The sequence below is a fragment of the Lacimicrobium alkaliphilum genome (genome assembly GCF_002591895.1).
GTDB classification, from domain to species: domain Bacteria; phylum Pseudomonadota; class Gammaproteobacteria; order Enterobacterales; family Alteromonadaceae; genus Lacimicrobium; species Lacimicrobium alkaliphilum.
Window position 1 is genome coordinate 57,672 of sequence record NZ_NISX01000006.1, and the last position, 57,671, is coordinate 115,342.

51 protein-coding genes (2 of these 51 cut by a window edge) are annotated in these 57,671 nt (G+C 49.7%); 28 read left to right on the forward strand and 23 right to left on the reverse strand.

Going from position 1 to position 57,671, the window contains the following annotated elements; translation table 11 throughout:
* A protein-coding gene (gene aceK, locus CDA54_RS07405) for a bifunctional isocitrate dehydrogenase kinase/phosphatase (RefSeq protein WP_229748114.1) crosses the window boundary here: on the reverse strand, positions 1-1,507 show its 5' portion. It extends 209 nt beyond the left edge of the window; only the first 1,507 of its 1,716 coding nucleotides appear in the window; its start codon is at positions 1,505-1,507; its stop codon lies beyond the left edge, outside the window.
* Between the two features lie 59 nt (positions 1,508-1,566).
* Between aceK and CDA54_RS07410 the strand changes: the two genes are divergently transcribed.
* Positions 1,567-1,971: a response regulator gene (locus CDA54_RS07410; protein ID WP_099034360.1), complete on the forward strand. Its 405-nt coding sequence runs from the start codon at positions 1,567-1,569 to the stop codon at positions 1,969-1,971.
* 174 nt (positions 1,972-2,145) lie between these two features.
* Here the strand turns inward: CDA54_RS07410 and CDA54_RS19450 are convergent, their stop codons facing one another.
* The gene (locus CDA54_RS19450) at positions 2,146-2,325 is read right to left on the reverse strand and encodes a hypothetical protein (protein WP_143452269.1); all 180 of its coding nucleotides are present in this window, start codon (positions 2,323-2,325) and stop codon (positions 2,146-2,148) included.
* Between the two features lie 53 nt (positions 2,326-2,378).
* On the opposite strand from CDA54_RS19450, the gene thrA reads away from it, so the two are divergent.
* The 4 genes from thrA to ung are packed head-to-tail and all read left to right on the forward strand — an operon-like array spanning position 2,379 to position 7,739.
* A complete protein-coding gene (thrA, locus tag CDA54_RS07420; protein ID WP_099034362.1) occupies positions 2,379-4,832 on the forward strand; it encodes a bifunctional aspartate kinase/homoserine dehydrogenase I in 2,454 nt (817 codons plus the stop codon).
* Between the two features lie 11 nt (positions 4,833-4,843).
* On the forward strand, positions 4,844-5,800 hold the full coding sequence (gene thrB / locus CDA54_RS07425) for a homoserine kinase (protein ID WP_099034488.1): 957 nt from the start codon (positions 4,844-4,846) through the stop codon (positions 5,798-5,800).
* Between the two features lie 2 nt (positions 5,801-5,802).
* Positions 5,803-7,083, forward strand: a complete 1,281-nt coding sequence (thrC, locus tag CDA54_RS07430; RefSeq protein ID WP_099034363.1) for a threonine synthase — start codon at positions 5,803-5,805, stop codon at positions 7,081-7,083.
* Positions 7,083-7,739 carry a uracil-DNA glycosylase gene (gene ung / locus CDA54_RS07435; RefSeq protein WP_099034364.1) on the forward strand — a complete coding sequence of 219 codons (657 nt, stop codon included), beginning with the start codon at positions 7,083-7,085 and terminating at the stop codon, positions 7,737-7,739. Before thrC ends, ung begins: the two co-directional genes overlap by 1 nt.
* Before the next feature lie 70 nt (positions 7,740-7,809).
* Here the strand turns inward: ung and CDA54_RS07440 are convergent, their stop codons facing one another.
* Positions 7,810-7,986 carry a DUF3545 family protein gene (locus tag CDA54_RS07440; protein WP_082633308.1) on the reverse strand — a complete coding sequence of 59 codons (177 nt, stop codon included), beginning with the start codon at positions 7,984-7,986 and terminating at the stop codon, positions 7,810-7,812.
* Positions 7,987-8,334: 348 nt separating this feature from the next.
* On the opposite strand from CDA54_RS07440, the gene CDA54_RS07445 reads away from it, so the two are divergent.
* From CDA54_RS07445 to CDA54_RS07470, 6 genes are all read left to right on the forward strand, one after another.
* The gene (locus CDA54_RS07445; RefSeq protein WP_099034365.1) at positions 8,335-9,720 is read left to right on the forward strand and encodes an ATP-binding protein; all 1,386 of its coding nucleotides are present in this window, start codon (positions 8,335-8,337) and stop codon (positions 9,718-9,720) included.
* A 64-nt stretch (positions 9,721-9,784) separates the two neighbouring features.
* The gene (locus CDA54_RS07450) at positions 9,785-10,198 is read left to right on the forward strand and encodes a GNAT family N-acetyltransferase (protein ID WP_099034366.1); all 414 of its coding nucleotides are present in this window, start codon (positions 9,785-9,787) and stop codon (positions 10,196-10,198) included.
* Positions 10,198-10,677, forward strand: coding sequence for a LabA-like NYN domain-containing protein (locus CDA54_RS07455; RefSeq protein WP_099034367.1), 480 nt, complete (start codon positions 10,198-10,200; stop codon positions 10,675-10,677). The genes CDA54_RS07450 and CDA54_RS07455 overlap by 1 nt, the downstream gene beginning before the upstream one ends.
* Before the next feature lie 567 nt (positions 10,678-11,244).
* The gene (locus CDA54_RS07460; RefSeq protein ID WP_099034368.1) at positions 11,245-12,075 is read left to right on the forward strand and encodes a peptidylprolyl isomerase; all 831 of its coding nucleotides are present in this window, start codon (positions 11,245-11,247) and stop codon (positions 12,073-12,075) included.
* A gap of 69 nt (positions 12,076-12,144) precedes the next feature.
* A complete protein-coding gene (locus tag CDA54_RS07465) occupies positions 12,145-12,342 on the forward strand; it encodes a CPXCG motif-containing cysteine-rich protein (RefSeq protein ID WP_099034369.1) in 198 nt (65 codons plus the stop codon).
* Between the two features lie 56 nt (positions 12,343-12,398).
* Positions 12,399-13,166 (forward strand): hypothetical protein, encoded by a 768-nt coding sequence (locus CDA54_RS07470; protein WP_099034370.1) that lies wholly within the window; start codon positions 12,399-12,401, stop codon positions 13,164-13,166.
* A gap of 12 nt (positions 13,167-13,178) precedes the next feature.
* Here CDA54_RS07470 and CDA54_RS07475 read toward each other — a convergent pair whose 3' ends face one another.
* Together CDA54_RS07475 and CDA54_RS07480 are read right to left on the reverse strand one after the other, a co-directional pair.
* A complete protein-coding gene (locus CDA54_RS07475) occupies positions 13,179-13,736 on the reverse strand; it encodes a cytochrome b/b6 domain-containing protein (protein WP_180237143.1) in 558 nt (185 codons plus the stop codon).
* Positions 13,736-14,014 (reverse strand): PepSY domain-containing protein, encoded by a 279-nt coding sequence (locus CDA54_RS07480; RefSeq protein ID WP_099034372.1) that lies wholly within the window; start codon positions 14,012-14,014, stop codon positions 13,736-13,738. Before CDA54_RS07480 ends, CDA54_RS07475 begins: the two co-directional genes overlap by 1 nt.
* 158 nt (positions 14,015-14,172) lie before the next feature.
* On the opposite strand from CDA54_RS07480, the gene CDA54_RS07485 reads away from it, so the two are divergent.
* Positions 14,173-15,477 (forward strand): hypothetical protein, encoded by a 1,305-nt coding sequence (locus CDA54_RS07485; RefSeq protein ID WP_143452270.1) that lies wholly within the window; start codon positions 14,173-14,175, stop codon positions 15,475-15,477.
* A 96-nt stretch (positions 15,478-15,573) separates the two neighbouring features.
* On the opposite strand, the gene pgi is transcribed toward CDA54_RS07485, so the two are convergent.
* Both pgi and tal read right to left on the reverse strand, forming a co-directional pair.
* Positions 15,574-17,220 carry a glucose-6-phosphate isomerase gene (gene pgi / locus CDA54_RS07490; RefSeq protein WP_099034374.1) on the reverse strand — a complete coding sequence of 549 codons (1,647 nt, stop codon included), beginning with the start codon at positions 17,218-17,220 and terminating at the stop codon, positions 15,574-15,576.
* 29 nt (positions 17,221-17,249) lie between these two features.
* Complete coding sequence (gene tal, locus CDA54_RS07495; protein ID WP_099034375.1) at positions 17,250-18,203, reverse strand: transaldolase; 954 nt, start codon at positions 18,201-18,203, stop codon at positions 17,250-17,252.
* 187 nt (positions 18,204-18,390) lie between these two features.
* Between tal and CDA54_RS07500 the strand changes: the two genes are divergently transcribed.
* The gene (locus tag CDA54_RS07500; RefSeq protein ID WP_099034376.1) at positions 18,391-18,912 is read left to right on the forward strand and encodes an O-acetyl-ADP-ribose deacetylase; all 522 of its coding nucleotides are present in this window, start codon (positions 18,391-18,393) and stop codon (positions 18,910-18,912) included.
* A 124-nt stretch (positions 18,913-19,036) separates the two neighbouring features.
* Here CDA54_RS07500 and CDA54_RS07505 read toward each other — a convergent pair whose 3' ends face one another.
* Positions 19,037-20,629, reverse strand: a complete 1,593-nt coding sequence (locus CDA54_RS07505) for a dipeptidyl-peptidase 3 family protein (protein ID WP_229748115.1) — start codon at positions 20,627-20,629, stop codon at positions 19,037-19,039.
* 316 nt (positions 20,630-20,945) lie between these two features.
* On the opposite strand from CDA54_RS07505, the gene CDA54_RS07510 reads away from it, so the two are divergent.
* On the forward strand, positions 20,946-21,782 hold the full coding sequence (locus CDA54_RS07510) for an HDOD domain-containing protein (RefSeq protein WP_099034378.1): 837 nt from the start codon (positions 20,946-20,948) through the stop codon (positions 21,780-21,782).
* A 66-nt stretch (positions 21,783-21,848) separates the two neighbouring features.
* Here the strand turns inward: CDA54_RS07510 and rdgC are convergent, their stop codons facing one another.
* The gene (gene rdgC, locus CDA54_RS07515) at positions 21,849-22,751 is read right to left on the reverse strand and encodes a recombination-associated protein RdgC (protein WP_099034379.1); all 903 of its coding nucleotides are present in this window, start codon (positions 22,749-22,751) and stop codon (positions 21,849-21,851) included.
* A 109-nt stretch (positions 22,752-22,860) separates the two neighbouring features.
* Positions 22,861-24,594 (reverse strand): sensor histidine kinase, encoded by a 1,734-nt coding sequence (locus tag CDA54_RS07520; RefSeq protein ID WP_099034380.1) that lies wholly within the window; start codon positions 24,592-24,594, stop codon positions 22,861-22,863.
* Positions 24,595-25,024: 430 nt separating this feature from the next.
* Here CDA54_RS07520 and phoB point away from each other — a divergent pair, with 430 nt between their 5' ends.
* The 4 genes from phoB to CDA54_RS07540 are packed head-to-tail and all read left to right on the forward strand — an operon-like array spanning position 25,025 to position 28,793.
* A complete protein-coding gene (phoB, locus tag CDA54_RS07525) occupies positions 25,025-25,714 on the forward strand; it encodes a phosphate regulon transcriptional regulator PhoB (protein WP_099034381.1) in 690 nt (229 codons plus the stop codon).
* Positions 25,715-25,723: 9 nt separating this feature from the next.
* Positions 25,724-27,043 carry a phosphate regulon sensor histidine kinase PhoR gene (gene phoR, locus CDA54_RS07530; protein ID WP_099034382.1) on the forward strand — a complete coding sequence of 440 codons (1,320 nt, stop codon included), beginning with the start codon at positions 25,724-25,726 and terminating at the stop codon, positions 27,041-27,043.
* Positions 27,030-27,962, forward strand: a complete 933-nt coding sequence (locus tag CDA54_RS07535; protein ID WP_099034383.1) for a PstS family phosphate ABC transporter substrate-binding protein — start codon at positions 27,030-27,032, stop codon at positions 27,960-27,962. Before phoR ends, CDA54_RS07535 begins: the two co-directional genes overlap by 14 nt.
* Positions 27,963-27,980: 18 nt before the next feature.
* Entirely contained in the window at positions 27,981-28,793 is an 813-nt protein-coding gene (locus CDA54_RS07540) for a prolyl hydroxylase family protein (RefSeq protein WP_099034384.1), read from the forward strand.
* Positions 28,794-28,908: 115 nt separating this feature from the next.
* Here CDA54_RS07540 and CDA54_RS07545 read toward each other — a convergent pair whose 3' ends face one another.
* On the reverse strand, positions 28,909-30,270 hold the full coding sequence (locus CDA54_RS07545; RefSeq protein WP_099034385.1) for a class II fumarate hydratase: 1,362 nt from the start codon (positions 30,268-30,270) through the stop codon (positions 28,909-28,911).
* A gap of 179 nt (positions 30,271-30,449) precedes the next feature.
* Between CDA54_RS07545 and acnA the strand changes: the two genes are divergently transcribed.
* Positions 30,450-33,164 carry an aconitate hydratase AcnA gene (gene acnA, locus CDA54_RS07550; protein ID WP_099034386.1) on the forward strand — a complete coding sequence of 905 codons (2,715 nt, stop codon included), beginning with the start codon at positions 30,450-30,452 and terminating at the stop codon, positions 33,162-33,164.
* An 85-nt stretch (positions 33,165-33,249) separates the two neighbouring features.
* On the opposite strand, the gene CDA54_RS07555 is transcribed toward acnA, so the two are convergent.
* Positions 33,250-33,807 (reverse strand): NAD/FAD-utilizing enzyme, encoded by a 558-nt coding sequence (locus CDA54_RS07555; RefSeq protein WP_099034387.1) that lies wholly within the window; start codon positions 33,805-33,807, stop codon positions 33,250-33,252.
* A gap of 159 nt (positions 33,808-33,966) precedes the next feature.
* Positions 33,967-34,872, reverse strand: coding sequence for a heme o synthase (cyoE, locus tag CDA54_RS07560; protein WP_099034388.1), 906 nt, complete (start codon positions 34,870-34,872; stop codon positions 33,967-33,969).
* Positions 34,873-35,164: 292 nt separating this feature from the next.
* On the opposite strand from cyoE, the gene CDA54_RS07565 reads away from it, so the two are divergent.
* Entirely contained in the window at positions 35,165-35,962 is a 798-nt protein-coding gene (locus CDA54_RS07565; protein WP_099034389.1) for a substrate-binding periplasmic protein, read from the forward strand.
* Here the strand turns inward: CDA54_RS07565 and CDA54_RS07570 are convergent.
* Complete coding sequence (locus tag CDA54_RS07570; protein ID WP_099034390.1) at positions 35,945-36,796, reverse strand: HDOD domain-containing protein; 852 nt, start codon at positions 36,794-36,796, stop codon at positions 35,945-35,947. The two genes, CDA54_RS07565 and CDA54_RS07570, sit on opposite strands and share 18 nt — an antisense overlap.
* A 203-nt stretch (positions 36,797-36,999) precedes the next feature.
* Here CDA54_RS07570 and CDA54_RS07575 point away from each other — a divergent pair, with 203 nt between their 5' ends.
* The 4 genes from CDA54_RS07575 to CDA54_RS07590 are packed head-to-tail and all read left to right on the forward strand — an operon-like array spanning position 37,000 to position 43,392.
* Positions 37,000-40,656, forward strand: a complete 3,657-nt coding sequence (locus tag CDA54_RS07575) for an ATP-binding protein (protein ID WP_099034391.1) — start codon at positions 37,000-37,002, stop codon at positions 40,654-40,656.
* A complete protein-coding gene (locus CDA54_RS07580) occupies positions 40,653-41,276 on the forward strand; it encodes a hypothetical protein (RefSeq protein ID WP_099034392.1) in 624 nt (207 codons plus the stop codon). The genes CDA54_RS07575 and CDA54_RS07580 overlap by 4 nt, the downstream gene beginning before the upstream one ends.
* Positions 41,273-42,517: a hypothetical protein gene (locus CDA54_RS07585; RefSeq protein WP_099034393.1), complete on the forward strand. Its 1,245-nt coding sequence runs from the start codon at positions 41,273-41,275 to the stop codon at positions 42,515-42,517. The genes CDA54_RS07580 and CDA54_RS07585 overlap by 4 nt, the downstream gene beginning before the upstream one ends.
* The gene (locus CDA54_RS07590; RefSeq protein ID WP_099034394.1) at positions 42,517-43,392 is read left to right on the forward strand and encodes a DUF7281 domain-containing protein; all 876 of its coding nucleotides are present in this window, start codon (positions 42,517-42,519) and stop codon (positions 43,390-43,392) included. The genes CDA54_RS07585 and CDA54_RS07590 overlap by 1 nt, the downstream gene beginning before the upstream one ends.
* A gap of 70 nt (positions 43,393-43,462) precedes the next feature.
* Here the strand turns inward: CDA54_RS07590 and CDA54_RS07595 are convergent, their stop codons facing one another.
* The 9 genes from CDA54_RS07595 to CDA54_RS07635 all read right to left on the reverse strand — a co-directional run bounded on the left by CDA54_RS07595 (position 43,463) and on the right by CDA54_RS07635 (position 52,576).
* Positions 43,463-44,680 (reverse strand): ABC transporter permease, encoded by a 1,218-nt coding sequence (locus tag CDA54_RS07595; RefSeq protein ID WP_099034395.1) that lies wholly within the window; start codon positions 44,678-44,680, stop codon positions 43,463-43,465.
* 8 nt (positions 44,681-44,688) lie between these two features.
* Complete coding sequence (locus tag CDA54_RS07600) at positions 44,689-46,002, reverse strand: ABC transporter permease (RefSeq protein ID WP_099034396.1); 1,314 nt, start codon at positions 46,000-46,002, stop codon at positions 44,689-44,691.
* A gap of 2 nt (positions 46,003-46,004) precedes the next feature.
* The gene (locus CDA54_RS07605; protein ID WP_099034397.1) at positions 46,005-46,715 is read right to left on the reverse strand and encodes an ABC transporter ATP-binding protein; all 711 of its coding nucleotides are present in this window, start codon (positions 46,713-46,715) and stop codon (positions 46,005-46,007) included.
* A 10-nt stretch (positions 46,716-46,725) separates the two neighbouring features.
* Positions 46,726-48,000: an efflux RND transporter periplasmic adaptor subunit gene (locus tag CDA54_RS07610; protein ID WP_099034398.1), complete on the reverse strand. Its 1,275-nt coding sequence runs from the start codon at positions 47,998-48,000 to the stop codon at positions 46,726-46,728.
* A gap of 136 nt (positions 48,001-48,136) precedes the next feature.
* Entirely contained in the window at positions 48,137-48,964 is an 828-nt protein-coding gene (locus tag CDA54_RS07615; RefSeq protein ID WP_099034399.1) for a class I SAM-dependent methyltransferase, read from the reverse strand.
* A gap of 128 nt (positions 48,965-49,092) precedes the next feature.
* Positions 49,093-50,586 (reverse strand): dGTPase, encoded by a 1,494-nt coding sequence (gene dgt, locus CDA54_RS07620; protein WP_099034400.1) that lies wholly within the window; start codon positions 50,584-50,586, stop codon positions 49,093-49,095.
* 84 nt (positions 50,587-50,670) lie between these two features.
* Entirely contained in the window at positions 50,671-51,054 is a 384-nt protein-coding gene (locus CDA54_RS07625) for a PAS domain-containing protein (RefSeq protein WP_099034401.1), read from the reverse strand.
* An 80-nt stretch (positions 51,055-51,134) separates the two neighbouring features.
* The gene (locus CDA54_RS07630; protein ID WP_099034402.1) at positions 51,135-51,716 is read right to left on the reverse strand and encodes a thymidine kinase; all 582 of its coding nucleotides are present in this window, start codon (positions 51,714-51,716) and stop codon (positions 51,135-51,137) included.
* Between the two features lie 119 nt (positions 51,717-51,835).
* A complete protein-coding gene (locus CDA54_RS07635) occupies positions 51,836-52,576 on the reverse strand; it encodes a PEP-CTERM sorting domain-containing protein (RefSeq protein WP_099034403.1) in 741 nt (246 codons plus the stop codon).
* A gap of 364 nt (positions 52,577-52,940) precedes the next feature.
* On the opposite strand from CDA54_RS07635, the gene CDA54_RS07640 reads away from it, so the two are divergent.
* The 4 genes in view from CDA54_RS07640 to CDA54_RS07655 are tightly spaced (at most 28 nt apart) and all read left to right on the forward strand, a layout consistent with a single transcriptional unit that may run on beyond the window.
* Positions 52,941-53,729: a TetR/AcrR family transcriptional regulator gene (locus CDA54_RS07640; RefSeq protein ID WP_099034404.1), complete on the forward strand. Its 789-nt coding sequence runs from the start codon at positions 52,941-52,943 to the stop codon at positions 53,727-53,729.
* The gene (locus CDA54_RS07645) at positions 53,726-56,029 is read left to right on the forward strand and encodes an efflux RND transporter permease subunit (protein WP_099034405.1); all 2,304 of its coding nucleotides are present in this window, start codon (positions 53,726-53,728) and stop codon (positions 56,027-56,029) included. Before CDA54_RS07640 ends, CDA54_RS07645 begins: the two co-directional genes overlap by 4 nt.
* A complete protein-coding gene (locus CDA54_RS07650) occupies positions 56,026-56,826 on the forward strand; it encodes an outer membrane lipoprotein-sorting protein (RefSeq protein ID WP_099034406.1) in 801 nt (266 codons plus the stop codon). The genes CDA54_RS07645 and CDA54_RS07650 overlap by 4 nt, the downstream gene beginning before the upstream one ends.
* A gap of 28 nt (positions 56,827-56,854) precedes the next feature.
* Positions 56,855-57,671: the 5' portion of a hypothetical protein gene (locus tag CDA54_RS07655; RefSeq protein WP_180237145.1), read on the forward strand. 368 nt of this gene lie beyond the right edge of the window; 817 of the gene's 1,185 nt are visible here — the first part of the coding sequence; the start codon lies at positions 56,855-56,857; its stop codon lies beyond the right edge, outside the window.

Genomic DNA, 57,671 nt, shown 5'->3' on the forward strand with positions numbered 1-57,671 from the left:
GCGTATCCATGGCATAAGGATCGTCTGAGACGGGTAAGTCGCGAAATTGTCGCTGGTTCATATAACAAATCTCGTCATAATCATAGAAAATGACCCGGCCATGACGGGTAATGCCGAAATTCTTGTGCAGCATATCACCGGGGAAGATATTCGCTGCGGCAATCTGTTTGATACACAAACCCAGATCATCCAGCGCACGACGAACCTGCTCAGGGTCAGACTCCTGCTCCAGGTATATATTCAGGGGAGTCATCTTCCGTTCAATATAGAGGTGTTTGATGATCACCTCATCGTCAGTCAGTTCGATGCTGCTTTTTGCCACCTGTTGTAATTCTTGCAGAAGCACCGGGCTGACCCTGTTTCGTGGCAGACGAAAATTCATATATTCGTGGGTATCTGCCATGCGGCCCACCCGGTCATGCATCTTTACCAGCTTGTAACAGTCTTTGACCTGTTGACGGGTGATTTTTTTGCTCTCCGGAAATTCGTCTTTAATCACCTTAAACACCACGCCATAGGAGGGCAGGTGAAACACTGCCATGACCAGCCCTCTTATTCCCGGGGCCGCTTCAAACTGGTCATCACTTTCGTTCAGGTGTTGCAGGAAGTTGCGGTAGAACACCGTTTTACCATGTTTATAAAAGCCCAGTGAGATATACAGTTCAAAGTGCTTCTTATTGGGCATCAGCTCCTGTAAGAATGCCACCACCTCAGCAGGGTAGCGGGTATCGGCCATAAAATAGGAGCGGGCAAAACCGAACAACACACTCAGATCATGGCGTGCGGTGAGTAGCGTATCCACGTACAACTGCTGTCTGGAATTGAGCATTAGTGTCATTACGAAAGGTATTGCTTCGCCCTCACTACACATACGTCCGATGAGATAGGCGGCCTTACTGCGATAAAATACCGGCTGTAGCATTTCAACGCGATGAATGCCGGCCAGTTGCCGCGGGCTCAGGGTTTCCCGTAAATAGTGCTCAAGGCGGGTCAGATCCCGTTCTTTGCCGGCGTATTCGGTTTTAAATGAATAGGCGTTGGTAATGGCCTCAAGAGTATCGCGGATGGTGCCACGGGCATCAAAGGTGTTGAGCACATTATTACGCACATGACCCGGCAGATAACAGCGACTGGGCAATACAAACATCATACTGTTATCGATTTTCTGGTGCCTGAACAACCGTCCGATCACGGAGTTGTAGAAAGTTTCGGCTAATTCAAATTGCGGGTGGTCATTCAATTGTTTAAGGTAGTGATGCTTTAATTGTTGCCAGTAATGGTTATCCTGCAGGTGCGGGTGAAGCTGTTGGTAGATTTGTGCCACCACTTCCGCCAGGCTCTGGTCATAGATGGCAATGCGCTCTTTGACTGCCTGTTGGCCCGCTTCCCATTGTGCCTGTTCAAAGCGATGTTGGGCGGCACTGGTAATACGGCTGTACCAGCGAAAGCTTTTTTCAAAGCCTTTAAGGATTTGATAGGCGAGTTGAGAGATTTCAGGTGGTGACAAACGCACTCCGGCAAAAACAGTGGCAATATAAAAACAAGAATAACAGGGGAACGTGGCAGATGGGATTTCCAATTTTAATTTGTGATGATTCATTACTGGCTCGTAAATCGGCAAAGCGTGCGCTGCCCGAAGGATGGGATGTCACTGTTACCTTCGCCAAACATGGTGCGGAGGCGATAGAAGCCCTTAGAGAGCAGCATTATGGGTTGCTATTGCTGGATCTGACCATGCCCGAGATGGATGGGGTGCAGGTGCTCGAAGCCATTCGCCGGGAAAAACTGGAAGTGTTTGTGGTAGTGATCTCCGGAGATATTCAACCGCAGATGCGTGAGCGGGTAATGCAGCTCGGGGCACTGGAATTTATATCCAAACCGGTAAACGGTCAGCGTTTGCAGAAGGTCTTAGAGGATTTTGGCCTGTATCGGGGCAGCCCGGGATTGGAAGAAAATCTATCTTATGCCTAATTCACACAAATTGCGTATTGACATATAGACGTCTATACGGCAAATTGAACGCCATGAAAATGATTAGCCGCACCAGCATTATTATGATGATTACCACCTTTACTAAGGCGGTCGCTGGCTAGTGCGCAAATAAACAGAACACCAGGCCCGCGACCCAAAAGGAAGCGGGCTTTTTTATGTCCAGGGGCTGTGAACGCCAGGAAAATGCAACGCATTTTCAGTGAACAGCGCGAAGGCAAGGATGCCGAAGCTGGTCTTTTGAAAAAGGCAGGAGCCGGATTCAAAAGGACGGTATGCCGGGGTGGCAGGGAAGCATTCCCCGGCGATATCCAGGGATGCATCGTAGGTCGGCATAAATTCTGACCTACAGCAAAATTATTAATCAGAGCAAGTAACAGGAGCAGCATATGAAGGTGATGAAATTTGGGGGCTCGTCCTTAGCCGATGCCGAACGCTATCTGAGGGTTCGGGATATTGTGCTGCACACCCATACTGAAAAGGGTGCGGCGGTGGTGCTATCTGCACCCAAAGGTGTCACCAATGCGTTATCACTGTTGGTAGAGCAGGCGGTGGCAGGCGATTCCTGGCAGGAGCTGTTTGAGAAGCTCAATATGACCCTGACTGGTATTGTGAACGACCTGGCCTCTGGCCTGGATAATTTTGATGACGCGCCTCTGCATGCTCTGATAGATGAAAAACTTCTCGAACTCAAACAAAGTCTGCAGGGTATTCACCTGATTCATTGCAGCCCGGATGCGGTTACCGCCAAATTGCTCAGCATCGGCGAGTATGTCAGCGTCAATATTTTCAGTGGCATTATCAGCGCGATGGGTGTGAGTAATCGTATTATTGACCCGGTGGAATATATACTGGCAGAGGGCGATTATCTGGACAGCATCGCCGATGTGGCTGCGAGCCGGGCCCGGTTCACCAATGTGCCTAAAAATGGTGAGCAGATGTTGATTATGCCCGGTTTTGTGGCCGTGAATGAGAAAGGCGAGAAAGTCACACTGGGACGCAACGGTTCCGATTACTCTGCCGCCATTCTGGCTGCGTGTATTGATGCACAGTGTTGTGAGATCTGGACTGATGTGGACGGGGTGTACAATGCCGATCCCAACCAGGTGGACGGTGCGGTACTGCTCGACAAACTGACCTATCAGGAAGCCATGGAGCTGTCTTATTTCGGTGCCAAAGTATTGCATCCTAAAACGATCGGCCCAATTGCTCAGTACCATATACCTTGTTTAATCCGGAACACTCTCAATCCGGCAGCGCCGGGAACCTTGATCAGTACAGAAGCCAGTGATACCTGGACCAGCGTTAAAGGCATTTCTCATCTGTCGGATATCACCATGTTTAACGTCGCGGGTCCCGGTATGAAAGGCATGGTGGGTATGGCCAGCCGGGTCTTTGAGGTGATCTCCAACGCCAATATTTCTATCAGTCTGATCACTCAGTCGTCTTCGGAATACAGCATCAGTTTCTGCGTGCATGCCAGAGACGCTTTGAGAGCTAAACATCTGCTCGAAGAAGCCTTCGTATTGGAACTGGCTAATCAGTTGCTGGAACCTATCGAAATGCGTGAGTCGGTTGCGATTGTCACCCTGGTGGGTGACGGTATGCGCAAGGCTAAAGGCCTCGCGGCACGCTTTTTCAGTTCTTTGGCGCAGGCCCGGGTTAATATCGTCGCCATTGCCCAGGGATCTTCTGAACGTTCTATTTCTGCGGTGATTGAAAGCCGTAAAGCCAGGGAGGCCGTTAAGGTGGTGCACCAGAACTTTTTCTCCAATTTACATACCATCGATGCATTTTTAATCGGTTGTGGTACCGTCGGCAGTGAACTGCTGGAGCAAATCTCTCGCCAGCAGCAGCAGCTGTTAAGTCGCAATATCAATCTGCAGGTATATGGAATCGCTAACAGTAAAGGTATGTTGCTGCAACCTGGTGGTGTCGATCTGAAGAACGGTTGGCGTGACCAGCTGGCGGGTCGTCAGCAACCTTATTCGTTGGCCGTAATGGAAACCTTTGTACAGGATAACAGCCTGATTAATCCGGTGGTGATAGACTGTACCACCAGTACCAGCATTGCCGATCAGTATCTGGATATGATGGAAGCCGGCTTTCATGTTGTTACACCGAATAAAAAAGCCAATACTGCCGGGATGGATTTTTATGCGGCATTACGTGAAAAAGCTCAGGCGACCCGCCGCCAGTTCTTATATGAAACTACCGTCGGTGCAGGTTTGCCGGTGATCGAGAACCTGCAGAAGCTGCTTTACGCCGGTGATGAACTGACCCGCTTCGAGGGGATTCTATCTGGCTCGTTGTCGTATATTTTCGGCAAGCTGGAAGAGGGTTTAAGTCTGTCAGAGGCCACCAAAATAGCCCGGGAGAAAGGTTATACAGAGCCCGATCCCCGTGATGATTTAAGCGGTATGGATGTGGCCAGAAAGCTGCTGATAATGGCCCGGGAATCCGGTCTGAAGCTGGAGCTTAAAGATATTGAAATCGAATCCATCCTGCCTGATGATTTTGATGATTCCGGCTCGGTTGAGGAATTCCTCTCCAGATTGCCGCAATTGGATGAGCTGTATCAACAGCAATTGGCGCAGAATCCCGGTACAGTACTGCGTTATGTAGGAAGTATCGAAGAAGGGCATTGTAAAGTGGGGATTCAGGCAGTCGATAACACCCATCCGCTGTTTGTGGTCAAAGATGGCGAAAACGCGCTGGCCATTCATAGTCATTATTATCAACCGATTCCCTTTGTAATCCGCGGATATGGTGCGGGCGCGGCAGTCACCGCTGCCGGCGTATTTGCCGATGTGCTGCGGACTATGCCCTGGAAACAGGAATAATGGACAGTTCGATGCCAAAAGCCTCTGTGCGGGCTTATGCACCGGCTTCTATCGGTAATGTCAGCCTGGGCTTTGATCTGCTCGGCGCTGCGTTAAAACCAATCGATGGTAGTCGTCTTGGTGATGAAGTTGAGATCAGAGCGGCCAACGCCTATAGCCTTGAGGTTAAAGGTGGTTTTGCCCATAAGCTGCCAGCTGATACAAAACAGAATATTCTGACACAGTGTTATAAACACTATCTTGGTCAGGCGGCAAAACAGGGACATCAGCTTGAGCCCTGTGCCATGGTGTTGTATAAAAATTTACCCATAGGCAGTGGTCTGGGGTCCAGTGCAAGTTCTGTGGTGGCGGCTCTGGACGGATTGAATCACTTTTATGGTGAGATATTCGATCAACAGGCAATGTTACTTATGATGGGGGAACTGGAAGGGCAGATCAGTGGTTCAGTGCATTATGATAATGTAGCGCCCTGTTACCTTGGCGGGCTGGTATTGATGGCAGAACAAGCGGAGAATATTGCGCTGAACCTGCCGGTATTTGACGACTGGTACTGGGTAACCTGTTATTCCGGCATCAAAGTGTCCACTGCCGAAGCCAGGCGAATACTGCCGCAGCAGGTGGCGCTTAAAGATACACTGGTTTTTGGCCGTCAGCTCGGCGTATTTGTGCATGCCCTGCACACTGGTGATCGTAAACTGGCGGCGGCAATGATGCAGGACGTAATTGCCGAGCCTTATCGTAAGGCGTTACTCCCCGGCTTTGATCAAGGCCGAGCCTTTGCAATGCAGGAAGGGGCGCTGGCCTTTGGCATTTCCGGGTCCGGACCGACGGTTTTTGCCGTATGTGATGATCTGGCCAAAGCAGAAAAAATCAATCAGTGGCTGAGCACGCATTATATTCAGAATGCCGATGGTTTCAGCCATATATGTCAACTGGATCCGCAAGGGTCGACAGCGAAAAAGGTGTAAGTTTGCAACTTTTCAATTTAAAGCAACCTGATGAGAAGGTCAGTTTCAGTCAGGCCGTTAAGCAAGGTCTGGGTCAGAATCAGGGCTTGTTTTTCCCCGCCCAACTGCCGACCTTTGATGATATTGACGCATTACTGGCTATGCCCCTGGCTGAGCGCAGCACAGAAATACTGCATCGGTTAATCGGTGATGAGATACCCGCCGACAGGCTGGGGAAAATGATTGCGGAGGCTTTTAATTTTCCTGCACCGCTGGCTAAAGTGGACGAGAATATTTTCTGCCTGGAATTGTTCCATGGCCCGACTCTGGCGTTTAAAGACTTTGGTGCCCGCTTTATGGCTCAGTGCCTGGCAGAAGTGGCCAAAGGCGAGAAGATTACCATATTAACCGCCACCTCCGGCGATACTGGCGCAGCCGTGGCTCATGCTTTTCACGGACTGGAGAATATTCAGGTGGTTATCCTCTACCCTGAGGGTAAAATCAGTACATTGCAGGAAAAGTTGTTTACTACGCTAGGCGACAATATTCACACCGTTGCTATTGAAGGCGACTTTGATCAGTGTCAGCAATTGGTTAAGAGTACATTTAACGATGACGAGGCCCGTAAAGCACTGCATCTGAATTCGGCCAATTCAATCAATATTTCCCGCCTCATGGCACAGATTTGTTATTACTTCGAAGCCGTTGCCCAACTTGAAGACCGTTCAAATCTGGTGTTCTCTGTGCCCAGCGGTAATTTCGGCAATCTCACAGCGGGCATGTTTGCTAAAGTATTGGGACTGCCCGTCCAGCGTTTTGTGGCCTCAACAAATCTTAATGATACGGTGCCTCGCTATCTGAAAAATGGTGAATGGGCTCCGAATCCGACGGTAGCAACCTTGTCTAACGCCATGGATGTCAGCCAGCCCAACAACTGGCCCCGCATCGAAGCCTTGTTTGAATACAATTATGTGGATAAGGCGATTCTCAGTGCCGATACAGTGGATGAGCAATACACTCAGCTTGCCATGCGTCAGCTGGCAGCATTAGGTTACGTAAGTGAACCCCACGCAGGTGTCGCCTATAAAGCCCTGGAACGCGTGCTGGAGCCAGGTCAGACGGGGATCTTTCTGGGGACTGCACACCCGGCCAAATTCCGCGATACCGTCGAAAATGTGCTGGGTCAGCCTATCAGTTTGCCTCCAGAGCTAGCAGAATGCGCCAGTAAAGAGGGGTTGTCTGAGACACTGGCCTGTGATTATGAGCTGCTTAAACAGCATTTATATAAGCTGGTTAAAGGCTGATGAACTGGCAGGCAATACTGGGTGAAGAAAAGCAGCAGCCCTATTTCCAGGAGATCTTAAGTTTTGTACAGGCAGAGCGTGAGTCTGGGAAGACTATCTACCCATCTCAGCAGGATGTTTTTAATGCCTTTAAACACACAGCATTAGAAGATCTGAAAGTGGTGATCCTGGGCCAGGATCCTTACCATGGTCCCGACCAGGCCCATGGGTTGTGTTTTTCTGTGCAGCCGGGTATTAAGCCACCTCCTTCACTGGTCAATATCTACAAAGAACTGGCACGGGATCTCCCTGAGTTTACTATTCCCAAACATGGATGTTTACAGCATTGGGCAGAGCAGGGGGTATTGCTGCTCAATACCGTATTGACCGTAGAACAGGGTAAGGCTCATTCCCATGCAAAAATTGGCTGGGAGCAATTTACCGACAAAGTGATTGAACAGATTAACCGTCATACTCAGGGGGTGGTGTTCCTGTTATGGGGCAGTCATGCACAAAAGAAGGGCAGTATCGTAGATCGGCAGAGGCATCTGGTACTCAGTGCACCACATCCGTCACCCCTCTCAGCACATCGGGGCTTTCTTGGTTGTGGGCACTTTTCACAAACCAATAGCTACTTGCTACAGCACGGACAAGCTGCAATTGACTGGCGGTTATAGCCTTAGCGCTGAAAACCGTTTCAGCACAACTGCGTAGCCTGCAAGGAGCGAAGCGGATTGGTACTATGTTTCAGGCATCAAGTTCGCTTAATTCATAATCCAGCAGTACATCCATATCTGCCAGTTCTTTGCGAAGCCGGTATTGATCCTGTATGGCTTCGATCTCTCTCCATTTGCGTTTTTTACTTTTATTCTTAACGGGACGGGACTCTAAGTCGAGCATAGACATCAAATCTGACTGATCCACGTGAGATCTCCTTCGTTGTTTTAGCGCATAGAGCATCAACAGTTTCCCCCTTATCTGCACACGTTTTTTGTGCGGGGTTTTTCGTGCTGACGATCAAGATATACCATAAGCAAAGTTAAAGTAGAATATCTTTCTTTACTTTTTATTAACAAAAATTGAAGCTTTTATGACACCGTCACATTGTGACTATCTGAAGTCTCGGTTCCGTATCGGCAGCTTTAGCAATCAAACTTTCGGAGATAATCCCCGTAATAAACAAAGCAAAATCCTTACCAAACTTATCGAGATGCATTAGGCTTGTATTTGTAGTCAGGTTACTGAGACAAATGAAAAAGAAACGGAGAGAGAATGCAGGCAGAGCTGGAAAACCTGCTGCTGGAGGTATCGAAGTCCAGATTGATTGATCTGGGAGATATGCAGCAAGCCGAGGAACTGATAATTAACTCGCTTTTGCGTGGGTTACAGATCCAGCGTGCCGGCGTGTGGATGCTGGATAAAGAAGTGGGTGGTATCCGCTGTAACCTGATCATTGACCTGTTTCACCAGACCCGCGATGAAAATATTGTTCTTACCCGTGAAAAATTCCCACATTATTTTAAAGCGCTGGATAAAGAGCGCACCATCGCTGCTGATAATGCACTGACTCACCCGGCAACCAAGGCTTTCGCTGAAATATATCTCAAACCCATGGGCATTGGTGCAATGCTGGATATTCCCATACGACATCGGGGTAAGATGGTGGGCATTGTCTGTTGTGAGCATATTGGCGGTGAGAAACAATGGAATCAGGATGAGCAGAGTTTTGCTGCGGCCATGGCGGATCTGGTAGGGCGGGCTATCAGCGCCAAGGAGCGTAACGACTATGCCAGACAACTGGAGGAAACAAACGCATCATTGGAAAAACTGGTACATCAGCGCACCGCCAGCCTGGAGCAGACTCTGGATACGCTGAAGCAAGCGCAGAATCAGTTAATTGAAAATGAAAAGATGGCCTCGCTGGGCAGTCTGGTTTCCGGCGTGGCCCATGAGGTCAACACACCGCTGGGCATAGCGGTTACCGGTGCCAGTCATTGTCAGCATCTGCTGTCTCAGCTGCGGGAAAAAATAGGTGATAATCAGCTTACACGCAGTGCACTTGATCTGCATATGGATAACATGGATCAGAGCCTGAGCCTGGTGACACTGAATCTCGACAGGGCCGCTGAGCTGGTGCAGAACTTTAAGAAAACGGCCGTGGACCAGCATAACCTGGCGTTGACCGAATTTGAGTTAGGTGAGTATATTCAGGTCGTGATGTCCAGTCTGCTGCCTATGCTGAAAAAACATCAGGTGAATTACCTGCTAAAAACCGAATGCAAAATTTCCATGCGCAGCTACCCGGGAGCCCTGGCGCAGATCCTTACTAATCTGACGAATAACGCCTGCCTGCATGCATTTGATACCGGGGAAGACGGCAATGAGCTGGTGATTGAAGTGCGACAAACGCTGCAACAGAATAAAGAATATGCGGTCATCAGGTTTCATGATAATGGCAGAGGGATGGCCAAAGAAGTGCTGAAGAGTATTTTTCTGCCTTTCTTTACCACACGCCGAGGGCTGGGTGGCTCCGGGCTGGGCTTGTCGATCAGCTACAATCTGGCGAGCGCCAAACTTAAGGGCAAACTTGAGGCGGGATCTGAGCCACAGCAAGGCACCACCTTTACCCTGACGCTACCCTGCCATCTGGATGAATAGTTTCTTGCATCATGCAGGCTAAAGGCTTTAGGCTGGTGGCCCTTGCTGCTATCCATTCCACAAAATGAATATACAAATTGAAGATGCTCCCGCCGAACAACTGACCGACTTTTTACATCAGAAGATCGTTGATTATAACCATGCTCACCGCGAGCTGAACCAACGTCAGCCCATTGCTGCAGTAATTCGTGATACTCAGAAAAGGGTTATTGCCGGTGCTGCGGGAGAAACCTTTGGTAACTGGTTGCAGCTTAAAACACTGTGGGTAGATGAAAGCCTGCGAGGCAAAAGATTAGGCAGCCAGCTCCTTGCAGCCATTGAACATAAAGCCAAGGCTCGTGGCTGCAAGTTTTGTCTGCTCGACACACTAAATATTCAGGCAAAGCCGTTTTATCAGAAACTGGGTTACAGGGTGCAATGGGAACAAAAACAATACCCGCTGACCGGAGCGAAATACTTTATGACCAAGGAACTCTAATGGCGGCCGAAAAGGTGCTGATCCTGGCTGATGTACAGAATCTGTATTACACCACCCGGGATGCCTGCTCACGTAACTTTGATTACAACGCGTTCTGGAGTCAGGCAACGGCCTCAAGATACGTGGTTAAGGCGTTCGCTTATGCTATCGACAGAGGTAATGAAAAGCAGCGTCAGTTCCAGAATATTCTGCGCGCTATTGGTTTTGAGTTGCGTCTGAAGCCATTTATCCAGCGGGCGGATGGTTCTGCTAAAGGCGACTGGGACGTAGGTATTACCCTGGATGCTATGGATTATGCCGAGCAAGTCGATACGGTCATACTGGCCTCTGGTGACGGCGACTTTGCCTTGCTGGCAGAGCGGCTTCAGCAAAAATATGGCTGCCGGGTGGAAGTCTATGGTGTACCCAAACTGACCGCCGCGGCATTGATCAATGCTGCGACTCAGTTTATTCCTGTTGAGGGGAATTTGTTGCTCTGAAAAGCATGTTCTCGAAGAGGCGCAAAGACGCCGAGCTTTTTTCAGTCATCACAGCAAAAAGCAGATTTCACCACGGAGACACCCCGCACCTTTGCTTTTTAGATTTGAAATATCTCTCTCCAGAAACAGTTAAGCAAAGGGGCTGGGCAGGCAGAGGGCACAGAGAAGGGCAATACTATGTAGGGTCCAATTTATTGGACTGCCCAAGGATATATGTCGAATAAATTCCATCTGGCAGAGGCGCTGAGACGCAGGGATACCAACAACCTGTTTTGTTCTCCCTCTGAGTCTTTGCGCCTCTGCGAGAGAAAAAACAGACCACGGAGAAGTAATGGACATTGAACCATTTTTACCTCTGTGTACTTTGTGCCTCTGTGGTTAATTAGGCTTTTTCCAAGGGTCACTGGACAAGCCCGAGAACAAACCTCCTGCATGACAGGCAGGCTTTCCGGCCTGTAGTTAGCCGGGATTCAGTGCCTTTTGTTTGTTGCGAGCTTATCTGGTTTTTATTCAGGACGCTTTGTATGATGACCTATCGATACTGATAAAGGTCAACAGACTAATACTATGAAATACGTACTGTTACTGTTCTTTTTACTCAATTCTGTGGTCCAGGCTGATGAATGGCGAACCCCTGAACCAGAGAATCTGGTTTATCTGCAACTTGAATCGGGATTAGTGGTGATTGAACTCGCTCCCTTTGCGGCCCCGGAACATGTTAACCAGTTTAAACAGCTGGTGGATGAGGGCTTTTATAACGGGCTGGATTTTTATCGTGTCATCGAGGGTTTTGTGGCTCAGGGTGGGGATATGACTGGCGATAAGCCATCTGAATCTAAAGGCCCCCTGAAGGCTGAATTCACACGTGCACTCATGCCGGAGTCCCCCTTTCAGTTAGTCCAGGAGCCGGACTTTTTTGCTGCGCAAACCGGCTATATCCATGGCTTTGCCGCAGGGCGTGATCCGGAAGCCGCATTGGAGTGGCTGGTGCATTGCCCCGGCACGGTGGCGATGGCCAGAAATACCGATGCAGACAGCGCGACTACGGATTTTTACGTGGTAATGGGCCAGGCACCGAGGCATCTGGACCGCAATATGAGCGTATTTGGCCGGGTTATCCACGGTATGGAGCATATACAGGCATTGCCCAGAGGCGATGCTCAGACAGATTCAGGGGTGATTAAAGAGGTAGCACAACGAGGTAGAATATTGACTGCAATGCTTGCCAGCAAACTCCCCGAATCAAAGCGGCTTAAGCTTAAAATCCAGCGCACCGATTCAGAGGCCATGCAAACCCGTCTTCAACAAGGCCGGACTAAGGACAATCCGTTTTTTAAATACAAAGACAACGGCAAACTGGATATTTGCTATTACCCACCCATAAGCCGCGTTGAGTGAAACAGGCAAAGACGGACGTTTCACCAGATGAATGGTATATCTTAAGGTAATCCCGGGAGAATTGTATAAATGAACCAATTAACTGAAAAACTGATTGGATGCCCTTACTGTGGAGAGACGATAGAGGTTCTGATTGACCCGGCCGATCTGGATCAGCGCTATATTGAAGATTGCCAGGTATGTTGCAGGCCGATCAATTTTGTCATTTCTGAAAATATGAACGGTGAGCTGCAGGTCAGTGTTTATAGTGACGATGAGGCGCTTTGATCAATATAGCCAGAGCATGTAAATCCCGGCCACTGGTTTTTTCAGGGACAGAATGAATGCTGATACAAAAACAAGAACATACACTTTGCTGGCACACGTCTTTTTTGTGCCCGCAATGCCGCAGTAATTCCATTGACGTTGAAGGCAAGGGCAGCTATCTCGCGCTAGGCATAGTTGGGCTTCCCTTGATGGCCCTTTCGACAAACGCTGAAGGCCACTGTCGTGATTGCAACTGGCAGTCTGAGGTGCGCTCTGTATGGCAGTATAAAGGCGCAATTTTATGGCCCTGGTTAGTACACTGGGTGGGCAGAAGCCTGGGACTGCTGTTGTTGCTTCTGGCGGGGCTATGGTTCTGGCAGATGCAGGTAAACGAAGCACAGCGGGTGCAGAAAATGTTAACCCAGCCAAAAGTGGATGACTTTTATTTCGTTGACATGCGTGAATTTAAACAGGATACCCATCCGAAGTACCCTTATACCGTCCTGCGAGTGATCAAGACTGATGCAGAGGCATTATTGCTGCGAGTAGGGAATATTTATCATAGTCAGCAGGTTTCACCCTGGCGTCACTTTAAAGCCGATGCGGCGATGCAACGTAATTTTTACTCCCGTTACACACTTTCATTAACCACTTCAGCCCTGAGAGCATTATCAGAGCGCGGGATTATTTACTCGATGCGTCGCCCGAAAAACCTGTCGAGTGATGGCTGGATTGTATTGCCCCAGGCGCAGCCTGGTACTGAAATGCCGCGCCTACAGCCTTTTCTGGATAAACCAGAATATCGTATAGAATACCCACAAGATTGTTCTGATCAGGCGTGCTGATAGCTTCTTGGTTTAGTCCTGATGAGGTGGATTGTCGGGCGAGGATGTATGATTACGATAGCCAGTGATCATGCTTTTTACCAGAGACACGTTGCCAATATGGCCAATCAGAATAACAGCCGCGATATGCAGGCAGACGCAGATAAACAGCGCATCGGCCAGCAGCGAGTGTATCCTTTCTACTAACTCACTACCAAAAAAGCGGTGGGTCTCTTCCAGCAGATAGCCGGTAACGGCCAGAGATATAAAAAGACCAAGCATCACGAAAACCATCAGCCACCCCATAGGATTGTGACCCTCTTCAAGCGGCAATCGACGTTGTCTCAGATGGTGAACATGTTTACCAATGGCGCGAGATGATATATCTACCCGGTTAAATCCGGCGTAGCCCTTGCTGAAAAGCCCATAGAAAAGGCGCAGTGCCACCAGGCTCAGAGCAACATATCCGAGTACCTGGTGTGAGTCTGAGCCGGGATCGAGAATAAAGTAGTTACAGACAAAGATGCCGGCAAATGTCCAGTGCGCCAGCCGAACCGGTACACTCCAGACATAAGCCTTTGCGGCTGCCACTATCCCCGTTCCTCTTTAACGATCTCGGCGTTTACAGGATTAAAATAGATCTCAACCTTTTCACCTTCCTTGTCATACCCGTAAATTTCATAACACTGACCTTCAGTGACCTTGAACTCCTTAATTTCATATCCCAGGGCCACGAGCTGGCTCTGAAATACATCCTGATCCATCCACTCTGAGTTTGGCGCTGAGGTGCATACAGTTTCAGACTGCACTCCGCAACCAGACAGCAGCAGTGCGGCGGGTGCTATCGCTAACGTTATAATTTTTTTCATAAAATCTCCTGTTATTGATTGGGTCACACAGAATATTAGCATAGCTATCAGCCAATTAAGGATGCCTGTTCAGAAATCCTGTAGCTTGTCCGGTTTATTTGAACTCAATACTCAGCCATGTCATATTTGCTCAAAATGTCGACAGGGAGTCTGTGTCTGTGAATAAGCTGATTATTATCCTCTGGCCCGTGAGTGTTATCGCCGCTTATATGGCGGGTTCTTATTTTGTCCCTTCTGATTCGGTTACGAAGCAGCATAACCATCCGCTGGTCACCAGTACATCAGCCATTGATCCACCGGCTTCCCCAAAGCAGGAGCCAACCGATGATGATAAAGGGGTATCGAACAGCATAATAAAGACAACTCCAGAGTCGCAAGCTGTTGAATTGTCTGTCCGGTCTGTCGTAAAAAAACTTGAAGAGATTCTGAGCATGGATGGCAATGCCCTGACTGACTATGCCCAGATTGCCAAGGCTTACAACCAAATAAGCGATCTTGATGACACCCAGTTGCTTGAGGCTCTGCTGCTGCTTGAGCCGGAAGCGAAAGATCCTGATAACAGGGCTTTATTGCAGATGCTGTTATCCGAGTACAGTAAATACGATCCACAAGGGGCGATGGCCTATCTGGATCGAAGTATTAGCGGGGCTCGGTCAAAGCTATTGCACGCGAGGAAAGTTCTGGCTAACTGGAGTGAACAGGATCCTCAGGCAGCTTACGATTGGTATTTACAGAATCGACACCTATACAGAAATCATGGGAGTATTTTTCTATCCACTTTGTTCGAAGATCTGTCCCGCGGGGATATTTATGATGCAATGGACAAGCTGGGTCGTTTAAACGGCTCACGGTATGCGATCAGCAATGCGGTCTCTGGTATTACCCGCCATCTGAGTGAGCGGTCTGAGTTTGTTGAGTTACTTGAGCTGGCCAGGTTACAGGATGACGAGCAGCTGAATACTGCTATTGTCTCAAACTGGGCAAGAAAAGATCCGCATACAGCCAGTAACTGGTTGATGGGTAGCAGACTTAACAGCGACAGGATGCAGCGCAGTGTGTTATTCAACTGGATGATGTCATCTCCTGAGCGGGTTGCCGAGGCTGCTGACTGGTATATGCATCAAGCTACAGAGGCGGACTATCAGCCGCGTATCAAAGGCGTAATGAGCGCTTTTGCAATGAACAATCCTGAAGCAGGCCTGAGCTGGCTGGCTCAGAATAATATTCGGGACAAAGATATGGCGCTGACTGAATTGGTAGCAGCCAGTGGAAGCCGCTATCCCGACTTTGCTATACAGCAGGTTGACCAGATTCAGAGCAGCAGCCAGAGGCTGAAGGTATCGAAAAGATTGTATCGCCAGCTAAGCTACAATAATCCCAACAAGGCAGAGCGCTTTGCCAATAGCTCCCCCTTTAAAGAAAAGTTATTGGAAATAAAAACGTATTCCGGGCGGGGCCTCTAAACGGTCATCTGGGGGCTGAAACCAGAATCACGTAAATATAAGATTACCCAAAAAAAGGGCACGGAAGTGCCCTTTTGGAATGACTAAGTTTCGTGGCTACTTTTTCAGTGCCTGACGGAAACGTTTAATCAGCGCATTGGTGGAGGCATCCAGGTCGAGTGGTTCATCCGCATTACGGATTTTATCCAGTACCTGATTACCCAGGACTTTGCCCAGCTCCACGCCCCATTGGTCGAAAGAATTCACCCCCCAGATTGCACCCTGCACAAACACTTTGTGTTCATACAATGCCACCAGTGCACCGAGTGTTTTCGGGTCGAGTTGTTCAAATAAAAGGGTATTGCTGGGTTTGTTTCCCGGCATGGTTTTGTGATGGGCCAGCGATTCACGCTTGTCATCACTCAGCCCCTTGCCATCCAGATCGGCATAGGCTTCATCGAAGGTTTTACCCTGCATCAGTGCCTGAGTCTGACCAAAACAATTAGAAGCCAGCATGGCATGATGGGTGTCGTTCTGGTTTTCCACCTTCAGCGGCAACATGAAGTCAGCGGGAATGAGCACCTTGCCCTGATGGATCAGCTGATGGAAACTATGCTGACCGTTTGTACCCTCACTGCCCCAGATCACCGGGCCGGTCGCATAGTCAATTTGCTCTTTGTCGCCGGCAATGCATTTACCGTTACTCTCCATATCCAGCTGTTGTACATAGGCCGGAAACCCGCGCAGGTAATGGTAATAAGGTAACAGAACATGGCTCTGCGCACCGAAAAAGTTGGTGTACCAGACACCGAGCAGGGCCATCACCACAGGCAGGTTTTGCTCCAGCGGTGCCTGTTTAAAGTGACAGTCCATCTCATAGGCGCCTTCAAGCAAAGCGCGGTAGTTTTCGTAGCCCAGTCGCAGCGCTATCGGCAAGCCAATGGCCGACCACAGCGAATAGCGTCCGCCTACCCAGTCCCACATAGGGAAAATATTTTCTTCGGCGATACCAAACTCAGTAGCAGCCTCAATATTCGAGGACACGCAGATAAAGTGTTTGGCTATATCCTGCTGCGTTCCACCGGCTTTTAAGAACCAGTCTTTGGTGGTGAGAGTGTTTTGCAGGGTTTCCTGAGTGGTGAAAGATTTTGATGACATCACCACCAGGGTTTGTTCGTGATCCAGAGTGGCCAGCACATCGTGGATATGGCAACCATCGACATTGGCCACAAAATGCACATTGACGCCTTGATGCCAGTAGGGTTTCAGGGCCTCAGACATAATCTTAGGCCCCAGGAATGAGCCACCGATGCCGATGCAGACGATTTCTTTCAGTGGTTTTCCGGTATAGCCTTTATGGGAGCCAGAGTGAATACGCTTTACAAAATCACCCATCTTGTCCTGAGTGGCCAGCACTTCGGGCATTACATCGACGCCCTCTACCATTACCGGTTGCCCGGAAAAGTTACGCAGGGCAGTATGCAGTGCCGCCCGCTCTTCAGTGTGATTAATGATTTCACCGGCAAACATGGCGTCACGTTTGGTTTCTACCTGTTGCTGGTTGGCCAGCCCCGTTAGCCCTTCCATTATCTGCTGATTGATCAGGTTTTTTGAATAATCCAGATTGATTCCACAGGCATCAATATTGAATCTTTCTGCCCGTTGTGGATCCTGTTCAAACCAGTGACGCATATGCTGGCCACTTATCTCGGCGGCCAGTGATTGCAGTGTTTTCCAGCATGGGGATTGGGTCAGGCTGTTCATTGTTTCTCCGTTACGTGCAGCAATTGGGCTTAGAAAAAGCCTTTCAGTTTGGTTTCAAGTTTCACCTGGTCGGCGGCAAAGTTGCGAATGCCGTGAGCCAGTTTCTCGGTAGCCATGGCATCTTCGTTCATCATCCAGCGGAACTGGTTTTCGTTCAGACGTTCACCCGGCTCTTTGACCTTGCCGTTGTCCTGCAGTTTTATGGGTAATGAGGCGTCGGATTGCTCCAGTTCACCCAGCAATTGAGGGCTGATAGTCAGGCGATCACAACCTGCCAGTTCGGTTATTTCACCGATATTGCGGAAGCTGGCACCCATTACCACAGTGTTATAGCCATGATCTTTGTAATACTGATAAATCTCGGTCACCGACTGCACACCGGGATCCTCTGCCGCAGCGTAGTCTTTTTTATCTGTATTGGCTTTGTACCAATCAAGAATCCGGCCGACGAAGGGAGAGATCAGATAAACACCTGCCTCGGCGCATGCACGGGCCTGAGCAAAACTGAATAACAGGGTCAGATTACAGTTGATCCCCTCTTGTTCCAGTTGCTCGGCGGCACGAATGCCTTCCCAGGTGGAGGCAATCTTGATCAGAATGCGGTCTTTTTTTACACCGGCCTGTTTATACAGCTTAATCAGCTTACGGGCTTTATCCATTGTGGCCTGCGTATCAAACGACAAGCGGGCATCTACTTCGGTGGATATACGGCCCGGTACGATCTGTACAATTTCTTTACCGATGCTGACAGACAGCATGTCACCGGCATCGATAATCTGCCGGGCAGCATCGTCGGATTGTTGTTTGGCCCAGGCTACGGAAGACTCGATGAGTGATTGATACTGGGGCAGTTCGGCGGCTTTTAATAATAACGAAGGATTAGTAGTGGCATCCACGGGCTGATATTTCCTGATCGCTTCAATATCACCGGTATCCGCCACAACTGTGGTTATTTTCTTTAAAGAATCCAGTTGGTTGGCCATAATTGGTATTTTCTCCTGATTAATGATGTAAATTTACTACAAAAATAGAATTATCTCTATTACGAACCCGGCTTTTGATATTGTTATTTTGCTTCTCTGGGCAGACGCGGGGTAGTGTTGGTGTTTGTTATTCTAATCGGTATTATGCTGCGATAGTGTAACAGTCTGAGCAAAAAAAGGGGGCAGCATGGCAGGCAAAATTACCCTGTTAGAGGACGATATTACAGAACTGAAAGTGGATGCCATTGTTAATGCTGCGAATAACAGTTTACTCGGCGGCGGTGGTGTAGACGGGGCTATCCATCGGGCAGCTGGCCCGGGGTTGGTTGAGTACTGTCGTACCCTTAATGGTTGTGACACCGGCCAGGCGAAACTCACTCCCGGCTTCGATTTGCCAGCCGATTACGTTATCCATACAGTAGGGCCGGTATGGCACGGCGGCAATGAGGGAGAAGCGGCACTGCTTGCGAATTGTTATCACCAATCACTAAAACTTGCCGCTGGCCAGGGGCTCAAATCCATCGCTTTTCCCGCCATCAGCTGCGGTGTATATGGTTATCCGGTTCAGCAGGCTTGTGACATTGCAGTGAACACGGTCAGTCAATTTCTCAGCCAGGACTCCTGTATCCGTAAAGTGATTTTCTGCGCTTTTGATCAGCAGGTACATCAGGCACTGATACAGGCGATGGAAAATCATAAACTGCACTGAAAAGGTCTCTGACACAAAAAAAACTTCACCACAGAGATCGCAATGTTTTGCACAAGTCATTCTTTTGTTCTGCGTTCTTCGCGACTCTGTGGTGAGTTATCTGTTCTTTTTTTGTTTGGTCGATTTAGTTTTGCAACCCCAGTATGTCTTTACCCTGCTTAAAGGTAATATCCACCGGGATCTCAGCATCAGTTAATCTGGCCAGATCCTCTGCCAGTTGGGTTTTTATCAGGCCTTTTTCCTGCACCAGCTTATCGACACCCTCGTAGTCGCCATCACCCTGCAGAGTCAGAATCAGTTCAGACAACGAATCTACAGCCTGTTGCATCTTGTTCATATTCACGCTGTAGAGGCCATTTTCATCTCGTGTGAAGGCTCCGGCTTGATTGAAAAAGTTAAAGCGGATCATATTCGCTTTGCCATGTGCGCTTGATGCACCAAAACGCACGGAGCGGAAGATACCGGCCATAAAGGTAACATAGTAGTCTTCCAGCGTACCTTCAGTAATTTCTCCCTTTTCCAGTAACTGAGTAACCATATACAGACCCAGAACATCGGCTTTGCCTTCTTCCAAAGCAGACGCATGTTCCTTGAGGGCCTGGCGCACAGTGCCAGCTCCGTTCAGGGTATTTTTGATGCCCAGTCCATGAGCCACCTCATGGAACATGGTGTTGGCAAAAAAGGCGTCAAAGGTAATGTGTTTACGCTGTTGTGGTGTAATCAGTATTTCAGCGATGGGAAGCAGGATGTGATCAAACTTGGCGCGCATTGCATTTTTTAGTTGCAGTCGGCGTGTGCCTTTTTGCAATTGTACTCCTTCGTCGTTGGGCAGATTGATGGCAATGGTCTTGCTTCCGGCGTTGGAGTGTCCGGCGTAGTACAACACATCATAGGCGTTGAGATCGGCATTGGCGCCGGGCATTTCCTGTTTGTAGGCATCCTCTACAGGCAGTCCCTGTTGCAATTCGGGTAAAAACCCGGCGTAGCGGGCAAGCCGTTCACTCCAGGCCAGATCCTTGAGTAGCACATAGGATTCGAACGCGGCCCGATAACCAAACAGCTGATCTTCATAGGTTTCTATAGGACCGTATACCAGTTCTATAGGGTTTGACTTCATGTCCATCCAGGCCATGTCTGAGGGTTGATACTCATCCGTCAGCAGTGCATCGGCCCGCAGTCTCAGATAGTCAGCAAAAGGCTGATGTTCGGCAAGATCTGCCGCCTGGCGCAGAAGAGCAGCGGCCTGCGTCAGTGAGTCTTTAAAATACTCCGAATAGGGAACGCTGAGCAGTGCTCCGGACGCATTCCTGACCACCATGGAATAGAGGCCGGTTTTGTCAGCAAAATCTGCGGCTTCAAATTCGGCTTTGGCCATATCTTCAGGATAGAACTGTGCTCCGGCGGGTTTTTCATCAACACCACTAAGAAAGGGCTTGTCAGCGTTTAATCTATCCCAGGGGCCATAATTAATATCGGCAAACTGCCTTACTTTCTTATCCTGAACAGAGGACAGAAATTCTTGCTTGTCGCCATCAAAGGCCTGTTGCCAGAACAAGTCATCCATAATTTTTGAGGCATCAATCAGTACCCCGAGCATTTCACGCTGGTTATCTGTTAAAGAAGACAGATCGGCAGTGAGGCTCACCGGATGGTAAATATCCAGTCTCGATTCATCAATCAGCAATGTCTGTGGAGTATGATCTTTTTGCTGTGACATTTCGTTTGTCTGCTCTGTTGCAGGCTCAGAGCAGCCAGCAACTAATGTCAAAGCAAGCAATGTTGTAAAAGCACAATGTGGTAGTCTCATAAGCTGCCTTTTTATATTGTTGTTTAGCCAATACCAATTGGTATAAGTACCGATTATGACGATTAATATAGTACCAGCATGATAGCGCAAATACGTATTATTGATAATTTGCTATGCTCACTCTTGCAAGACATTGAATAATAGTCAGGATTCAGAATTATCCTGTATAGTCGCGGCTACTTATGCTGATATTCATAGCTTATTTCCACCTCTTTAAGGCCCTGATATGTCTACTGAAAATGCGTTGCTGACAATCCTGATAGAGAAGATAAATAATGACACGCTGGTTCTACCTACTCTCCCTGCTATCGCTTTGAAAGTCAGACGGGCAGCCGATGATCCTGATGTCAGTCTGCAGAAAATGGCCGAGGTGCTTGGTCAGGATCCGGCGTTAAGTGCCCGTATGATGAGGATCGCCAACAGTGCCTACAGGAGTCGTGCGGTCAAGGTGGAGAGTCTGAATCAGGCCGTGACGCGAATTGGTCTGAGACAGATCAAAAACACTGCCACTGCGTTGGCAATGGAGCAACTTTTTGTGTCTAAGAACGAAATAGTGCGGACACATATTAACCGCGTGTGGGAGTCCACGGTTGATGTGGTGGCCAGCGCTATAGCGTTGCTGCAACTGCATAAGAAAGAAAATAAGCAAAATAAACTGAACATAGACAGCATGACGTTAGCAGCGTTGGTTCATAACATCGGGGTGTTACCCATTTTCACCGAAGCGGAGCGCCACGATGATGTCTTTGCTAACCCCACATTCCTGAATGTTGCGGTAGAAAAGCTCTCAGGTCGGATTGGAGGAGTTATTTTGCGGGCCTGGAGTTTTAATGAGGAACTTATCAGTCTGACTGAAAACTGGCGTAATCTTGAGTATCAGACGCCTCAGTTATCCTATCTGGATTTTGTGCGGCTCGCCGTTGTGGTGAGTGGCCAGATGGACAACAAAAAAGACGAAGTTATGAATCTGAGTCAGCGTAAAGGGCTTCTGGAGGATCTTAATCTGCTCGAATCCAAAGAGTTTATACAGGGTCAGGCTGACGCCAGAAGTATATTTGAATGATGCTCCCCGGGAAGGGGAGCACTGACTTTTAGTTAGCGATGATGTAACGGAACGAGAGCCGCGTAACTAATTTTGTTCAGATAGATTCAGTGCCTGATCCAGTGCTTTGATAAAGCGTATCGCTTCGGCTGACATCAGGCAAAAATCTGCATCCAGACGAGCTAGCTGCTGATCTTTAGGAATATCTTCATTCTGCTCGCGTACCACATCGGAAAACTTCAGCCTCTTAATGCTTAAATCTTCCTGTAACAACGTAGTGAGCGTGTCATCCCATTCTATAGCCAGCTTCTGGACCAGTTTTCCAGAAGAGAGATGCAGCTGAATCTCTTCTGCATCCAGAGCCTGGTGTTTACATTTTATAATGGCGCCGCTCTCATCCGGTGACTTAAACTCAGCTTCTTCAAGTAACTCCATATCCGCAGGCAGATTGTCATTCTTCAGCCAGTCGGTCATATCGGCGCTGATACTGCGTCTGGCCAGTGGTACCACAGGTAAAGAGCCTATGGATTTACGCAGGTGAGCCAGGAACGCTTCAGCCTTGCCATCATTAGCTGCATCAATGACAACCAGGCTGTCTTTTAAACTGATGAAGCCCATTGTGTAACTGTCACGAGTAAAGGATTTAGGCAGCAGTTGATGGACGATTTCCTGCTTCAGATCCTGTTTGGCTTTTTTGCCTACCGGACTGCCGGTTTCCTGTTCTATTTTTTCGACCCGTTCGTCCAGCTCTGCATTGACCACAGATGCCGGTAGTATCCTCTCTTGTTTTTTAAGGCTGATAAGTAATTTGCCGTCACCGGCATGCACCAGGCTGACGCCTTGTTTGAAAGGGGACGTCCAGCCCATGCTGGCAGTATCCTGGTTGCCGCAGGGGCGGAAACTGCTTTGAGCCAGCTGGTCTTCGAGCTCTTCGGCACTGAGTTTTAAGGACTGGGTGAGGGTGTAAACTTTTAGATTTTTAAACCACATATTCGCAATTATTGGATAATCTGACAGGCCGCGAAGAGTACCATGACCTTGTGCTTAAGGCACCACGCTGAGGTGATTAAAACATTGTAATTCAAGCTGCAGATTGTGGTTAGTTATCGCGCCTTGCGGGGAACTGAATCTGGTAGCGTAGCCCTTTGCCTTCTTCAGAGCTGGCCTGAATCTGGCCTTTCAGGGTCTGGGTAACCAGATTGTACATAATATGCGTCCCCAGGCCGCTACCGCCACGGCCGCGACGGGTTGTGAAAAACGCTTCAAACAGTTTGTTTAAAAGCTGCCTGGGAAGCCCTTTGCCATTGTCCTGATAGTCTATTTCTATTTCGCCATCCTTTTCACTGACCTTAATTTTAATGGTTCCCGAGTTTTTGTTCTCGAACCCATGGATCAGTGAATTCATGATCATATTGGTAATAATCTGGGCGATCACACCTGGTGCGCAGCGCACTTCCAGTGCGTCGGGGCAATCCAGCTCTATTTTATGACGGGTCTTTTTAAAATTGGGCGCCAGGGACTGAATGATTTCCTGGATATATTCCTTTAAATCAACATCCCGTTCGGCTTCACTGGTTTGATCCACCGCAACCTGTTTAAAGCTGGCGATCAACTCTGATGCCCGGTTAAGGTTAGTCAATAACAGGGTCGCCGTCTGCTGGCCTTCGTTCAGAAAACTGGCCATAGTTTTTGAGGTCAGAGTCTTATCATCAAAGGCTTGCTGCAGGCCTTTCAGTCTCTCTTCCAGAAAACTGGCTGCCGTTACACCTACACCTAAAGGGGTGTTCACATCATGGGCAATACCTGCCACCAGGCCTCCCAGTGACGCCATACGCTCTGACTCTACCAACTGGTCTTTGGCCATCTTCAGGGTCTGCATAGACTCTGCCAGTTCATCGTTGCGTTTGCGCAACTCTTCTTCTATTTTTCGTCGGCTTTCATTTTCCTGACGCAACTCTTTTTGGTTATGCAGCAATTCATCCTTTTGCTGTTCCAGATCCAACATGATCTTGCTTAGTGAAGCCGTTTTGCGCGCGACTTCCTGCTCCAGTGAAATATTCTGCTCGTCCAGTTTCTGATTCGCGTCACGTAACTCCTGCTGCGTCTGGTTAAGCTGGTCCTGGAAGTGGATCAAATCATCAATGAGGTGATTATAGGCATCCTGAAGAACTTTCAGTTCATTCTCATCCTCCAGGCGAACATGCAGTTTGGACTGTTCCAGGCGGCCGGTGTCAAAGTGACTAATTTGTTCTGTCAGCTCAGATAAGGGCTCCGTTAGCATGCGGCGAAACGCGTTCAGAAACAGGAATATGAGAAAGGCTGTTTTGATAAAGGCATTACCGATAAGAAAGAAAATTCCCACTTCAATCCGTCCGAAGATGATTTCGAAGCTGGAATACAGGGTGACGTCCCCGACCTGGGATGTGCGTCCGGAAAACTCGAATATCAGTGGGAAACTGTAACCGAAGGTGCCACCAGGGTGATCACGCATGACACCGGTAGTCACCGGTTCCATTGGCTGGCTGCTGGTACGGCCTATATCTGAAATATAGTTAGCATTTTCGTCGCGGATCTGAACGCCATCGACTATGGGCAGTTCCATCAACCCTTCGGCAATGGATTTCGCCTGCAGGGTATTCAGTTCCCAGATAGCCCGGGTCAGACTGGTGCTGAAGGTGTTTTTCAGGGTTTGCAGTTCACTTTCGATATGGCTTTTGGCGTTCAGGTATTCGGTGAAAATTTGCCCTACGGTAACAATTAATGTCAGCACAAAATAAACAGAGAGCACGCGCGTCAAAAGCTTCTTTGACAACCCTGTTTTAACCTTTGACATGAATACTGTCCCCGCTCCCAGAACCCCGCAATAGGTCAAGAATATGCGCAATTCTTATATTAAACAAGATTAGTACTTAAACATAGAATATATGGACGGTTCAGCGAACCTCAGCAGAAATAACGAAAGGCCTTTTCAGGCAGACATTGAAGCCCACCTTCAGGTATCAGGAACTGCCAGCACAGCCTCTGGGGCCCTTTTCAATAATTATGAAAACGCCGGAGGATATCGATTTCCCCAATTTTAGTCTGCCTGGAATGCGTACTTGCTGGCATTTACCGGTTACAGAAATTATGATGTACCACAATAGTTTAATAAGGATCTCAGTGAGCTTGAATAAACAGGAATTTAGCCGTCAACGGGCGGGTTTAATAAAACTGTCACAGATTCAACCAATAATGCGGGCGTTTATATGAGAAAGGTAACCCGTATGTCGAAGAAAATATTAGTCGTGGAGGATGAAACACCCATCCGCGAAATGATTAAGTTTGTACTTGAGCAGTCAGGATTTGAGGTTCTGGAAGCTCAGGATTATGACATTGCGCTGGAGATGGTTAAAGAGCCTTATCCCGATTTAATTCTGCTCGATTGGATGCTGCCTGGTGGCAGCGGCGTGCAGTTATCGAAAAAGCTTAAACAGCATGAGCACACCCGGGAAATCCCAATTATTATGCTCACCGCCAGGGGGGAAGAGGATGATAAAGTCAGGGGGCTGGAAGCAGGTGCCGATGACTATGTCACCAAACCATTTTCACCCAAGGAGCTGGTGGCCAGGATCAAGGCGGTGATTCGCCGTGTCACTCCCACCTCCGGTGACGAACCCATCGAATTCAATGGTTTGATGCTTGACCCGGTTTCTCACCGTGTCACTTCCAATGATGAGGCGCTTGATATGGGGCCGACAGAATTCAAATTACTGCACTTTTTTATGACACACAGTGAGCGGGTCTACAGCCGTGAACAATTGCTGGACAATGTGTGGGGCACCAATGTTTACGTGGAAGACAGAACGGTAGATGTACATATCCGGCGATTACGCAAAGCGATTTCCCGTCATCAACATGATGATATGATTCAGACAGTTCGTGGTGCCGGATACCGGTTCTCCACCAAAGTCTGACAGCTCTGAATGTACAACCCTTTTTCATGGCTTAAAACTCTTGGCAGACTGGCGCTCTATTTCGCGGTGGTTTGTGCTCTGGGTCAGTATTTCGATCTGATGATGGAAGCCATCACTGTTGGCGCCCTGTTGCTGTTACTGATCCATTACTGGAATCTTTACAGGCTGAATCGCTGGCTGTGGCACAGCAAGAAAATGACGCCACCGAAGACCCGGGGTGTTTGGGAGCATATTTACGAGGGCATCTATTACCTTCAGCGGCGTAACCGTAACAAACGCAAAGAGCTGGGTAATCTGGTTAAACGCTTTCGTGAAGGTGCTGAAGCCCTGCCTGATGCTGCAGTGGTTGTGGACGCAAATGCTTGCATCGCATGGTGTAACAGACTGGCTCGTATTGAGTTAGGACTGAGCTGGCCGGATGATGCCGGAAGACGTGTTGATAACCTTATCCGTCATCCGCAATTTATTGAATTCTTCCATCAGGGTAAGTTTAATCATCCCATTGAAATCACATCTCCAACTAATATCGAGAAAATCCTTGAATATCGCATTATGCCCTACGGTGACAAACACTTATTATTGGTGGCCAGAGATGTTACCCGCGTTACTCAGCTAGAAGAGATGCGCAAGGACTTTGTAGCCAATGTATCTCATGAATTGCGTACTCCGCTGACCGTGCTTAACGGCTATCTTGAGATGTTTAACGCTGATGAGGCTGATTATCCCAAAGCCTTTATGCATAAAGCTTTTGCAGAGATGACGGCGCAGAGCCGGCGGATGCAAAATCTGATTGAACAATTGCTGATACTTTCCCGTATCGAAGCCAGTGCGGAGAGAGTCTACGAGAAAATTGTAGATGTACCGCAAATGCTCAGTGCGATTGACAGTGAAGCGGCAGCATTGAACCGGGAGAAAAGTCATGGTATCCGTTTCCAGGTAGATAAAAATCTGCAGGTATTTGGCATTGAGACTGAATTACGCAGTGCGTTCTCGAATCTGATTTTTAATGCGATTCATTACACGCCCGCGAAAGGAAATATTCTGGTGGGATGGCACCTGGTGGACAAAAGAGCGGAATTCTTTGTGCAGGATGATGGTGAAGGCATTGCTGAGAAGCACCTGGCCAGGCTGACCGAACGTTTTTATCGGGTAGATAAAGCCCGTTCCCGTAAAACCGGTGGTTCGGGGTTGGGCCTGGCCATTGTTAAGCATGTATTGACCCATCACAACTCGAAACTTGAAATTGCCAGTGAAGTGGGTAAAGGCAGCCGATTTTCGTTCCGCTTCTCAAATGAACTGACGGTGGTGAAAAGTGATGCTACTGCGTAGTCTGCTGCTTTTTTTTCTCGCACTGCCTGTTGCTGTGGCGCAGGATTACACCAAGAAACCCGGTGTGGCTGGGAATATTACGTCGGTAGGTTCAGATACCCTGGGGAATCTGATGACGTTCTGGGCAGAAGAATTCAAGCGTATTTACCCTCATGTTACCTTTCAGATACAGGCATCGGGCTCTTCCACCGCCCCGGCGGCACTGACTGAGGGCACGGCTAATATTGGTCCTATGAGTCGTCAGCTGAAAGAAAGTGAAATAGCCTATTTCAGTAAGACTCATGGCTATCAGCCCACGGTGTTGATTGTGGCTGTGGATGCGATTGCTTTGTTTGTGGACTTGCATAATCCAGTGCAGGGACTGAATCTGCAACAGATCGACAGCATTTTTTCATCCACCCGGTATTGTGGCGGACCAGAGCCCTTACGTTTCTGGCATCAGGCGGGACTGGATGGTGAATGGCAGGGTAAAAGAATTAAGCTGTTCAGTCGTAATTCGGTGTCGGGAACCTATGGATTATTTAAGGAGAAGGCCCTCTGTCAGGGGGATTTCCTGAAAACGGTCAATGAACAGCCTGGTTCAGCATCGGTGGTGCAGTCTGTGGCTTATTCTGACGGCGCATTGGGGTATGCCGGCTTTGGCTACAAAACCGCTGGCGTTAGAGCGTTACCCGTTGCCCGTGAGGGACTCAATTATGTGGCCCCGACGATGGAGAATATCGCCAGTGGTGAATACCCGTTGTCGCGCTTTTTGTATATTGTGGTGAACAAGCAACCCGATCAGCCACTTCCGCTATTGGTCCGGGAGTTCCTGCGTTTTATTTTGTCTTCTCAGGGGCAGGATCTGGTAAGTCGTGATGGTTTTATTCCTATTCCTAAGCGTCTTAAGGGGCAGCAACTCCGAATGATCGAACAATAACATCTTGATGGGGATAAGATGCAGAGTATTCCTCAGCCCTGGAAAAATTGGGTAGTACAGAATCTGATGCAGGGTGTGGCCGCTGACAAGATCTTGCACACAATGCTCGACAAGGGCTTTGCTTTTGAACCCTGTAAGCGTCTGTTGGGGAGCAATCTTGCTAAAGATTTTAAATGGCAATGGGATGCTGAGTTTTACCGGAAGCTGGGCCAGATAAAACTGGTACAGCTAAAAAACGGACCGCAGTTGCAGTCAGTGCAAGGAACACAGCTATATTGCTGGCCAAACTTTCTTTCTTCTGAGGAGTGTGCCGGACTGATTGCTTTGACAGATGCTAAAGTTCGGCCATCAGAGCTGGCCTCACCAACGGAAGATAAGTATTTTCGCACTTCAAGCAGCGCTGACCTCGAACACAGTGACCACCCTTTAATTGATCTTGTAAATCAGCGTATTGCCGATGCTACTGGGCTCAACCCTGCCTGGGGAGAACCTATACAGGCGCAGCGTTATCAGCTTGGACAGGAGTTTAAAGCGCACACAGATTACTTTGAGCCTGGCTCCAAAGAGTATGACCGTCATGGTGGTGCTCGTGGCCAGCGCAGCTGGACCTTTATGGTTTACCTGAATCATGAGTGTGAAGGGGGCCAGACAGAGTTTGTGCGCCTGAACAGAACGTTCTTGCCTGAGACAGGGATGGCGCTGATCTGGAATAACCTGTTGGCTGATGGCAGCGTTAATCCGTATACCCTGCATCACGCTCATAAAATCACTGCTGGCGCAAAGTATGTGATTACTAAATGGTACAGAGACCGGCCCTATCAGAGCAAATAGCGTTGTAAGTGGACAGTAAAAGCAGATACTCAGTCCTCATCCGGATGTTCTTTCACAACGTCCGGATAAGGAAGATCAATCCTCAGAAAACACTCTTGAGCCTGTCATCGCCCACTCATGTCATTTTCTTCGGGTCCAGTAGCTTTTTAAGTTCGTCTTCGCTCAGTTCTGTATGTTCAAGAGCAATCTCGATTATGGGCCTTCCCTGTTGATAGGCCAGCTTGGCTATTCTGGCGGCCTTTTCATAACCGATTCTCTCGTTTAATGCGGTGACCAGTATCGGATTTTTCTCCAGTGCTTGCTGCAATTGTTTGGTGTTCACTTCAAAGCTGTCTATGCACTCAGATAGCACCTGTTGGCTTTGACTGAGAAGATGCAGGCTTTCCAGTAGAGAATCGGCAATCAACGGCAACATCACATTGAGTTGAAAATTACCGGATTGCCCGGCGATACTGATACTCTGGTGCAGCCCCATGACTTTGGCACATACCATGGCAACGGCCTCAGGGATAACCGGGTTCACTTTTCCCGGCATGATTGACGATCCTGGTTGCAAAGCTTCAAGCCGGATCTCTGCCAGACCTGACAGAGGCCCGGAATTCATCCAGCGTAGATCATTGGCAATCTTCATCAACGTGATAGCCAGTGCATTTAACTTTCCACTAAGTCGCACCGCCACGTCCTGACTGGCAATACGTGAGAATTTGTTGGTGCAGGGGGATATGGGTAAGCCCGTGGCCTGACGAAGACAATCACAAACCTGTTTGTCAAAATCTTTGGGGCAGTTAAGGCCGGTGCCAATGGCTGTCCCCCCTATTGGCAGAGCACAGAGTTCTTCCAGGCCGTCTTTTAGTCCGTGATGATTTTCCTGCAGTTGAAAATGCCAGCATTCCAGTTCCTGCGTCAGGGTCAGGGGTAGCGCATCCATCAGATGAGTGCGACCGGTTTTTACAATGCCGCCTACCTGATGCATTTTGTCTGTGAGGCTGTGCAGCATCTGAGTGATTGCAGGGAGCAGCTTTTCGTGTAACTCATTGGCAGCACTAAGCTGGAGCGCCGATGGGATAACATCATTACTGCTCTGACTGCAATTGATATGATCATTGGCATGCACTGACTCGCCGGCGTGTCGGCTGGCAAGGGTGGACAGCACTTCATTCATATTCATATTGGTGCTGGTGCCTGAACCGGTCTGAAAAATATCCACTTTGAACTGGTCACTGTGCTCTCCCGCTATGACAGCTCTCGCTGCCAGTCGGATGGCTTCGGCCTGACCGGCGGTTAATTTTCCCGCGCTCTCATTAGCCTCGGCTGCGGCCAGCTTTATCTGTGCCAGCGCCCGGTAAAAGCTTTGTGGAAAGGTCCGCCCACTGATTTTAAAGTTGTTCAGTGCTCTTTGGGTTTGAGCCTGGTACAGGGCCTCTTTGGGAACTTCTATCTCACCCAGGCTGTCTTTTTCTACTCTGTATTCCGTCATTGTGACTCCTTATGATGTTGGTAATCAGTGTTACAATAGACACTAACAGCTTGAAATCTCGTATTTAATCCTAATCTTATCTATAACTGTGACGTATCCGGACAAGTTAGATTTACTATCAGGTTAGTCTAGTTCGCTATACTGACAATATCCGTTCACTATGGAACCAAGGAGATAACATGTCATCAGCTTACGCAAAACCGGCAACACTGGAGCATCAGGGGCAGTCATATAAGTATTTCCCTTTCAATGCCTTGTCGGACAAGTTCAGTCCCCAGCGGTTGCCCTATAGTTTGAAAATTCTGCTGGAGAACATGCTTCGCCACGGCGATCAGGATTTTGTTACCGACGAGGACATTGAAGCCTTGGTGAACTGGCAGCCTGAAGCGGAACCGGAGAAAGAAATTGCTTTTGTTCCGGCGCGGGTGCTGTTACAGGATTTTACCGGCGTACCTGCCATTGTTGATTTGGCGGCGATGCGTGATGCCATGCAGGATCTCGGTAAAAAGGCGGATAAGATTAATCCTCTGTCGCCGGTTGAACTGGTCATTGACCACTCTGTAATGGTAGATGAATACGGCGCGGCGGATTCCTTTGCAAAAAATACCGAGATAGAGATGCAGCGCAACAAAGAACGCTATCAGTTTTTGCGCTGGGGCCAGCAGGCCTTTGATAATTTCCGCGTGGTGCCGCCTGGCACCGGCATCGTGCATCAGGTCAATCTGGAGTACCTGGCCCGGGTTACGTTTGAACGTGACGGCGTGCTGTATCCCGACACTCTGGTGGGTACAGACTCTCACACGACCATGATTAACGGTCTGGGGATCCTGGGCTGGGGAGTCGGTGGTATAGAAGCTGAAGCGGCGATGTTGGGCCAGCCAATCAGTATGCTGATCCCGCAGGTAGTCGGGGTCAGACTCAGTGGCGCCATGCCCGAGGGAATAACCGCCACGGATCTGGTGCTCACCGTGACAGAGCAGTTGCGCAAACTCGGTGTGGTCGGTAAATTTGTGGAGTTTTTCGGTCCGGGCCTGAGTCAGCTCAGCCTTGCCGATCGCGCTACCATCGCTAACATGGCACCCGAATATGGTGCCACTTGCGGTATCTTCCCGGTAGATGAAGAGACGCTGAATTACATGCGTCTGACGGGGCGTAGTGATGAACAAATAGAACTGGTGCGCAGCTATATGCAGAAAATGGGCATGTGGCATGACGAGAATACCCCTGAGGCCGAATACTCCGATCTTCTTGAGTTGGATCTGTCCGAACTGGTGCCTTCTATTGCTGGTCCTAAACGCCCTCAGGACAGAATTAATCTCACCGATACCAAGGCCGAATTTGCAAAACTGGTCACAGAGCATCAGGAAAAACAGCAGCAACTAATCGCCAAATTTGAAGATGAGGGGGGCAGTACTGCGGTTGGTCATGAAGACGCCGCCGAAGCTGGTGAAATTCAGGTCAATTATCGTGGTGAAACTTTTACTCTGACCCATGGTGATGTGGTCATTGCGGCCATAACCAGCTGCACCAACACCTCTAATCCGGCTGTATTGATGGCGGCGGGCTTGCTGGCGAGAAACGCCCGGGAGCTGGGGCTGAAAACCAAGCCCTGGGTTAAAACCAGCCTGGCACCGGGGTCTCAGGTGGTAACGGGTTACCTGCAACAGGCTGGATTAATGGATGACCTCGAAGCACTGGGCTTTTACCTGGTAGGTTATGGCTGTACCACATGCATCGGTAATGCCGGCCCCTTGCCGGAATCTATAGGGATGGCTGTCAAAGAGGCGAACCTGCTGGTTTCCTCAGTACTTTCCGGTAATCGTAACTTTGAAGGTCGCATTCATCAGGATGTGCGTACCAACTATCTGGCGTCGCCACCACTGGTGGTGGCTTATGCGCTTGCCGGCAGTATGAACATTGATTTTTACAATGACCCTCTGGGCCAGGACACCAAAGGGAATGATATTTACCTTAAAGATATCTGGCCCAGCAGTGAAGAAATTCAACAGACTATCCACGCTAATATCCACGCTAAGGACTTTACTGAGCGTTACGCCGATGTATTCAAGGGCGATGCCGGTTGGCGTAATCTGGATGTTGATGAATCGGATCGTTATCAGTGGCCGGATTCCAGCTATGTACGTAAACCTCCATTCTTTGACGGTATCAAGGCTGAACCTGATAAAGTACCTGAGATTAAAGATGCACGGTGTTTGGTGATGGTGGGCAATAGTATTACCACTGACCATATTTCTCCGGCAGGTGCTATCAAGCCAGATAGTCCGGCGGGTGAATATCTGCAACAGGAGGGTGTGGAGCCGAAGGACTTTAATTCCTATGGTTCCAGGCGTGGAAATCACGAAGTGATGATGCGCGGCACATTTGCTAACGTGAGACTACAAAATATGCTGGCCCCTGGTACGGAAGGTAGCGCTACCCGTTACTTCCCTGATGACCAACAGATGTCTATCTATGCCGCCGCAATGAAATATAAAGAGCAGGGGACTTCCCTGGTAGTATTGGCGGGCAAGGAATATGGAACAGGCTCATCTCGTGACTGGGCCGCTAAAGGTCCGGCTTTGCTGGGTGTAAAGCTGGTGATCGCACAGAGCTACGAACGTATTCACCGGTCTAACCTGGTGGGCATGGGCATATTGCCACTGGAGTTTGTGGACGGACAGAGTGCCGATTCACTGGGTCTTGATGGAAGTGAGTATTTCACGGTTCCGGCCGTGGACAAGGATACAAAACGGGTCACGGTCAAGGCGAAAAAAGACAGTGGAAATGAAATAACGTTTGAAGCCCGGGTGCGTATTGATACGCCCAATGAGTTTCAGTACTACCAGCACGGCGGTATTCTGCACTTTGTACTGCGCAAGCTGGCTCAGCAGTAAAAATGCAGGGCGTGAAAGCTCTTTGAGAAAAAAGCCGGTCACAAACAACTGACCGGCTTTTTATTACCAGGATTGGTATTGTGCCTCAGGGCATGGTTTTCATAAAGTTCTGGAGTTTATTCTGTCCTTTAACCACCCAGCCGGGTGTAGCCTCACCGGTACCAGCATGTTTGAGTCTGGGGTGAAGCTTAACCACTTCGTTAACCACAGCTTCCTGTTCTGTATCAAGATCCACAAACAAAACATGTTTGCCCTGTCTGAGTAGTTTCTGGAACCGCTTGAACTGGTAATTTGGCACCTGAATGCCGATCAGTCCTCCTTCCCAGGTACAAAAACCTAATACCACCACAGCCAGAAAAACAAAGGGGAGCCATCCGGCAGCGGTTTCTGTCCAGCCTAGAAAGTAGGCTACCGCCAGGATCACCGCCGCTCCTATTGCACCAAATACCGCACCAATTTCGGTGGAGTGAACGACATCCTGTTTCAGCACGGCTTCAATGGCGTGAAGATGGTGCTTTTCTACTTCTGCGTCTTTTTCACTGAGAACATGAATCTGGGGCTTACTGAAGCCCTTTGCCTCCAGTTCATTTTCAATGGCTTCCAGATCATCCAGATCATCGCTGATATAATAGTGGCGTAACATACTATGCTCCTTCATCTGCCAGCAGACAGAGTGAAATGTAAAATAAACGTTAACACAGGCAAGTATAGACATAATTTGACAAAGCAACATAAAAAGGCTTGTCGTAGAAGTGATTACTCGCAAATGTTAAAATCTATACGACTGAAGGTGGCGGAAAGATTAATTTTTAAACAATAAGTCCAGTAGCAGTGCGCACATTATGAGTGGCAGATAGAGGATTGTGGCAATAAAAAGTTTACGTGCGCGGGGTCTGCTGAACGTTCTGAATAACTGTACTGCCTGTATCAGCAACCAGCTTCCACCCAGCATTGCACAAATGAAATACACTATGCCACCCAGGCCTAAGGCTGGTGACAACAGGCTGACAACCAGTAGCGCTGCGGAAAATACCACAATAATACTGCGGGTGGCGTGATCGTATTCAGGATCATCCGGCAGCATCTTGTATCCGCCACGTTGATAATCCATTTGGTATAATGCGGCCAGCGCCAGAAAATGAGGAATTTGCCAGATGTATAATATACAGCCCAAAGCCCAGGCCTGAAGGCCGACTTCTCCGGTTGCTGCTGTCCAGCCCATTACGGGAGGTAATGCTCCGGTGATTGCACCGGCCAGTATTGCCAATGAAGAGCGCGTTTTTAAGGGCGTGTACAAAAACAGGTAACTGAACCAGACAAAGGCCGCTAACAAAGCGGTAAGCAGGTTGAGCTGTGCCAGCAGGAAAAGACCAGCGATAGTCCACAAGAGACAAATGGTGCAGGCGTGCACGGAAGACAGCTTTCCGCTCGGTAAAGGCCGCTGGCGTGTTCTGAGCATTCGTCCGTCGCGTTCCTGTTCCCACCATTGGTTGAGTCCGTTTGCTCCCATGGCAACCAGTAATGTACCGGCCAGCAAAATCCCCACTGGAAGTAGCTTAAAATCACTTTCGTTACTTAGCAGGTAGCCAACCAATGAGGTAAAGGTCACCATCATTGATAGCCGGAATTTTCCCAACTGCAGATAAAGCTGAATCAGATCTTTCAATTCCGTGAAGGAGGGTGTTGTCGCTATCTGAGTCTGTTGCATAAAGTGAAATATCTCTGTGCTTTTGTCATCAGTATAGGCGGTTAGAGCAGAGCATGTCTGCTATCTTTAAATAAACTGCCAGGGTCAGTTCAGCATAAGCGAAGCATACGGCTGAGGATTGTATCGATCAAAAATGACCTCACAGGCTGATGAAAATGGCTTGCGATCATGGCCGCGAAGATTATGATGCCAAGCTCACTAAACAACAAAGATTGAGGAGACTCTGGCCAGACACAGGCTCAGAGAAACTTTTTTCATAAGTGCTACACACATGTAAAGTGAGGTACAGGTATTGAGCTTTTATAAACCCGGGCGGGTCAGATTTACTCTGTTGAGTCTGGTCATTCTTCTATATCAGTTCAGATCGCCGGCCATTGCCGAACCTGTCAGCCTGACCATCTATACGGAACATTACCCACCTTACAGTTATGAGCATAACGGTCAGCTGACCGGGATTAATCTGCAACTGGTCAGGCGTTTATGTGAACAGGCCCGGATAGACTGTAAATTTGAACTTTATCCCTGGTTGCGGGCTTTTGACAATGCACTGAAGGATCCCCGAGGCGGTCTGGTGTCAACATCCAGAACCCAGGAGCGAGAAAAACGCTTTAAATGGGTGGGGCCGCTGATCTTTGACGAAAGTTATCTGTATCGTCTTGGTTCAAGATCCGAGGTGGAGCCGACTAATCTGGATCAGGCAAAACAATATATTGTTGCTATTCCCCGAGGGGATGTCTATGAACAGTACTTTCTCAAACATGGTTTCAGTTACGAGAAAAACCTGGTGGCCTTTTCCAACAAACCCGATGCCTTTGAAATGCTGATAAAAGGCAAAGTTGATTTGATTATGGGATCACAAGTGGTTATTCCCTATTGGCTGAGTCATATTGACCAGCCTGATCTGGCGGTTCATCCGGTGCTTGCGGTTCCGGATGTTGGCGGCAACCACCTCGCTCTTAACCCTGGGATTTCAGATAGGGTACGGGATAAACTGCAACACCAGTTGGACATACTTCGTTCCAATGGTGAGTTGGAAAAACTGAAAAAGGCATATTCCGACAAGCTCTTTTTGTCAGGGGATCAGAAATAATTCCGGGTTCATCAGTACCAGAATTTTATATGCTTCAATACGGGCAAATTTAATCGCCTGCTTTATTTCTATTTCAGTAATACTAAGACTTTTAAGTATGTCTTCACTGAGCAGGCGTTCTGCTGCAAATCTGTCTTTGTATACGATGACCAGTGCCAACCTTACGGCTACGTATAGCAGGCCCACATCAGTCTGTTTGACCGCCAGCGTTTTATTATGCTGATTCGCAATAGGGGTGAACAAGCTGGAGGGCAGATTCCATAGCATCAGAATTTCTGAACTGCAATCGGCATAAGTAAAACCTAAAACCCTTTTCTGCTGTTCCCAGGGCAACTGAGTTTCGGCAAAGGCCTGACATTCTGTCGCCGTTTCAGGTGCACTGTGGGCTACTGCCAGTTCACCGAAATTATGCAGCAGCCCCAGCAGAAAGTAGCGCTCTATATCACGCATGCCAATTTCCTGAGCCAGCTGGCGGGCAATCAGCCCCGCATAAACACTTTGCTGCCAGAATCGCTCCAGGTCGATGGCGCTATTCTCAAACTCTTTAAATGCCGTTCTTGCTGTTTCAGTAACCACCAGATTATATAATGATTTTCCACCTATGACGTTAACTGCACGGCTTATCGTACTGATTTCAGACGGAAAGTTATACAAAGCGCTGTTTGCCAGTTGCAATAGCTTTGAACTCAGAGAAGGATCCAGTGCAACGATGTTGGCGATGTCTTCTGCCGAAGACTGGCCGTCATCCAGTAACTCCTTGATCCGGGTGCAGGCATCCGGAAGAACAAAGGAGTTGGTGATCGCCATGGCGTAGTCTGTCACTTGCATTATCATTTATTACCCATTCTGAGTTACCTTCAGCATAGAAGATGATCTGACGCTTTGTATATGAGTTTTTTGGATTTTCGTCACTGGTTGGCCAGTGGCCTGGCAAGGATGGCACAAATTGTGAAAACTTGTCACCCTGGTATAGGTCAGACGTACCAATTCTTCTTTATTCACAGTAAAATAGAGCCCTTTGGCGCTCTGGGATGTCTATGTCAGGATTACTGCGTATTATTCTAATTCACACCCACCTGCCTGGTGTGGTGGAGCTGAAGCTGGACGGTCATACCAATGTGTGTGGAACCAATGCCTCAGGTAAAACTACATTACAGCGACTGGTACCGGTGTTTTATGGCGAACTGCCTGGCAAAGTGGTACCTCGCACCCGTAAAAAATTCAGCGAGTTTTATTTGCCGGCCAACAACAGCTACCTGATCTATGAATATCAGCGGGAAGACGGCCAGATATGCCAGGCCGTGCTGACCCGTAAAGACGCCGACAGCGTACAGTACCGTTTTGTCGAAGCACCTTTTGAATATGAGCAGGTGCTTGTGGAGGTGAACGACAAGCAGGTGCAGCCGATGTTACCTGAACAGTGGTTACGGCAGCTCAAGCAACTTGGCATCGATTATTCAAGTAAGCTCCATTCTACCAGTGAATATCGCAGTGTGATCCAGAACGATGCTGCTGTGGGGCGGGCCTCCAGTCGTGACAATACCCGTCTGCGCCAATTAGCGGCCCGCTATAGCCTGGTGGCGGCCAGCCACCGAATCCGTCATATGGAAAAGCTGGTCAGTGCGGTACACGCCAAAGAAGGCAAAATGGATACTCTGCGTACCATGCTGGCGGCGATTTTCGAGGAAGATGGGCTGGTTCAGCCCAGCACCACCGTCAGAAATACTAAAGCCCGGGAGTGGATCACGCAGATGCGCCAGACCATGCGCCTGCAGGACCTGCACAAGGCATTTGCACAGATTCGCACACAAGCCGATACGCTGAACCAGGTTGAGGCTCAGCTGCAGCGACTTAAACCGGTACTTGAAGAGGACTATACCCGGCTCAGGCGCGATAAGGCCGACAGCGGCGAAAAGCTTAACCTGCTTAAACGTCAGCTGAGTGAATTACAGGAGCAATTTGAGCAGCAGGAATTGGCGCTCAACAGTTCCATCAGCGAAGCCGATGCAGAACGTAAAGCCTGTGCCAGGCAACTGGATCATATCCAGGCCCGTTATGATGGTTACCTTGACTCTGATATGGAACAGTTGCAAAAAGATACTCAGGTATTGCCGCTGTGGCGTGAAGAGCTGGAGCAGCAACAGGAACACTATCAGTTGCTGATCGATCAGCATCAGGATATGCAGGCGCGCCTGGAACAGCAAAAGAACAAGCTGTTTGAATCCCTTGAGCGGGTCCGGCAGAAAAACCAGAGTCAGATCAAGGCCATCGAAGGCGATAAGAACACCCTGCGTCAGTCCCACCATGATAAGGAAAGCCAGCTTCGTAGTCAGTATGAGCAACGTCGTGAACAACAGCGCGGTGACTTTGAACAGAGCTTGTCTGAGCTGCAACAGGCTGTTATCAGCCAGCAACTGCAGGTGCAGCAACCCATGCTCAGTGACGAGGAGCAGGAAAACCAGCAACTGGCAGAAAAGCGCCTGGAGCTGGCCCAGCGTAACTGGCAGCACAGGGCTGAGCAACGTACGGCCTGCGACAGACAATATCAGCAGGCCCGTGAACAAACCCGCCAGGCTGATGAACAATTACATGACAGTCGCCGTCAGTGTCGCCAGGCCGGTGAGCGGCTGCAACGTATCGAGCAGCAACTGAGCCCGGAGCAAGGCAGTCTGCGCGCCTTTTTACGTGATAACTTAAGCGGTTGGGAGCAAAAACTGGGTAAGGTCATCCACGCGCCGTTGCTGGAGCGCAAGGATCTCTCTCCGGAGCTTACTGACGAACAGCAAGGTCTGCTCGGTATCAGCCTGGATCTGAGTCAGATTGATGCCCCCGAGTATGCCGAAGACGAAGCGGCCCTGAAACATCGTTTGCAACAGGCGCAAAAGCAACTTCAGCACTACCGCGAGCAGCAGCAACAACATGAAGGGGTGTTGCAGCAAGCTCATGAACAGGCTGAGCAACTGCGCGAACAACTGAGTAGGGCACAGCAGGCGTTCGAACAGGCAGAGCAGGAAGTGCATTATGCCACCGATGCCCGTCAGCGTTTATTGCAACAGCACAAGACGTTGCTGGATAGCCGGCGCGCAGAAGCCCAACAGGCTCTGGACAAGCTTAAACAGCAGCTTAGCAGCAAACAGCAGCAGCGCGAGGAGGCATTAGCGCAGCTTCAACAGGATTTTGAGGATCAGTTACTGGAATTTCGCAGCGGCTGGCAGGAAGAACTGGCACTGCTGGATGAACAGATCCAGGAGCTGGAGCTGCAGGTAGAAAAGCGCCGCGAGCAGAACAGGGCACAGATCAAACAGCTTGAACAGGCCTTTAACGAAGAACTGGCGAGTAAGGACATTGATCCCGCTCAGTTACAAAAGCTTAAACAGGATATCGACGAGCTTAAGGGGCGCATCCACAGAGTCAGTTCGCGCCGGGATGAGCTGCGAGAGTACAGGGAGTTTATGCGCATTGACTGGGGCGAGCGGCGCCCGGAACTGCTGGAACAGGAAACGGGGCTTAAGGCTTCGCTGCAAGGTTTACAGCAACAACGGGATAACCTAAAACAGCAGTACCAGAGTGACAGATCTGAGTTCCGGCAACAGCAGCGCACAACCGAACAACAGCTCAGCCAGAGCAATGCCCTGTTAAATGAGATTGAGCCGCTGATGCGTCAGTTGTCTCACCTGCAATTCACCTTTGCCGGTGAGCCGCCGCAAGGCAGTATGGGTGATCAACAGGAGCGTATCGCCCGCACCAATGAGGCGCTAGAGAGTCGCAGCCGCCTGGAGCGTAAATTCAAAGAAGAACTGAACGAGTTCGAGTCGGTGTTAGGCAAAGACGCCGGCAAGGATTTTCTCGATGTGATGGAGCAAAGCTTTGCGGTACTGGAGGAGCAGGCCGACAATCGCGAAAAATTACCCATTCTGGAGAGTTTGTTGAGCATTCTCGACTCCCGTGCCCGTCAGATTGTCGAGCAGGGGGAGACCATAGGCGGCGATCTGAACCGCTTTTTCACCGTGTTCAGTGATATCAATCGCAAGATTGCCAGCCAGAGCCGTCGGCTGACCGAAGAAGTGGCCGATGATCTGACCCTCGACGGTATCGCCCGCTCAGAGGTGAGGATCCTCTCTACCGTCGATGAACTCAATTTCTGGCAGCCGCTGAAACGTTTCGCTCAGGCCTATCAGAACTGGCGGGACTCCGGCGACGATATGCCCAAACAGGAGTATCTGGACAGCCTCGCTGACGTGGTGGAAGTGCTGCCCAATGATGCCAGTTACAATATCGAATCCCTGTTGCGCCTGGAGTTGCACCTGAATGAAGGAGGTTCGGATCTGGTGATCAAAAACGACAGGCAATTGCTGGAGTCTTCCAGCCATGGCATGGCCTATCTGATTTTGTGCAAATTTCTGCTCGCATTTACCCGCTTATTACGCAACAAGGCGGATATCCGTATTCACTGGCCTATCGATGAAATTGGTACCCTTGCCTATCACAATGTGGAAAAACTCTTTGTTGCCTGCCAGACCAATGGCATCGATATTCTTGGCGCCTTTCCCAATCCGGAATCCGAGGTGCTGATGTTGTTTAAACATCGCTATCTGATTGACAAACAGCGCCAGGAATTGCAGAAAATTGAACCTAAGGTGAGCCGCATTGCCGAGCGCCTCAAGGCCGGTAACAACATGGAGGAGGCGGTATGATAGAACATGGTCCGCTGCTGGAGCGTTTACTGGAAGGGGAGTTTATCTGTGCGGTGACGGATGAGCACAGCTTTCACAAACTTCAGGATGAAAATCTGTGTGAGGATCTTAACCATTTTCTGCGCCCGCTAAATCGGCGTATTGCCAGGAGCGAAGATGGCAGCGTGTTTTTTCTGGCCTACCATGAGCTGACTGAACCGGCACGGCAGCAACTCAGCCAACAGTTCGGTGCCACTATTCAGTCTCTGTTACCCATGCTGGAGTGGATGCAACTGGTACAGGAAGCGCTGGGCAGAGACGGCGCGCTGACCGCTGGCGATACCATCAAGTTGCAGGAATTTTCCCTCAAGGTAGAGGATAATCAGTCCCTGCGTCAGCGCCTGGCCATGCTCTCGGCAGACAAGGTGTTTAAATCCACCAGTGATCAGCTGGATATGCAGATAAAGCAGGTGTTTAAACGTATCCGTGAACTGGGCTATCTGCATCAGCCGCACCGTGATCGGCAGTTTTATATCGTCACCGGCAAGATAGAACATCTGATTGAGCTGGTGCGTTTTATCAAAGATGAAGAACATCTGCCGCTGGACGAGGACAGCCCGGAGCAGGGGGATATGTTTTGAGCCAGCAAAGCAGTCTGTTCAAACTTGGTCGCGAGCGACTGACGCTGATCGGCAAACATGCCGAGGCACTGATGCAGGGGTATCTCAGTGGCCATATAGACGAAACGGCGTTATCGGAAACGGCACTGAACAAACTTATCGATGCGCGTATTCTGTGGCGGCCCGACGAACAGGCACCCTTAAGCCTGCGCCCGGTGCTGGGTGAACTGATCGCTAGTCTGACGCAGGATGAGCGCAAACGTCAGATTAACGCCGATGTGGCCGAGCATCTGGATCAGATTCACACCCGCGTGCAATCCTTGCAGGCCGCAAGAGCCAAAGGTGATTACGCTGCTGCCGAACATCATATGCAGCTGTTGACCGAGCGGGTCCACGATATGAGCGGCCAGTTCGGTGATGCCATTGAAAGCCTGTGGCATCGTCTTAATACCGAGTTTGGCTTTGTCGCCAGTCTGGATGACAAGATCCGCGAAATTGAACTGGCACAAAAACAACTGCGTCGCCTGCTTGATGGCTTTGGCCTGATTGATTTTAAAGAATTTATTGCCCTGGCGGGCAGTGATGGCAGCCTTCGCAAGTTGCTGGTCAGTCAGCTTCAGATGCGGATTTCAGAACATTCAGGCTCGTTGCTGGAAGTGCAAAAACGCCTGGTGTTGCTGATGGCCCGCTTCCGCCAGCAGCAGGAGCGGGCGCTGTTGGTCAGTCGCATGAGCGCCTTTTTACGCCAGCATCCGAATTTTCAGATTGGTGATTATCCTAATCGCAGTAAGGTTCCGGCAGTGGTCAATCAGGCCCGGGGACTACAGGCCGCTGCCGCCATTGCCCTGGACAGAGACAGCGACAGCAATACGTTGGCGCAACTGGCCCGAGCCATTCCGCGCCCGGAGCAGGACGTCACACCAATCGAAAACGCCGAGCCCTTCGCCGCGCCAGAGCAACAACTGGCCGAAACGGAACAGAAAAAGCTGGTGGAGGATGTGGAGAACTTTTTTATCGCCGTGATCGATGCGGGCAATCCGGCCAGTGCGCTGGATTATCTGGCCACCAATCAGCTTGAATGGGACCCGGAAATCTGGCTGTTCCAGGTGATAGCCGAGTACGAAGGCATGGCCAGTGAAGCAAAACAGAGCTTTCAGATGGAGAAAGTCACCCGTATGGCCAGCCGCTTTAATCAGGTGCGGATTATCGAAGATGTGCATCTGGGCCTGCGCTTTTTCGGTGAGTTCCAGGCCACCGGCTGATGCGGGACTTGTCATTAAGGGCCAGAAAGAAACTCTCTACTCTGGAGCGTAATCTGGGTTTGAAAGACAGTATTAAAGTCTCTCTCGACGGTCCGCTAAAGGAAATCCTTAGCTGGTGTGAGGAGCAGGAATTTACGCCGGGCCGGGCGCTGCCGCCGAGGCACTTTATTATCGATGCCAGTGCCCTTGTTAAGATAAACCAGATTCTGCGTGAACATGATTTTAGTGATTACCGACAACAGTTTAAGGGACTGGATCGCGCACAGACGGCTGAGATTGATCCCAATGAGAAACGTGCGGGTATCGCGCCCACCGCTAATCAGTTGCTAATGGCGGTGACCGAACCTGATTTGTTAACCACAGTCTCCGGGTATTTTTATTCCTTACCACAGCTGAATCTGGAACTGGACTGTAAGAAGTTGGCACTCACTGACTATCAATCTCTTGTTGTGATTGAAAACCGCGACAGTTTTAATCAGTGGTGGCAGTATCAAAGTCCGTTGCATGGGCCTGATACGCTGGTGGTGTATCGTGGTGACAGAGGCCACTCGCGAGCCTGCAAGGGATTACGAAAACGCTGGGTAAGGGAATGCCCAGAGCAACCGATGTACTATTTCGGTGATTTGGATCTGGCCGGACTGCGTATTGCCATCAGCGGCAGATACCAGGGCCTGTTATTACCGCCGATCTATGAGTTAGCAAAACAGCTGGTCCCGCAGCATTACCCCCAAACGCAACTTAAATTTCTGCCCGGCCTGCAACGAGACTGCCCGCCAGGCTGGCGACCCTTACTGGAACTGATCACCAGCCAGCGCGCCGGACTCAGACAACAATTGATGCTAAACCTGCCATTGGAGAAAGTGGGGTCAGAGTAAACTTTCTCTGCTTTCGCCTTTTAAAACGGCTCAGCTCCAAGAAAGTTTACTCTGACCCCACTTTTTCAGGTTATACCGAGCGAGTAGCCACGGCTGGCGGGATGGCGGCGGCGCGACTGGCGGGACCCAGCACTGCAAGCTGGCCCAGTAACCACAATACCGCCATGCCAAAGGGAAGGTAATACCAATCCAGCCGTTGCATTTCAAAGTTATTCACCAGCACCATATTCAGCCCGAGTGTCAGGGCCAGCCCCAGAGCAATACCCATGGAGCTGATCAGCAGGTTTTCCAGCATAAAATAGCGCAGGATATCACCTTTGGTGGCGCCCAGCGCCCGGCGGGTACCGATCTGCTTGCGGCGTTTGTTGACCGTAAAGCTCGACAAGCCGACGATACCGGCGGCCGTGACCAGGGTCAGTGTCAGTACAACAATAAGCAGAATTTTGATCATAGCGCTGTGACGGCGATAGCTGCGCTCGCGGGTGTCTTCGATGGTGGTCAGATCGCGAATAATACGGCCCTTGTTGCTGTTGGCCAGCATTTCCTCTATCTGTGGCATCAGCGAATTCCGCTGCCCTGGTTTGGTACGGATCAGGTAATTGGCCGAATTAAACAGGGTCTGTTCCGGGCTGAGCATGGCCCGCTCAACAGAGCCCCAGCCAACCCAGGGCGCCTGTAGCTTGTCGATAATGCCGATAATGTTAATTGGCTGATCATCATTGATATAAACGGTCTTACCGACCACTTCCTCAATGGCTGATTCAGGAAACAGCGCCTCAGCCATGTCCCGGGTGATGATAATCACATCGGGCCAGGTGCGGGCGGCGGGTTCACGCCAGCGAATCTCCTGCTGATTGAAATTTCGCCCGGCAATCAGTTCCACATCCAGGGTGTTAAGCCCGTGCTCATCCACCATATATACCGCCACACCGGTACCGTCGAACTCTTCTCCGGGCTGAGTCTGCAGGCCCATTGACCAGCCACTGCCGCTCATGGGCACGGCGTTGGTCTGGATGGCATCCACCACACCGGGTAAGGCGCGCAGGGCAAGAAGATCCTCCTGTGTTGTGTTTTGCGGGTTATAGTCATCGGCGAAGCCAACGGAAGTCAGGTAGAAACTGTTGGCTTCGTCGAGCCCTGATTCACGAGCCATCAGTTCGTTGCGCTGCTGAATGATAAACACCGCATTGACAATAATGGTCATGGTGACCGCAATCTGAATGGCGATCAGTATCGCACCGGTTTTGTTGCGCAGCATGGCGCGCAGAATTGGACCAAGATCTCGCATGATGGCTCCTACTGACTCTTAAGTTGTTGTGAGGGATTGACCTGACAGGCGCGCCAGGTGGGATAGAGTCCCGCCAGTAAGCTGGCGATCAAGGCCAGCAGCAGTGCCAGTAATACCAGAGGTAAATCCAGTGAGGTGAGGTTGTCGGCAAATTCGCCATACAGGGCACCGACTCCCTGTAAGCCGAGTAATGCCAGCGCCAGCCCAAGCAGACCGCCAAGCAAGCCAATACTGCCCGCCTCAAGTAAATGCTGGATAAAGACCTCTTTGCGGGATGCTCCAATTGCCCGGCGCAGCCCGATTTCCGGTGCCTTGGCACTGAACTTGGCCAATAACAGGGCGATGGTATTAAGCAGGCAAACGGCGAGGAACATAAAGCTCAGCCACAACATAATGCGGGCGTCATCGGCTACCACTTCCTGAATTTCCATCCACTGCATGACATCAGAGAGCCGGTTGTTTAAGGGGCGTGGGAAGCGACCGAGCTCTTTCTGGGTATTCACATAGTTGTTCAGAAAGGCCTGATACTCAGCTTTGTCACCGGCATCGGGCAGCTCCACCCACATCTGGAAATTGACACATTCAGACAGCAAAAAGCCCTTAAAGCCAGGCTCTTCGGGCTCTTTCCAGCAGTTAACATTGCCGCTAGAATCCAGTTCCAGCGGCATTTTCAGGCTCAGCGGCATAAACAGATCTTCGCTGGTATTAAAGGCGCCGGTGGTAAGGTCATAGAAACGTGGCACGGGTTGCCAGTGATCCAGCACCCCCGCCACGGTAAACAGATTGCCGGTGATGCGCAGTGTCTGGCCGGTTGAATCACTGCCGCCGAAAATCTTATCATTCATGGCCTTACTCAGTACCACCACCTGGCGCTCATTAGCATCATCCTCGGCGGACCAGGGACTGCCGTATAAAAACGGCACCTCGAACATGGCGAAAAAGTCCTGATAGGTCAGACGGATAGAAGCATTAAAGGGTTTGGCATCGGCATCAGCAGGTTCTACCACGCCTCCCGAACTGGCCATGGCTGCCTGCCGGTAAGCGCGTTTTGCGGCCATCAGATTGGTGGCATCGGTCCAGGTCAGCTGATCCGGTGGCAGGTTGCGCTCGTCGCGGCTCTCATGGGGATCCCAGCTGTCTACCTGCACATAAAATAACTGGTCACTTTTTTGCGGGATGGGATCCGCCGACATCAGATAATTAACGGTGATAATGGTCATACAGGCGCCAACACCCAGTCCGATGGCTAATACCATCAGGCCACTGAGCAGCGGGTTGCGTTTAAGGCTCAACAGCGCCAGTTTCATATAGTAGCTAATCATGATCAGGCTCCGCTGACCAGGCGAGCTTCGGCCAACTGGCCGGTGCTGGCGATATTGCTGATCTGGCCATCGCGAACGTAGATCTGTCGATCCGTTTGTTCGGCCAGCACCGGGTCATGGGTGACCATGATAATAGTGGTACCGGCGGCATTAATCTCTTTGAGCAAGTCCAGTACGCTGGCTGCCATGGCCGAATCCAGATTACCTGTGGGTTCATCGGCGAGTAAAAAACGCGGCTGGCCGGCCAGCGCCCGTGCGATCGCTACCCGCTGCTGCTGGCCACCGGAGAGCTGTGAGGGTAAGTGCTTACTGCGGCTGGCCAGGCAAACTGTCTCGAGGCTTGTTTCGATACGCTGTTTACGTTCGGATGCAGGCATTTTGCGGTAGCGCAGCGGTACGTCGACATTGTCGAACAGATTCAGATCGGGGATCAGATTAAAGCTCTGAAAGATAAAACCGATTTTTTCATTACGCAGCCGGCTGCGGGCATTATCCGACAGGTGACTGATGTCCTCGTCGTCGAGAAAATACTGGCCCTGATCGAAGGTTTCCAGCAAGCCGGCGATGTTCAAAAAGGTGGTTTTTCCTGAGCCGGAAGGGCCGGTGACGGAGATAAATTCGCCTTCAGCCACCTCCAGGCAGAAATCTCTGAGCGCGTGAGTGGCCACCAGATCGGTGCGGAATACTTTACTGATATGTTGCATTTTTAACATCGGAATTTCCTTATTGGGTAATAAGTACAGTGTCTGCACCACGGAACTGGTCGGTGCCTGAAATGATAATGGTGTCGCCTGGATTAAGGCCGTCGAGGATTTCCACCGCATTGAGGCTGCGGGCACCGGTCTGAATTTGTTGCTTGGTGGCGATCTCACCATCGACCAGATAGGCTATGCGACCGCTGCCCGTTTCCAGAAACTGGCCCCGCTGCACCATTAGCACATCGGCTTTGTTTTCCATCAGCAGGCGGGTGGTCAGGCGCTGATTCTGGCGCAGGCCTTGTGGCATTTTCTCGCTAAAGCGCACCCGGCCGGTAACCTGATTATTTTCAATTTCCGGCGAAATGGTGACCAGGGTGGCTTCATGGGTCTGGCCGTTAAGATTAACCTGTGCCTGTACACCAATGCTGAGGTCATCGGCATAGCTTTCGGGAATGGCCACTTCCAGCTCAAACTGGCTGAGATCCACCACGCTGAGCAGCGGCTGGTGACGACTGACCTGATTTTTCTCTGCCACTGCCAGGTTGCCCACTATGCCGTCGACGGGTGAACGTACCGTCAGTTCCTGAACCTGGCGCTCCAGGTCTTCCACTAACAATGTCTGTCGGGCCAATAGAAGCTCCTGGGTGCGGATCTCGAAACTGAGCTTTTCTTTGTCCAGCGCCCCATCCTGTAAGGCATGCTGATAAATTAGTTTTGCATTTTCCAGATCATCCTGAGCTTTTTCATAATCAAGCTGGCTGATGCTGTTAGTACTGTAGGCCTTATCGGCGCGGCGCTTCTCGCGATCGGCGGCGGTCAGCGCCACTTTCGCCATGTCCACGGCTTTTTGATTGGCAAGCTGCTGTTTTTTGGACTCAATACGCTGGCGATCCAGCTCAATCTGCTGGCTTGCCAGACCCGATTGTTGCTGTTTCAGCTGATTACTCAGTTCCGGGCTGTCAATCTGTGCCAGTATCTGCCCTTGTGACACGCTGTCACCGGCATCGGTCATCAGTGTCACGGTACCGTCGGCGGGGCTGTAGAGGGTCGGGCTGACTGCGGCAACCACCCGCGCCTGTACCGACAAATCCCGTGTCAGATCCCCCCGTGTTACCGTAGCCAGGCGTAAGCGCTCCGCTGGTACACTGATATCGGTGGTGCTGTAACTCTGAACTTTGGGAATCGCTAATAACAACAGGCCGGTGATAACCAGCGCCGCAATTGCTCCCCAGATATACAGTGGGCGTCTGGACGGCGCAGCCAGCAATTCATCCTGACCACTGGTATCAGCTATTTTCATTCTTGTCTCTGATTGATATGGGTTTCAGGGTAAGTCGCAGGAAAAGATGAAAAGGTTTATCTGAGGCGGAAAAAATGTCAGATAAAAAAAGGCCGCCTGAGTGGCGGCCTTGTTGCGTGGTTAAGCTAAATGCAGATTATTCTTGTGCTGGTTTCACAAACTTCAGTGTCATTCTGTCGCTTTCGCCTATGGCCATGTAATGGTCTTTGTTTTCTTCACCTAAACGCAGGCTGGGAAGCAGGGTCCACACGCCTTTAGGGTGGTCCGCAGTATCCATAGAGTTGGCATTGATATCCGATGAGGCGGCCAGTTCAAAGCCGGCATGTCTGGCTGCGTTTAACACTACAGCCTCATGCATATAGCCACTTTTTTCCATATCTTCTGCCGGACGATCGGCGGGCAATCTGTGCTCCACCACACCCAGTACGCCGCCTGGTTTAAGCGCTTTGTAAAAAGAGGCGAATACCTTATTCAGGTTTTCCTCGCCACCCCCGCGCATATACCAGTTGTGCACATTGCGGAAGGTCAGCACTCTGTCAGCGCTGCCAGCGGGGGCAAAATCCAGTTTTTCTGGTGGCTGAAATACACTGACCTCTACCTTGCCATATACATCCTGATTTCCATTCACTTTCTGCATAAAATTTTTCAGTGAACGCTGGTAATACTCAACGTCAGAATCGGGATCAAAATGGGCAGCAATCAGCTTGCCGTTGTCTTTTAAGTAAGGCGCAAGAATTTCTGTATACCAGCCACCGCCCGGGGCGATTTCCACCACCGTCATATCCGGCTGAACATCGAAGAAACGCAGGGTTTGCTGTGGATTACGGTACTCGTCTCTGGCCTGGTAAGAAGCCGTACGGTGCTCACCCATCGCCGCTTGTTGTAGCTCATTGGCCTGGGTCAGTGGTGATGCACCGATTAATACTGTGGCACAGATACCACAGAGTGCTTTTATTTTATTCATATCCTTCTCCTTTGGTTATTATTGAAATCACTTACGTACCTGATATTGATTCGGATCCTATTATTACTCTGCTTCATTTGTTGCCCTGCCTTTTTCGTCCGAAAGGGAATAAGACGGGATAAACGGCATCAGGTAGTTAGCGCCAGCAATTCTCTGTATTCATCCAACGCGTACTGATCCGTCATACCTGAGACCATATCCTGTAACAAACGACAGCGATAATATCCTTCCCACAATATCATACGGCGGGGATCATCGTTGTTGTGCTGTTTCAGAGCCTGGCGATAGGCACTGACATGCTTATTGGGCAGCCGTCTGGCCAGTCTTGATTCAATCAAAAGATCGCGGTGTCCGCCACTTATCACCTGATTAAACTCAATCTGACTCAATTCCAGCAGCGGGCGATATTGGTTGAGTAACTCGGAGATAATGCGATATCCCTGTAATTCAAGGGTTTGCACTTCTTCCACGCTGAAGATATGTTTGATGGCGACCTGTTTGAAGGTTTCGATCAACTGATGACAATATGAATCATCTTCCAATAGTGCTCTGTTTAGCCGCCCGTAATAGATGTCTTCAATATTGGCAATAAAGCCTTCAGCAGCATGATGTACCAGCGGGTGGATAAGATTGACTCTGAGCCAGACAAAAAACTCATGAGCCTTGTTTATCGGCTCCTTGTCAGCCCGCTGAGTGACATACTCAATGACCTGTCGAAAACTTTTCGGCTTTTTACCCTCAGTGGCAAAACAGGGAATATCTGCCTTGCCCTCACCATCATCAAAGGTTGAGATCAACAGTTCCGCCAGCCGATGATAACTGAGCAGGCCTTTTTCAACGCCATCTTCGATATCTGCCAGACAATAAGAAATATCATCTGCCGCTTCCATCAGATAAGCCAGTGGGTAGCGACCGTTTTCAGTCAGCCCCAGTTGTTCACGCAGCGCACTGACAAACTCCTGTTCGGTCAGATAAAAGCCGGGTTTTTTATGCAGATAATCCAGTGCCGTTCCTTTAGCTGGCCGTGGCTGGTGAGCCGGACGGGTATATTTGAGAATGCAGGCGCTTTGCATATAGGTCAGGTTGAGGCCCAGCAGTGAATGAATAAGACGAACGGCCTGGGCATTACCTTCAAAGTTACTTAAATCGGCAATCAGTTTGTCTGCCAGAGGTTGTATGGCGGACTCTTTATTTCTGAACAGGGGGAATTCAGGCAGATGCTGGCGAAACCATTTGGTAATAGCGGCTTCACCAAAGTGGCCAAAGGGCGGATTGCCGATATCGTGCATCAGACAGGCCATTTCCACTAATGATTCGATGGCCCGCTCCAGGCCATCCAGCCCATAGGTTTTGGCGTCATCGCCGAGTTTGTCGAACAGGGTGCGAACGATAAAACGTCCTGTCTGCTGCACTTCCAGTGAGTGAGTAAGGCGACTGCGCACTGCGGCATTGCGTTCCAGCGGGAACACCTGAGTTTTTTGCTGTAAGCGGCGGATGGCGGCAGAGTTGATGATTCTGCCTCTGTCACTTTCCAGTGCCCGTTCGAGTTTGCGGATACTGTCAAATTCGCTGCTGCCAAAAGGCCTGCTCAGACTAATACGGTTGCGAAAGTTTATACTCATTCGGGCAGGTCCTGCTGGGTTGTTCAAACTGGAATATTGTGACATGGAGTAACGCGGGAAGATGACAGAATCGATTCACCCCTGCTAATCCAGGCGGATAAAAAACACCTGATAGACTCTTTCCTGCGGGTTGTGACTGATGGCGCTGATGACCCGGTAGCGATACTCTTCTCCGCCCTTGTTTGTCACACAGGCTTCCATACTGATTTTTTCCAGGTTTTTATCCTCAGCCAATTCCCATTCCAGCTCCCACTGACTGGCCACTACCGCACGGTACGCCGGATCCGGGTAGGCCAGTTGCCACCAGGCGTCTTTGTCCGGCATCTGTGTGAGGGTAAAACCAAACTCATCAATAAAAGCCTGATTAACAAAGGTAACTTTGTGATTGTTGCTATTTTCTGCCGGTTCACCAAGCAACGCCGGGAACGGCAGTTTCTGCAGGAATTGCTGATACTCTGGCTTATCCATAAAGTGGCGCCATCAGTTATTAATTTAATAGAGGCATACTAAAACCACATTGATCTGCATTCAACTGATTCATTTAAAGGTCAGTCCTGCCATACCAGTTGGCGGAAGTGATTGCGGCACATTGACACATATTTGTCGTTACCGCCCACATCCACCTGTGCCCCCTGTTTAATGGCCTGGCCGAATTCGTCCATGCGGACCACGAAGTTGGCCTTGCGACCACAATGACAGACGGTTTTCAGTTCCACAAGCTTATCGGCCCATGCCAGTAGGTAGTGACTGCCTTCGAAGGTTTCTCCGGCAAAATCGGTGCGCAGGCCATAGGCCAGTACCGGAATATCCAGCTCATCCACTACAAAGGTTAACTGGCGTACCTGCGCTTTGGTTAAGAACTGGGCTTCGTCTACAAATACGCAATCAATGGCCACTTTTTTATCCAGATTATGTATTTTTTCGAGCAGATGGGTGCTCTGGTCGTATAGCTGCGCCTCTGCTTCAAGGCCAATCCGGGATGCCACTTTGCCGCGCCCGAAACGGTTATCCAGTGCAGCCGTAAACAGCACAGCATGCATGCCTTGTTCGCGGTAATTATAAGCCGATTGCAACAGCGATGTGGATTTACCGGCATTCATCGCCGAGTAATAAAAATACAGTTGGGCCATACAGATTCCGGAGACAGGCGTAGTAACTAACAAGAAGCCTATTGTGCCGGTTATTGGCGTTTAAGAGAAGTTATAGGTAAAAGGGAGCGCTGCCGGCTCCCTTATCGTCAAGGCATAGACTATTTGAAATATCTTCGTAGTAATAACATTGTCAGCCCCGCACACAGAAGAAGCAACGGCGCTGGTTCCGGTACCTGCTGAACCTCAAAGTTAAACACCGTATCGTTCAGGCGGACATTATCGGCAAAGGCATGATAATCGCTGCCAATAGACGAACCTGCCCCAACACTGATACCAGCAACATAGGCCGATGCTGAATACCAGCTTGCGTCCATCCAGTCATTAATACTCTGATTTACCTGAGCGCCCGCTGATAATGTTACACCCAGACCCGTTTGCCAGCGCCAGAACGCATCATCACTGCCGGTGGTATACCAGGTTTCGCTGTCTGTGTTGCCATAACCATTGTTATACGCACCTTCCCAGATTAATTCACTGCGTTGACTACCGTCCCAGATATGCAGGCGCAGTGCTGGTGTGGCGTCGGGGTGCAGATTAGAAACGCTGTCACCGGCAATCATCCAGTCAAAACCAAAATCGAGCACGTCACTGAGTAACATCAGGTTTGAGCCCGGATCATAGAAATTTCCCAGCCCCACAAAACGGGTACGGTCACCGAATAGTTCCAGTGAACCATTGCCATCTTTGGCTCTGCTGTCGGTAATAGCACTGCTGCCGCCGCCACTGTTTTCACCACCCGGGTTGCCCCATTGCACTGTATCATCGTACACGATGGTATTGGCGTGCACGGCCATAGAGCCGGCAAGCAATGTAAGTAGCAAGTATCTTGTGATTTTCATCGATTCACCTTCTTGTTGTTTCTCATTTAGTGCGGAATATCACCAAGTCGCTGCTCGTGGCAGGAGTACAACGGTGTCAGTTTGCTTTAGAGCAAATAGTAACCAAGCAAGGATCAAACCAGTTAGACAACTCTTTTCAAATCAATAGATTATTCCGGGTGAGGGCAGGCTAAGGAATTTTTTGTTAAATAAACTGACACTGATATACGGGTTGAAAGCCGTTGAAAGGTTACCTTTTTATAAGGTTTAAGCGGACAGGTTTTTAGATCTGGCTGGCGCGCCCAAAATGTGAATTTCAGACTTGCATTGTTGTTAATTTCCACTATTATGACGATCCGTCAACAAATGACGAATCGTCATAATTATGAATTTCAAGCTTAATTGTAATAAACAAAATGACAGCACCTGCATACTGCAGGGCTTTAAGAACAAGCGCCAGCGAGCCTTTGCTGAGCGTGAGCAGGAACTGTTGTCCCTCGCCGAGGGCCTGATGGATAAACTGGGTTTTGCCGCCCTGACGATGGATAAGCTGGTAGCGGCCTGCGATTACTCCAAAGGTACGGTATATAACCATTTTTCCAGTAAAGAAGATCTGCTTTGCGCACTCTGCACCCGCAGTATGGAGACGGAGTTAGCCTTATTCGAACGGGCTATGACATTTAATGGTTGTAACAGAGAAAAGCTATTAGCGGTGTGTTTTGCTTACCGTCTGCATGCTTTGCTCAATCCCACCCAGTTCTATTGTGTACTGAGTGCCAAAACCCCAGCGGTAATGGAAAAGGCCAGCGCAGCGCGACTCGAGCATCAGCAACTACTGGAGCAGGCACTCGGTGAGGTGGGTGACAAAATTTTTGAGCAGGCGATGAGTAATGCTGAGTTACCGCAATCAGAACAACGAGCGGCCAGCCAGTTAACCTTTGCTGCCTGGGCGCTGATGTTTGGCAGCAACGCGCTGTTCAGTGCCGCCAGTGAAGCGCAGATGCTGCAACAACTGGATGCTGAACAGTCGATACTGCTGAATATTAACCTGTTGCTGGATGGGATGCAGTTCTCCCCTCTTAGCTCTGAACATGACTATGCGCAGAGCTGGCAGCGTATCTCAGACCAAATTTTTGCCGAAGAAGTGGCGTTAGTGAAAAGGAAAGTACGATGAAATCAATGTGGCTGAAGAGCATCCTGCAACATCCGTGGCTGATATTATTGCTCGGTGTTTTATTTATCGGTGCGTCCGGATATGGTGCCAAAAACTTGTATTTTCGTGGCGATTATAAGGTCTACTTTCAGCCTGATAATCCACAGATGCTCGATTTTGAACAGATGCAGGACGAGTTCAGCAAAAACGAAAATGCCAGCATCATTGTGGCGCCCCCTGAAGGGGAAATATTCAACCCACAAACTCTGAAACTGATATACGAGCTCACCGAAGCGGCCTGGCAAACGCCTTACTCTACCCGTGTCGATTCGCTGGCCAACTTTCAGCACACCCGGGCACAAGGGGATGATCTGATTGTAGAAGATCTGATCCTTGCCCCTGATTCACTCAGTGCCCGGAACATTGCGCGGATTGAATCGGTAGCACTGCAGGAGCCTAATCTGGTGGGTAAGATCATCGATTCCGATGGTCTGGCCAGCATGATCAACATTACCGTTCATATGCCGGAAGAGGATAAGACCGCCGTGGTTAAGGAGGTGGCGGATCATGTACGGGCACTGACAGACCAGTATAAGGCTGAGTACCCTGAGCATAAGTTTTATCACACCGGCATTGTGTTTATGAATGAAGCCTTCGCGGTGGAAGCGCAAAAAGATGTGGAAACACTGGTGCCTTTTATGTTTCTGGCCATCATTCTGGTGCTGTGGTATTTACTGCGCTCTTTTACGGGTACGCTGGCTACGTTGCTGGTCATCGTTACCACTATCGTGGCTACCATGGGGCTAACCGGTTGGTCGGGTATTTTCCTGTCTACCGCTACGGTTAATGCTCCTACTCTGATTATGACCCTGGCGGTAGCAGATTGTGTACATGTAATTTCATCCATGCTGTTTGCCTTGCGCCAGGGTAAAGATAAAGCTCAGGCTCTGCAGTACGCCATGGATATCAACCTGATGCCGATTTTTATCACCAGTGCCACAACGGCCATCGGTTTCCTGACCATGAATTTTTCTAACGTACCGATACTCGCTGACCTGGGTAATGTATCGGCACTAGGGGTAATGCTGGCCTTTGTATTCTCTGTGACGTTATTGCCGGCCTTGCTGATGATTCTGCCGATGCGGGTCGCCAGACAACAGCAGGCGAAAGGGCAGGGCATAGAAGCCTTTGGTGAATGGGTAATTCGCCATCACAGACGCTTACTGCCGGTGACGTTTGTGATTGCGATATTGGCAGTAGCTGCCAGCTTTAACAACAGCGTCAATGATATCGCTACCGAGTATTTTGATCAGAGTACGGCGTTCAGACAATCCACTGACTTTCAGGAAAAACATCTTAGCGGTATGTCCACCGTGGACTTTGCCATTGATGCGGGTGCGCCATCAGCCTTAAACGATCCACAGGTGTTACAGGCTGTGGAGGACTTCAGTCAGTGGCTGAGGCAACAGAGTGAGGTAGACCATGTGAGCACTATCTCTGATACCTTCAAGCGCCTGAATAAGAACATGCACGGCGACAATCAGAGCTACTACCGTTTACCGGATAGCCAGGAGCTGGCGGCTCAGTATCTGCTATTGTATGAGATGTCACTGCCGTACGGGCTGGACTTGAACAATCAGGTTAATCTGGATAAATCCGCCACCCGGGTGATGGCGACCATGAAAAATCTGGGCAGCAAGGAATTCACGGCTTTCGAACAACGGGCCATAGACTGGATGGCGAAACGAGCGCCGGAGCTTTCCGTTACCGCTGCAAGTCCGTCACTTATGTTTGCCCATATCGGTGAGCTGAACATGAACAGTATGCTTAAGGGGACAGTATTAGCACTGGTGTTGATTTCCGGATTGCTGGTATTTGCCCTGCGTTCCTGGCGCATGGGCCTGATCAGTCTGCTGCCTAACCTGCTGCCTGCCGGTATTGGCTTTGGCATATGGGGACTGATGTCGGGAAACATTAACCTGGGTCTGTCAGTGGTACTGAGTATGGCACTGGGTATTATTGTCGATGATACGGTGCATTTTCTGAGTAAGTACCGTTACGCCAGAGGGCAGGGAGAGAGTCCCGAGCAAGGCGTACGCTATGCATTTTCCAGTGTGGGCAGAGCATTGTGGGTGACAACGTTAGTGCTGGTGATCGGATTTTCGGTACTATCGCTATCATCCTTTTCCCTGAATGCCGATATGGGATTGTTGACAGGGATTATTATTCTGATGGCTTTGGCGGTGGACTTTCTGTTCTTACCGGCATTTTTAATGGTATTTGATAAGCAACATACAAGCAAAGAAGGAGCAGAGGGATGAGTCGCATGCAATCCATCAGGCAGGTGAGTGGCCTGATTATTAGTTTACTACTATTAGCATTGCCGGTTCAGGCACAAAGTCCTGAGCAGAAGGGATTAGAAATCGCCAAGGAACGCAAAGCCAGAGACCGAGGCTGGGGGGATTCCCGGGCGGAAGCCAGTATGATTTTGCGTACCGCCAGTGGCCAACAGATTGAGCGGAAGATGCGTATGCTGTCACTGGAGATGCAGGATGATGGCGATAAAGGCCTGACCATTTTCGATCAGCCTGCGGATGTAAAAGGCACTGCCTTTTTAAATTATTCCCATGCCATTGAACCTGACGATCAATGGATGTATCTGCCGGCACTGAAACGGGTCAAGCGCATTTCCTCAAGAAACAAATCGGGGCCATTTATGGGCAGCGAGTTTGCCTTTGAGGATTTAAGCTCCTTTGAGGTGGAAAAATACCGGTACAAGTATTTGCGTGATGATAAGATCAATAGCCTGAACAGCTTTGTGGTGGAACAAACCCCGGCCTATGAGCACTCCGGCTATACCAAAATGATTGTATGGATAGACAAGGAACATTATCGTGCCCACAAGATTGAATACTACGATCGCAAGGGCAGTTTATTGAAGACCCTGACCATGCATGATTTTGAACTCTACCTGGATAAATACTGGCGGCCAATGAAACTCTCAATGGTGAATAACCAGAACCGCAAGAGCACGGACCTGATCACCCATGAGCTTCAGTTTCGAACCGGGCTGGATGAAAATGATTTTAATCAGTCGACCCTGAGGCGAGTTCGTTAGAGCACCGAAACACGAGGACACGAGCAGCGTGAAAAGGACACTTGTTACACTCTGTCTGCTGGCCAGCTTTACTGCGCTGGCAGATACTCAGACTTACCTTAAAGCAGCCATTGAGCAGCGCTTCTATTTTCAGGATGCGTTATATCCACAGCAGCACAATAGTGATATTTCGGTGTTTGTGGAGCCAGAGCTTTATTACAGCTGGAATCAGGGCACGGGCAGTATCAATATCAAGCCCTTTGTGCGCTATGACAGCCGCGATTCAGAGCGCACTCATTGGGATTTACGTGAACTCGTGTGGATGCAAATTGGCGATGAATGGGAAATGCGCGCCGGTATCAGCAAGGTGTTCTGGGGCCAGACCGAGTCTCAGCATTTAGTGGATGTAATCAACCAGACGGATTTTGTTGAAGCCATCGACGGCGAAGATAAACTTGGCCAGCCAATGGTGCAATTTTCGTTAATCAAAGACTGGGGTACGCTCAGTGCCTTTGCCTTGCCCTATTTTCGTGAACGCACTTTTGCGGGAGCTGATGGTCGCTTTCGCAGCCCAATTGCGATAGACACCGACAACCCGCTATATGAATCAGATGACGAAGAAAAAAACCTGGACTGGGCGCTGCGTTATTTTCAGTATTTTGGTGATGTGGAAATAGGCCTGTCGTATTTCGACGGTACCAACAGAGAGCCGGATTTCATCCCCCAGCCAGGCGAGGATGGGATGAGTCTGAGACCTTATTATGGGCAGATGCAGCAGACCGGACTGGATATGCTGGCCATTGCGGGCGGCACTTTGTATAAACTTGAGGCCATTTATCGCCAGACTACAGATGAAGATTTTTACG

Excerpts from the sequence above, each read along its gene's own strand:
- CDA54_RS07410 (WP_099034360.1), top strand. The coding sequence starts at position 1,567 with ATGGGATTTCCAATTTTAATTTGTGATGATTCATTACTGGCTCGTAAA.
- CDA54_RS19450 (WP_143452269.1), bottom strand. The coding sequence starts at position 2,325 with ATGCCGACCTACGATGCATCCCTGGATATCGCCGGGGAATGCTTCCCT.
- thrA (WP_099034362.1), top strand. The coding sequence starts at position 2,379 with ATGAAGGTGATGAAATTTGGGGGCTCGTCCTTAGCCGATGCCGAACGC.
- thrB (WP_099034488.1), top strand. The coding sequence starts at position 4,844 with ATGCCAAAAGCCTCTGTGCGGGCTTATGCACCGGCTTCTATCGGTAAT.
- ung (WP_099034364.1), top strand. The coding sequence starts at position 7,083 with ATGAACTGGCAGGCAATACTGGGTGAAGAAAAGCAGCAGCCCTATTTC.
- CDA54_RS07445 (WP_099034365.1), top strand. The coding sequence starts at position 8,335 with ATGCAGGCAGAGCTGGAAAACCTGCTGCTGGAGGTATCGAAGTCCAGA.
- CDA54_RS07450 (WP_099034366.1), top strand. The coding sequence starts at position 9,785 with ATGAATATACAAATTGAAGATGCTCCCGCCGAACAACTGACCGACTTT.
- CDA54_RS07455 (WP_099034367.1), top strand. The coding sequence starts at position 10,198 with ATGGCGGCCGAAAAGGTGCTGATCCTGGCTGATGTACAGAATCTGTAT.
- CDA54_RS07460 (WP_099034368.1), top strand. The coding sequence starts at position 11,245 with ATGAAATACGTACTGTTACTGTTCTTTTTACTCAATTCTGTGGTCCAG.
- CDA54_RS07465 (WP_099034369.1), top strand. The coding sequence starts at position 12,145 with ATGAACCAATTAACTGAAAAACTGATTGGATGCCCTTACTGTGGAGAG.
- CDA54_RS07470 (WP_099034370.1), top strand. The coding sequence starts at position 12,399 with ATGCTGATACAAAAACAAGAACATACACTTTGCTGGCACACGTCTTTT.
- CDA54_RS07480 (WP_099034372.1), bottom strand. The coding sequence starts at position 14,014 with ATGAAAAAAATTATAACGTTAGCGATAGCACCCGCCGCACTGCTGCTG.
- pgi (WP_099034374.1), bottom strand. The coding sequence starts at position 17,220 with ATGAACAGCCTGACCCAATCCCCATGCTGGAAAACACTGCAATCACTG.
- tal (WP_099034375.1), bottom strand. The coding sequence starts at position 18,203 with ATGGCCAACCAACTGGATTCTTTAAAGAAAATAACCACAGTTGTGGCG.
- CDA54_RS07500 (WP_099034376.1), top strand. The coding sequence starts at position 18,391 with ATGGCAGGCAAAATTACCCTGTTAGAGGACGATATTACAGAACTGAAA.
- CDA54_RS07505 (WP_229748115.1), bottom strand. The coding sequence starts at position 20,629 with ATGTCACAGCAAAAAGATCATACTCCACAGACATTGCTGATTGATGAA.
- CDA54_RS07510 (WP_099034378.1), top strand. The coding sequence starts at position 20,946 with ATGTCTACTGAAAATGCGTTGCTGACAATCCTGATAGAGAAGATAAAT.
- rdgC (WP_099034379.1), bottom strand. The coding sequence starts at position 22,751 with ATGTGGTTTAAAAATCTAAAAGTTTACACCCTCACCCAGTCCTTAAAA.
- CDA54_RS07520 (WP_099034380.1), bottom strand. The coding sequence starts at position 24,594 with ATGTCAAAGGTTAAAACAGGGTTGTCAAAGAAGCTTTTGACGCGCGTG.
- phoB (WP_099034381.1), top strand. The coding sequence starts at position 25,025 with ATGTCGAAGAAAATATTAGTCGTGGAGGATGAAACACCCATCCGCGAA.
- phoR (WP_099034382.1), top strand. The coding sequence starts at position 25,724 with ATGTACAACCCTTTTTCATGGCTTAAAACTCTTGGCAGACTGGCGCTC.
- CDA54_RS07535 (WP_099034383.1), top strand. The coding sequence starts at position 27,030 with ATGCTACTGCGTAGTCTGCTGCTTTTTTTTCTCGCACTGCCTGTTGCT.
- CDA54_RS07540 (WP_099034384.1), top strand. The coding sequence starts at position 27,981 with ATGCAGAGTATTCCTCAGCCCTGGAAAAATTGGGTAGTACAGAATCTG.
- CDA54_RS07545 (WP_099034385.1), bottom strand. The coding sequence starts at position 30,270 with ATGACGGAATACAGAGTAGAAAAAGACAGCCTGGGTGAGATAGAAGTT.
- acnA (WP_099034386.1), top strand. The coding sequence starts at position 30,450 with ATGTCATCAGCTTACGCAAAACCGGCAACACTGGAGCATCAGGGGCAG.
- CDA54_RS07555 (WP_099034387.1), bottom strand. The coding sequence starts at position 33,807 with ATGTTACGCCACTATTATATCAGCGATGATCTGGATGATCTGGAAGCC.
- cyoE (WP_099034388.1), bottom strand. The coding sequence starts at position 34,872 with ATGCAACAGACTCAGATAGCGACAACACCCTCCTTCACGGAATTGAAA.
- CDA54_RS07570 (WP_099034390.1), bottom strand. The coding sequence starts at position 36,796 with ATGATAATGCAAGTGACAGACTACGCCATGGCGATCACCAACTCCTTT.
- CDA54_RS07575 (WP_099034391.1), top strand. The coding sequence starts at position 37,000 with ATGTCAGGATTACTGCGTATTATTCTAATTCACACCCACCTGCCTGGT.
- CDA54_RS07580 (WP_099034392.1), top strand. The coding sequence starts at position 40,653 with ATGATAGAACATGGTCCGCTGCTGGAGCGTTTACTGGAAGGGGAGTTT.
- CDA54_RS07590 (WP_099034394.1), top strand. The coding sequence starts at position 42,517 with ATGCGGGACTTGTCATTAAGGGCCAGAAAGAAACTCTCTACTCTGGAG.
- CDA54_RS07595 (WP_099034395.1), bottom strand. The coding sequence starts at position 44,680 with ATGCGAGATCTTGGTCCAATTCTGCGCGCCATGCTGCGCAACAAAACC.
- CDA54_RS07600 (WP_099034396.1), bottom strand. The coding sequence starts at position 46,002 with ATGATTAGCTACTATATGAAACTGGCGCTGTTGAGCCTTAAACGCAAC.
- CDA54_RS07605 (WP_099034397.1), bottom strand. The coding sequence starts at position 46,715 with ATGTTAAAAATGCAACATATCAGTAAAGTATTCCGCACCGATCTGGTG.
- CDA54_RS07610 (WP_099034398.1), bottom strand. The coding sequence starts at position 48,000 with ATGAAAATAGCTGATACCAGTGGTCAGGATGAATTGCTGGCTGCGCCG.
- CDA54_RS07615 (WP_099034399.1), bottom strand. The coding sequence starts at position 48,964 with ATGAATAAAATAAAAGCACTCTGTGGTATCTGTGCCACAGTATTAATC.
- dgt (WP_099034400.1), bottom strand. The coding sequence starts at position 50,586 with ATGAGTATAAACTTTCGCAACCGTATTAGTCTGAGCAGGCCTTTTGGC.
- CDA54_RS07625 (WP_099034401.1), bottom strand. The coding sequence starts at position 51,054 with ATGGATAAGCCAGAGTATCAGCAATTCCTGCAGAAACTGCCGTTCCCG.
- CDA54_RS07630 (WP_099034402.1), bottom strand. The coding sequence starts at position 51,716 with ATGGCCCAACTGTATTTTTATTACTCGGCGATGAATGCCGGTAAATCC.
- CDA54_RS07635 (WP_099034403.1), bottom strand. The coding sequence starts at position 52,576 with ATGAAAATCACAAGATACTTGCTACTTACATTGCTTGCCGGCTCTATG.
- CDA54_RS07640 (WP_099034404.1), top strand. The coding sequence starts at position 52,941 with ATGAATTTCAAGCTTAATTGTAATAAACAAAATGACAGCACCTGCATA.
- CDA54_RS07645 (WP_099034405.1), top strand. The coding sequence starts at position 53,726 with ATGAAATCAATGTGGCTGAAGAGCATCCTGCAACATCCGTGGCTGATA.
- CDA54_RS07650 (WP_099034406.1), top strand. The coding sequence starts at position 56,026 with ATGAGTCGCATGCAATCCATCAGGCAGGTGAGTGGCCTGATTATTAGT.